The organism is Pseudomonas sp. SWRI154, from assembly GCF_014268645.1.
Classification (GTDB): Bacteria; Pseudomonadota; Gammaproteobacteria; order Pseudomonadales; family Pseudomonadaceae; genus Aquipseudomonas; species Aquipseudomonas marvdashtae.
Genome location: NZ_JABWQW010000019.1, coordinates 56173 through 109395, shown reverse-complemented (window position 1 = coordinate 109395; position 53223 = coordinate 56173). Strand labels below are relative to the sequence as shown.

Annotated in this window: 53 protein-coding genes, 1 other RNA gene and 2 pseudogenes; 21 read left to right on the top strand and 35 right to left on the bottom strand. The window is 60.9% G+C overall.

Features of this window, described 5'->3' with window-relative positions:
* Positions 1 to 128: 128 nt before the first annotated feature.
* The 8 genes from gcvH to HU806_RS17665 form a co-directional block, all read right to left on the bottom strand.
* Entirely contained in the window at positions 129 to 512 is a 384-nt protein-coding gene (gene gcvH, locus HU806_RS17700; protein WP_186612818.1) for a glycine cleavage system protein GcvH, read from the bottom strand.
* 52 nt (positions 513 to 564) lie between these two features.
* Complete coding sequence (gcvT, locus tag HU806_RS17695; protein WP_186612816.1) at positions 565 to 1647, bottom strand: glycine cleavage system aminomethyltransferase GcvT; 1083 nt, start codon at positions 1645 to 1647, stop codon at positions 565 to 567.
* Between the two features lie 170 nt (positions 1648 to 1817).
* Positions 1818 to 3440 carry an ABC transporter permease gene (locus HU806_RS17690; protein ID WP_186612814.1) on the bottom strand — a complete coding sequence of 541 codons (1623 nt, stop codon included), beginning with the start codon at positions 3438 to 3440 and terminating at the stop codon, positions 1818 to 1820.
* A gap of 99 nt (positions 3441 to 3539) precedes the next feature.
* Complete coding sequence (locus HU806_RS17685; protein ID WP_186612812.1) at positions 3540 to 4544, bottom strand: extracellular solute-binding protein; 1005 nt, start codon at positions 4542 to 4544, stop codon at positions 3540 to 3542.
* Positions 4545 to 4657: 113 nt separating this feature from the next.
* A complete protein-coding gene (locus tag HU806_RS17680; RefSeq protein ID WP_186612832.1) occupies positions 4658 to 5875 on the bottom strand; it encodes a 2-octaprenyl-3-methyl-6-methoxy-1,4-benzoquinol hydroxylase in 1218 nt (405 codons plus the stop codon).
* A 61-nt stretch (positions 5876 to 5936) separates the two neighbouring features.
* Positions 5937 to 7124, bottom strand: coding sequence for a 2-octaprenyl-6-methoxyphenyl hydroxylase (ubiH, locus tag HU806_RS17675; protein ID WP_186612810.1), 1188 nt, complete (start codon positions 7122 to 7124; stop codon positions 5937 to 5939).
* On the bottom strand, positions 7121 to 8455 hold the full coding sequence (gene pepP / locus HU806_RS17670; RefSeq protein WP_186612808.1) for a Xaa-Pro aminopeptidase: 1335 nt from the start codon (positions 8453 to 8455) through the stop codon (positions 7121 to 7123). The genes ubiH and pepP overlap by 4 nt, the downstream gene beginning before the upstream one ends.
* Before the next feature lie 25 nt (positions 8456 to 8480).
* Positions 8481 to 9035 carry a YecA/YgfB family protein gene (locus HU806_RS17665; RefSeq protein ID WP_186612806.1) on the bottom strand — a complete coding sequence of 185 codons (555 nt, stop codon included), beginning with the start codon at positions 9033 to 9035 and terminating at the stop codon, positions 8481 to 8483.
* A 129-nt stretch (positions 9036 to 9164) separates the two neighbouring features.
* Between HU806_RS17665 and HU806_RS17660 the strand changes: the two genes are divergently transcribed.
* The 4 genes from HU806_RS17660 to HU806_RS17645 all read left to right on the top strand — a co-directional run bounded on the left by HU806_RS17660 (position 9165) and on the right by HU806_RS17645 (position 10637).
* Entirely contained in the window at positions 9165 to 9374 is a 210-nt protein-coding gene (locus HU806_RS17660; protein ID WP_003177365.1) for a TIGR02449 family protein, read from the top strand.
* On the top strand, positions 9371 to 9688 hold the full coding sequence (locus HU806_RS17655; protein WP_039590276.1) for a cell division protein ZapA: 318 nt from the start codon (positions 9371 to 9373) through the stop codon (positions 9686 to 9688). The genes HU806_RS17660 and HU806_RS17655 overlap by 4 nt, the downstream gene beginning before the upstream one ends.
* 30 nt (positions 9689 to 9718) lie before the next feature.
* Positions 9719 to 9898, top strand: a non-coding RNA gene (gene ssrS / locus HU806_RS17650) — 6S RNA.
* A 118-nt stretch (positions 9899 to 10016) separates the two neighbouring features.
* Positions 10017 to 10637 carry a 5-formyltetrahydrofolate cyclo-ligase gene (locus tag HU806_RS17645; RefSeq protein ID WP_186612804.1) on the top strand — a complete coding sequence of 207 codons (621 nt, stop codon included), beginning with the start codon at positions 10017 to 10019 and terminating at the stop codon, positions 10635 to 10637.
* A 19-nt stretch (positions 10638 to 10656) separates the two neighbouring features.
* Here HU806_RS17645 and HU806_RS17640 read toward each other — a convergent pair whose 3' ends face one another.
* Positions 10657 to 10803: a hypothetical protein gene (locus HU806_RS17640; RefSeq protein ID WP_186612802.1), complete on the bottom strand. Its 147-nt coding sequence runs from the start codon at positions 10801 to 10803 to the stop codon at positions 10657 to 10659.
* 195 nt (positions 10804 to 10998) lie between these two features.
* On the opposite strand from HU806_RS17640, the gene HU806_RS17635 reads away from it, so the two are divergent.
* Positions 10999 to 11451 (top strand): EVE domain-containing protein, encoded by a 453-nt coding sequence (locus HU806_RS17635; RefSeq protein ID WP_186612800.1) that lies wholly within the window; start codon positions 10999 to 11001, stop codon positions 11449 to 11451.
* Between the two features lie 30 nt (positions 11452 to 11481).
* Here HU806_RS17635 and HU806_RS17630 read toward each other — a convergent pair whose 3' ends face one another.
* Positions 11482 to 11892 carry a flagellar basal body-associated FliL family protein gene (locus HU806_RS17630; protein WP_186612798.1) on the bottom strand — a complete coding sequence of 137 codons (411 nt, stop codon included), beginning with the start codon at positions 11890 to 11892 and terminating at the stop codon, positions 11482 to 11484.
* Between the two features lie 150 nt (positions 11893 to 12042).
* On the opposite strand from HU806_RS17630, the gene HU806_RS17625 reads away from it, so the two are divergent.
* Positions 12043 to 13020: an NADPH:quinone oxidoreductase family protein gene (locus HU806_RS17625; protein WP_186612796.1), complete on the top strand. Its 978-nt coding sequence runs from the start codon at positions 12043 to 12045 to the stop codon at positions 13018 to 13020.
* A 47-nt stretch (positions 13021 to 13067) separates the two neighbouring features.
* Here the strand turns inward: HU806_RS17625 and HU806_RS17620 are convergent, their stop codons facing one another.
* Positions 13068 to 13655 carry an energy transducer TonB gene (locus HU806_RS17620; protein ID WP_238350199.1) on the bottom strand — a complete coding sequence of 196 codons (588 nt, stop codon included), beginning with the start codon at positions 13653 to 13655 and terminating at the stop codon, positions 13068 to 13070.
* A 334-nt stretch (positions 13656 to 13989) separates the two neighbouring features.
* Between HU806_RS17620 and glpT the strand changes: the two genes are divergently transcribed.
* The gene (gene glpT / locus HU806_RS17615; protein ID WP_186612792.1) at positions 13990 to 15339 is read left to right on the top strand and encodes a glycerol-3-phosphate transporter; all 1350 of its coding nucleotides are present in this window, start codon (positions 13990 to 13992) and stop codon (positions 15337 to 15339) included.
* Here the strand turns inward: glpT and HU806_RS17610 are convergent.
* The 6 genes from HU806_RS17610 to HU806_RS17585 form a co-directional block, all read right to left on the bottom strand.
* Positions 15315 to 15983, bottom strand: a complete 669-nt coding sequence (locus tag HU806_RS17610; RefSeq protein WP_186612790.1) for a gamma-glutamylcyclotransferase — start codon at positions 15981 to 15983, stop codon at positions 15315 to 15317. The genes glpT and HU806_RS17610 overlap by 25 nt on opposite strands.
* A gap of 177 nt (positions 15984 to 16160) precedes the next feature.
* Complete coding sequence (locus HU806_RS17605; RefSeq protein ID WP_186612788.1) at positions 16161 to 17129, bottom strand: CDP-6-deoxy-delta-3,4-glucoseen reductase; 969 nt, start codon at positions 17127 to 17129, stop codon at positions 16161 to 16163.
* On the bottom strand, positions 17129 to 18595 hold the full coding sequence (gene ubiD / locus HU806_RS17600) for a 4-hydroxy-3-polyprenylbenzoate decarboxylase (protein WP_186612786.1): 1467 nt from the start codon (positions 18593 to 18595) through the stop codon (positions 17129 to 17131). Before ubiD ends, HU806_RS17605 begins: the two co-directional genes overlap by 1 nt.
* A gap of 120 nt (positions 18596 to 18715) precedes the next feature.
* Complete coding sequence (gene rho / locus HU806_RS17595) at positions 18716 to 19975, bottom strand: transcription termination factor Rho (protein WP_017845130.1); 1260 nt, start codon at positions 19973 to 19975, stop codon at positions 18716 to 18718.
* Positions 19976 to 20217: 242 nt separating this feature from the next.
* The gene (gene trxA / locus HU806_RS17590; RefSeq protein WP_186612784.1) at positions 20218 to 20547 is read right to left on the bottom strand and encodes a thioredoxin TrxA; all 330 of its coding nucleotides are present in this window, start codon (positions 20545 to 20547) and stop codon (positions 20218 to 20220) included.
* Positions 20548 to 20668: 121 nt separating this feature from the next.
* Complete coding sequence (locus HU806_RS17585) at positions 20669 to 21376, bottom strand: FadR/GntR family transcriptional regulator (RefSeq protein ID WP_186612783.1); 708 nt, start codon at positions 21374 to 21376, stop codon at positions 20669 to 20671.
* Between the two features lie 255 nt (positions 21377 to 21631).
* Here HU806_RS17585 and HU806_RS17580 point away from each other — a divergent pair, with 255 nt between their 5' ends.
* The 5 genes from HU806_RS17580 to ppx all read left to right on the top strand — a co-directional run bounded on the left by HU806_RS17580 (position 21632) and on the right by ppx (position 26161).
* Complete coding sequence (locus tag HU806_RS17580; protein ID WP_186612782.1) at positions 21632 to 22417, top strand: transporter substrate-binding domain-containing protein; 786 nt, start codon at positions 21632 to 21634, stop codon at positions 22415 to 22417.
* A gap of 21 nt (positions 22418 to 22438) precedes the next feature.
* Entirely contained in the window at positions 22439 to 23107 is a 669-nt protein-coding gene (locus HU806_RS17575) for an amino acid ABC transporter permease (RefSeq protein ID WP_186612781.1), read from the top strand.
* On the top strand, positions 23104 to 23754 hold the full coding sequence (locus HU806_RS17570; RefSeq protein ID WP_186612779.1) for an amino acid ABC transporter permease: 651 nt from the start codon (positions 23104 to 23106) through the stop codon (positions 23752 to 23754). Before HU806_RS17575 ends, HU806_RS17570 begins: the two co-directional genes overlap by 4 nt.
* On the top strand, positions 23741 to 24475 hold the full coding sequence (locus HU806_RS17565) for an amino acid ABC transporter ATP-binding protein (RefSeq protein WP_030138144.1): 735 nt from the start codon (positions 23741 to 23743) through the stop codon (positions 24473 to 24475). Before HU806_RS17570 ends, HU806_RS17565 begins: the two co-directional genes overlap by 14 nt.
* A gap of 183 nt (positions 24476 to 24658) precedes the next feature.
* Positions 24659 to 26161 carry an exopolyphosphatase gene (gene ppx / locus HU806_RS17560; RefSeq protein WP_186612777.1) on the top strand — a complete coding sequence of 501 codons (1503 nt, stop codon included), beginning with the start codon at positions 24659 to 24661 and terminating at the stop codon, positions 26159 to 26161.
* A gap of 198 nt (positions 26162 to 26359) precedes the next feature.
* Here ppx and ppk1 read toward each other — a convergent pair whose 3' ends face one another.
* Positions 26360 to 28576 carry a polyphosphate kinase 1 gene (gene ppk1 / locus HU806_RS17555; RefSeq protein WP_186612775.1) on the bottom strand — a complete coding sequence of 739 codons (2217 nt, stop codon included), beginning with the start codon at positions 28574 to 28576 and terminating at the stop codon, positions 26360 to 26362.
* Between the two features lie 17 nt (positions 28577 to 28593).
* Positions 28594 to 29607, bottom strand: a complete 1014-nt coding sequence (gene hemB / locus HU806_RS17550; RefSeq protein WP_186612773.1) for a porphobilinogen synthase — start codon at positions 29605 to 29607, stop codon at positions 28594 to 28596.
* Positions 29608 to 29811: 204 nt separating this feature from the next.
* Here hemB and HU806_RS17545 point away from each other — a divergent pair, with 204 nt between their 5' ends.
* On the top strand, positions 29812 to 30435 hold the full coding sequence (locus HU806_RS17545; RefSeq protein ID WP_186612771.1) for a DedA family protein: 624 nt from the start codon (positions 29812 to 29814) through the stop codon (positions 30433 to 30435).
* On the opposite strand, the gene HU806_RS17540 is transcribed toward HU806_RS17545, so the two are convergent.
* Entirely contained in the window at positions 30416 to 31651 is a 1236-nt protein-coding gene (locus tag HU806_RS17540) for a sterol desaturase family protein (protein ID WP_186612769.1), read from the bottom strand. The two genes, HU806_RS17545 and HU806_RS17540, sit on opposite strands and share 20 nt — an antisense overlap.
* A gap of 123 nt (positions 31652 to 31774) precedes the next feature.
* On the opposite strand from HU806_RS17540, the gene elbB reads away from it, so the two are divergent.
* Positions 31775 to 32443, top strand: coding sequence for an isoprenoid biosynthesis glyoxalase ElbB (gene elbB / locus HU806_RS17535; RefSeq protein WP_186612767.1), 669 nt, complete (start codon positions 31775 to 31777; stop codon positions 32441 to 32443).
* Positions 32444 to 32467: 24 nt separating this feature from the next.
* On the opposite strand, the gene HU806_RS17530 is transcribed toward elbB, so the two are convergent.
* On the bottom strand, positions 32468 to 32923 hold the full coding sequence (locus HU806_RS17530) for a YaiI/YqxD family protein (RefSeq protein ID WP_186612765.1): 456 nt from the start codon (positions 32921 to 32923) through the stop codon (positions 32468 to 32470).
* A 23-nt stretch (positions 32924 to 32946) separates the two neighbouring features.
* On the bottom strand, positions 32947 to 34845 hold the full coding sequence (locus tag HU806_RS17525) for an FTR1 family protein (protein ID WP_186612764.1): 1899 nt from the start codon (positions 34843 to 34845) through the stop codon (positions 32947 to 32949).
* Between the two features lie 312 nt (positions 34846 to 35157).
* On the opposite strand from HU806_RS17525, the gene HU806_RS17520 reads away from it, so the two are divergent.
* From HU806_RS17520 to HU806_RS17505, 4 genes are read left to right on the top strand one after another with little or no spacing between them, the layout of a single operon-like run.
* Positions 35158 to 36552 carry a COG3014 family protein gene (locus HU806_RS17520; protein WP_186612762.1) on the top strand — a complete coding sequence of 465 codons (1395 nt, stop codon included), beginning with the start codon at positions 35158 to 35160 and terminating at the stop codon, positions 36550 to 36552.
* Between the two features lie 18 nt (positions 36553 to 36570).
* Positions 36571 to 36939 carry a YcfL family putative periplasmic lipoprotein gene (locus tag HU806_RS17515; RefSeq protein ID WP_186612760.1) on the top strand — a complete coding sequence of 123 codons (369 nt, stop codon included), beginning with the start codon at positions 36571 to 36573 and terminating at the stop codon, positions 36937 to 36939.
* Between the two features lie 48 nt (positions 36940 to 36987).
* Entirely contained in the window at positions 36988 to 37575 is a 588-nt protein-coding gene (gene lpoB, locus HU806_RS17510; RefSeq protein WP_186612758.1) for a penicillin-binding protein activator LpoB, read from the top strand.
* 3 nt (positions 37576 to 37578) lie between these two features.
* Positions 37579 to 38322, top strand: coding sequence for a penicillin-binding protein activator LpoB (locus tag HU806_RS17505; protein WP_186612756.1), 744 nt, complete (start codon positions 37579 to 37581; stop codon positions 38320 to 38322).
* 173 nt (positions 38323 to 38495) lie between these two features.
* On the opposite strand, the gene HU806_RS17500 is transcribed toward HU806_RS17505, so the two are convergent.
* From HU806_RS17500 to HU806_RS17490, 3 genes are all read right to left on the bottom strand, one after another.
* Positions 38496 to 39128 (bottom strand): LysE family transporter, encoded by a 633-nt coding sequence (locus HU806_RS17500; RefSeq protein WP_186612754.1) that lies wholly within the window; start codon positions 39126 to 39128, stop codon positions 38496 to 38498.
* A gap of 93 nt (positions 39129 to 39221) precedes the next feature.
* Positions 39222 to 39803, bottom strand: a complete 582-nt coding sequence (locus tag HU806_RS17495) for a mechanosensitive ion channel family protein (protein WP_186612752.1) — start codon at positions 39801 to 39803, stop codon at positions 39222 to 39224.
* Positions 39803 to 41713 (bottom strand): ATP-binding cassette domain-containing protein, encoded by a 1911-nt coding sequence (locus HU806_RS17490; RefSeq protein ID WP_186612750.1) that lies wholly within the window; start codon positions 41711 to 41713, stop codon positions 39803 to 39805. Before HU806_RS17490 ends, HU806_RS17495 begins: the two co-directional genes overlap by 1 nt.
* Positions 41714 to 41763: 50 nt before the next feature.
* Here HU806_RS17490 and HU806_RS17485 point away from each other — a divergent pair, with 50 nt between their 5' ends.
* Positions 41764 to 42228: a TIGR02444 family protein gene (locus tag HU806_RS17485; RefSeq protein WP_186612748.1), complete on the top strand. Its 465-nt coding sequence runs from the start codon at positions 41764 to 41766 to the stop codon at positions 42226 to 42228.
* Here HU806_RS17485 and HU806_RS17480 read toward each other — a convergent pair.
* Positions 42225 to 43271, bottom strand: a complete 1047-nt coding sequence (locus tag HU806_RS17480; RefSeq protein WP_186612746.1) for an AlgP family protein — start codon at positions 43269 to 43271, stop codon at positions 42225 to 42227. The genes HU806_RS17485 and HU806_RS17480 overlap by 4 nt on opposite strands.
* A gap of 193 nt (positions 43272 to 43464) precedes the next feature.
* On the opposite strand from HU806_RS17480, the gene HU806_RS17475 reads away from it, so the two are divergent.
* A complete protein-coding gene (locus HU806_RS17475) occupies positions 43465 to 44130 on the top strand; it encodes an FKBP-type peptidyl-prolyl cis-trans isomerase (protein ID WP_186612744.1) in 666 nt (221 codons plus the stop codon).
* 56 nt (positions 44131 to 44186) lie between these two features.
* Here HU806_RS17475 and HU806_RS17470 read toward each other — a convergent pair whose 3' ends face one another.
* The 8 genes and pseudogenes from HU806_RS17470 to HU806_RS26515 form a co-directional block, all read right to left on the bottom strand.
* Positions 44187 to 44645 carry an Rsd/AlgQ family anti-sigma factor gene (locus tag HU806_RS17470; RefSeq protein ID WP_039590209.1) on the bottom strand — a complete coding sequence of 153 codons (459 nt, stop codon included), beginning with the start codon at positions 44643 to 44645 and terminating at the stop codon, positions 44187 to 44189.
* Between the two features lie 176 nt (positions 44646 to 44821).
* Positions 44822 to 45364, bottom strand: a complete 543-nt coding sequence (locus HU806_RS17465) for a disulfide bond formation protein B (RefSeq protein ID WP_186612742.1) — start codon at positions 45362 to 45364, stop codon at positions 44822 to 44824.
* A 231-nt stretch (positions 45365 to 45595) separates the two neighbouring features.
* Complete coding sequence (locus HU806_RS17460) at positions 45596 to 46843, bottom strand: heme biosynthesis protein HemY (protein WP_186612740.1); 1248 nt, start codon at positions 46841 to 46843, stop codon at positions 45596 to 45598.
* Entirely contained in the window at positions 46840 to 47970 is a 1131-nt protein-coding gene (locus tag HU806_RS26525) for a uroporphyrinogen-III C-methyltransferase (protein ID WP_346657182.1), read from the bottom strand. Before HU806_RS26525 ends, HU806_RS17460 begins: the two co-directional genes overlap by 4 nt.
* Before the next feature lie 36 nt (positions 47971 to 48006).
* Positions 48007 to 48753, bottom strand: a pseudogene (locus HU806_RS26520) (uroporphyrinogen-III synthase); the annotation flags it as partial.
* Positions 48750 to 49691 (bottom strand): hydroxymethylbilane synthase, encoded by a 942-nt coding sequence (gene hemC / locus HU806_RS17450; RefSeq protein ID WP_186612736.1) that lies wholly within the window; start codon positions 49689 to 49691, stop codon positions 48750 to 48752. The gene hemC and the pseudogene HU806_RS26520, both read right to left, overlap by 4 nt.
* A 125-nt stretch (positions 49692 to 49816) precedes the next feature.
* The gene (locus HU806_RS17445; RefSeq protein ID WP_186612734.1) at positions 49817 to 50563 is read right to left on the bottom strand and encodes a LytR/AlgR family response regulator transcription factor; all 747 of its coding nucleotides are present in this window, start codon (positions 50561 to 50563) and stop codon (positions 49817 to 49819) included.
* A pseudogene (locus tag HU806_RS26515) lies at positions 50560 to 50709 on the bottom strand (sensor histidine kinase); the annotation flags it as partial. The pseudogene HU806_RS26515 and the gene HU806_RS17445, both read right to left, overlap by 4 nt.
* A 310-nt stretch (positions 50710 to 51019) precedes the next feature.
* On the opposite strand from HU806_RS26515, the gene argH reads away from it, so the two are divergent.
* Positions 51020 to 52414 carry an argininosuccinate lyase gene (argH, locus tag HU806_RS17440; protein WP_186612732.1) on the top strand — a complete coding sequence of 465 codons (1395 nt, stop codon included), beginning with the start codon at positions 51020 to 51022 and terminating at the stop codon, positions 52412 to 52414.
* Positions 52415 to 52523: 109 nt separating this feature from the next.
* Here argH and HU806_RS17435 read toward each other — a convergent pair whose 3' ends face one another.
* Positions 52524 to 53183: a glutathione S-transferase family protein gene (locus HU806_RS17435; protein WP_186612730.1), complete on the bottom strand. Its 660-nt coding sequence runs from the start codon at positions 53181 to 53183 to the stop codon at positions 52524 to 52526.
* Between the last annotated feature and the right edge of the window lie 40 nt (positions 53184 to 53223).

Here is a 53223-nt window from a genome sequence, read left to right as displayed (position 1 = left end):
TTATCCGTATAACCTGAACCGCCGTATACGGAACCGTACGTACGGTGGTGTGAGAGGACGGCGGATGTAAATCCGCCTCCTACTCGATCTGAAGATATTCCAAGGCTGAGCTGAGTAACCTGTGTGGGTTATTCGCCGATAGCAGCCTTGTAGCCTGCTGCATCGAGCAAATTGTCCAGGTCAGCCTCGTCGCTTGGCTTGAGCTTGAAGATCCAGGCGCCGTAGGGATCGGAGTTCAGCAGTTCCGGCGAAGCACCCAAGTCTTCGTTGATCGCGATCACTTCGCCCGAAATCGGCGAGTAGATGTCGGAAGCGGCCTTTACCGACTCCACCACGCCTGCCTGGTCACCCGCGGCAAACGTCTTACCGACTTCAGTCAACTCGACAAACACCACATCGCCCAAGGCTTCCTGCGCATGATCGCTGATGCCCACGGTGACAGTACCGTCGGCTTCCAGGCGCGCCCACTCGTGGCTTACGGCAAAACGCAGTTCGGCAGGGATATCACTCATATTCTGTGTCCTCAAGAGAAAGTGTCAGCGGCCAGCGGCCCGCCGCAAAAGGTTAGATCAAGGTTTTGCCATGGCGGACGAAGGTCGGCTTGACCACTCGTACCGGGTACCACTTGCCACGAATTTCCACCTCGGCACGGTCGGCGGTAGCCATCGGAACACGTGCCAGGGCAATCGACTTGCTAAGCGTAGGAGAAAAACTACCACTGGTGATCTCCCCTTCGCCAATATCGGCGATGCGGACCACTTGATGGGCGCGTAGAACGCCGCGTTCCTCAAGCACCAACCCGACCAGTTTGTGCTGCACGCCGGCAGCGAGTTCGGCTTCCAGGGCGCTGCGGCCGATGAACTGGCGGCTTGCAGGTTCCCACGCGATGCTCCAGGCCATGTTCGATGCCAAGGGTGAAACATCCTGGTGAATGTCCTGGCCGTAGAGGTTCATGCCAGCTTCCAGGCGCAAGGTATCCCGGGCGCCGAGACCGATGGGCGGAATGCCGGCGCCCACCAGATCGTTGAAAAAACTCGGGGCCTCATGGGCCGGCAAGACGATTTCCAAACCGTCTTCACCGGTGTAGCCAGTACGGGCGATGAACCACTCACCGTCGGCGCGGCCTTCGAAGGGTTTGAGCTGCTGGATCAACTGGCCTCGTGATTGGGTAACCAGTTCGGCAATCTTGTGCCGGGCTTGCGGCCCCTGAATGGCCAGCATCGCCAATTCGGGGCGCTCGTGCAGTTGCACGGCGAACTCGCCAAGTTGCGCCTGCATCCAGGCCAGGTCCTGGTCGCGGGTGGAAGCATTGAACACCAGCCGGTAACCGTCCTCGACCCGGTAGATGATCATGTCGTCGACGATGCCGCCGCGCTCGTTGAGCATAGTGCTGTACAACGCGCGGCCAGTGTCCTGCAAGCGATCGACATCATTGGCCAGCAAGCGCTGCAACCAGGCCTTGGCCTGGGGACCGGCAACGTCGATCACGGTCATGTGGGATACATCGAACACGCCGCAGTCACGACGCACCTGATGGTGCTCCTCAACCTGCGAGCCGTAGTGCAAGGGCATATCCCAACCGCCAAAATCGACCATCTTCGCGCCAAGAGCGAGATGAAGGTCATACAGAGGCGTACGCTGTCCCATGGGTTTCTCCTTCCGGGCTTGGCGAAGGTGCGGACGGGTACAACCTCAGCCCAAACGTCTGAAAAAGATTTTTCTGACGTTCTTGGCTACCCGATCCGACAGACGGACCGCACCGAATGCCGCGCATTGTATCCGCATGCTGTTGGACTGACACCTAGGCGTGCTCTCAATTAGTTGAGAACGCGTCGATGGGCCGAACGCCGTATCAATCCGATGACCGGCAACAGCCCCACCAGCACCAAGGTCAGCGCCGGCAATGCAGCCCGCGCCCATTCCCCTTCGCTGGTCATTTCAAAGATCCGTACCGCCAGCGTGTCCCAGCCGAACGGGCGCATCAGCAGTGTCGCGGGCATTTCCTTGAGTACATCGACGAACACCAGCAGTGCCGCGCTCAACGTGCCGGGCAGCAATAACGGCAGATACACGTTGAAAAACAGTCGCGGCCCACTGACCCCGAGGCTACGTGCTGCTTCGGGCAATGACGGGCGAATACGCGCCAAGCTGCTTTCTAAAGGACCGTAGGCCACGGCCAGGAAACGCACCAGATACGCCAGCAACAGCGCCGACAGGCTGCCCAGCAACAAAGGTTTGCCTGCGCCGCCGAGTAGGACCGACAGGGGAATGACCAGCTCACGGTCCAGATAGCTGAACGCAAGCATGATCGACACCGCCAGCACCGATCCGGGCAAGGCATAGCCCAGGTTCGCCAGGCCGACACCGGCGCGGATGGGCCGGCTTGGCGCCAGACGTCGAGCGAAAGCCAGCAATAAGGCGACACAAACGGTGACCAGGGCCGCGAGGGCGCCCAGGTAGAGGGTGTGAATGATCAAGCCGGCATAACGCTCGTCCAGGTCGAAACGACCGCGCTGCCAGAACCACACCACCAACTGCAGCACCGGAATGACAAACGCGCAGGCAAATACCAAAAAACACCAGCCGCTGGCCGCCGCCGCCTTGAGCCCTCGCAAATGATACAGCGCCTTGGCCCGGGGTCGCTCGTTGCCGGCCCGTTGCGCGCCCCGGGCGCGACGTTCGCCGTAAAGCACCACCATAACCGCCAGCAGCAGGAGGCTGGCCAGTTGGGCAGCGCTGGAGAGGCTGAAAAAGCCGTACCAGGTTTTATAGATGGCCGTGGTAAAGGTGTCGAAATTGAACACCGACACCGCCCCGAAATCTGCCAGGGTCTCCATCAGGGCCAGGGCCACGCCGGCACCGATTGCCGGCCTGGCCATCGGCAGCGCCACTCGCCAGAACGCCTGCCATGGCGATTGACCGAGCACCCGGGCGGCTTCCATCAAGCCCTTGCCTTGGGCCAGGAAAGCACTGCGCGCGAGCAAGTAGACGTACGGGTAGAAAACCAGCACCAACACCAGGATCACACCGCCGGTCGAACGTACCCGGGGCAGGCGCAAGCCGCTGCCGAACCACTCACGCATCAACGTTTGTACCGGGCCGGCAAAATCCAACAGGCCGACGAAGACAAACGCCAGCACATAGGCGGGAATGGCGAACGGCAGCATCAGCGCCCAGTCCAGCCAACGGCGGCCGGGGAATTCGCACAGGCTGGTGAGCCAGGCGAGGCTGACACCCAATATTGTCACGCCGATGCCGACGCCTACGATCAGCGTCAACGTGTTGCCCAACAGACGCGGCATTTGCGTATCCCACAGGTGGGACCATATCTGCTGGTCGACGCTCTGCCAGGAAAGCAGCAAGACACTCAGGGGCAACAGGACCAGTCCGGCAACGGCGAAGACCAGGGGATACCAACGGCGTTGGACGGGGTGGGTCAAGGAGAGTTCTCGGTTGAAGGTCGTCGCTGATAAATGGCTTATGTGGCGAGGGAACGGGCTCCCTCGCCACATATCATCAACGAACTGAGCGGACTTGTATCAGTTCCAGCCAGCGCGATCCATCAGGCGAATGGCTTCGGCCTGGCGTTTGCCCGCCACTTCCACCGGCAGGGAATCGGCCTTGAACTTGCCCCACGCCGCGACTTCCTTGGACGGCTCTACTTTCGGGTTAGCGGGGAATTCCTGGTTCACATCGGCGAAGATATTCTGCGCTTCTGGCGTGGTCATCCATTCCACCAGTTTCTTCGCGGCTTCTGGATGCGGGGCATGCTTGGTCAGGCCGATGCCCGAGAGGTTGATGTGCACGCCTCGGTCGGCCTGGTTAGGCCAGAACAGCTTCACTTTCAGGTCTGGCTTCTGCTGGTGCAGGCGACCGTAGTAATAGGTATTGATGATGCCGACGTCGCATTGGCCGGCGTTGATCGCTTCGAGCAATGCAGTGTCATCGGAGAACACGTCAGTGGACAGGTTCTTGACCCAGCCCTTGATGATTTCCTCGGTTTTTTCCGCGCCGTGGGTTTCGATCAGGGTGGCGGTGAGCGACTGGTTGTAAACCTTTTTCGAGGTGCGCAGGCACAAGCGGCCTTCCCACTCTTTACCGGCAAGCGCCTCGTAAGTGGTCAATTCGCCCGGCTTGACCCGGTCGGTCGAGTAGGCAATGGTCCGCGCCCGCAGGCTCAGGCCCGTCCAGGCGTGGGAAGAGGCGCGGTACTGAGGCGGGATGTTGGCATCGATCACCGGGGAGGTGAACGGCTGGAGGATGCCCATCTGCTCAGCCTGCCAGAGGTTGCCAGCGTCGACGGTCAGCAGCAGGTCGGCAGTGGCGTTGGCGCCTTCAGCCTTGATCCGCTGCATCAATGGCGCTTCCTTGTCGGTGATGAACTTCACCGATACACCGGTCTTCTTGGTGTAGGCATCAAAAACCGGTTTGATCAGTTCATCGATGCGCGAGGAGTAGACCACCACCTCATCGGCGGCCTGAGCGACAGAAGTGCCGATCAGGGTCAGTGCGAGGGCGGACAGCAGGCGTCTGGTTGCCAACATGGTAGCGGTCTCTCGATTGTGAACAGAGCGCAAATGATAAGGACTCACATTTAGCACCACAATCGAACAGTGGACGGACACATTTCTAAATGTTGCAAGATGGCTATCCGGACTTAAACCTTGGCCAGATCCGGCAAGTCTCCAGTCAACCCCAGCGCTTCGCGCACGAACAAGGCTTTGGCCTCGGGCATGCGGTTTACCAGCTTCAGACCGGTATTACGCAGCCAGCGCACTGGCAATGGGTCGGCCTGGAACAATCGCTCGAAGCCTTCCATTGCCGCCATCAATGCGAGGTTATGCGGCATGCGCCGCCGCTCGTAGCGACTCAGTACCTTGACGTCCGCCAGGCGCTCGCCACGCCCGGACGCCTGCAACAGCACCTCGGCCAACACCGCGGCATCGAGGAATCCCAGGTTCACGCCCTGCCCGGCCAGCGGATGGATGGTGTGGGCCGCATCGCCAATCAGCGCCAGCCCTTCGGCCACGTAACGCTTTGCATGACGTTGCCGCAGCGGTACGCACAGGCGCGGATCGGCATCCAACACAGTGCCTAGCTGGCCCTCGAAAGCCCGCTCCAGTTCGGCACGGAAACTGCCGTCATCAAGCGCCATCAAGCGCTGCGCTTGACCCGGTGTCGTCGACCAGACGATCGAGCACCAGTCGTGTTGACCGTCGCGTTCCAGCGGCAGGAATGCCAGCGGACCGTCGTCGGTAAAGCGTTGCCACGCGGTGTGACGGTGAGGCCGGGCGCTGCGTACGCTGGTGACGATAGCGTGGTGCAAGTAATCCCACTCCCGCGTGGCGCTCCCCGTCAGTCGACGCACCGCGGAATTCGCCCCGTCGGCAGCAATCACCAAGGGCGCGCGCAAGGTGCGACCATCGGCCAGGGTCAGCAGCCAATCATCACCGGAGCGACGCATCTGCTCCAGCCGCGCATTGGCCAGCAGGCCCAAGTCGCAATCGTGCAATCGGTCCAGCAAGGCGTCCTGCACGACACGGTTTTCAACGATATGCCCCAGGACTTCGGCATGCAGGCTGGCGGCTGAAAAGTGAATCTGCCCAGTGCCGCTGCCGTCCCACACATGCATGTCGGAGTAAGGGCTCGCACGCCGGGCGGTGATGCCGTCCCAGACGCCAAGACGCTGGAGGATCCGCTGGCTGGCGGCCGACAAGGCGCTTACCCGGGGTTCGAATGCCCCATGGGGATCAAAGGGCTTGACGCTCATCGGACTGCCGTCGAGCAACAGCACTTGCAAGCCACTGCCCTGCAACGCCAACGCCAGGGCGCTGCCGACCATACCGGCACCGACAATCAGCAGATCTGCACGCAATTCCATGCTTTAAGCCTGTGTTGCTGGCGACATCCGTCGCCCGTGAAAAGAATGAGCCGTATCACGCATCAGGACGCGTCCCCAACCCCATGGCCTGGCGGGCGAACCAGCGCTTGGCCGGTGGCAGCAGGTCAAGCCCCAGCAGACCGAGGTTGCGCCCGAGGGAGACCAGGGGCAGGTCGCTGCTGAACAGGCGCGTCACTTGGTCGGAGAAGCCCACGGTGAGGGCCTGGTCCAGCCGCTGACGCTCGCGGTAGGCTTGCAATACTGCAAAATCGCCGGGCGTGCCATCACTCTCGAGCAATGCATCGGCCAAGGCCTGCGCATCACGCAAGGACAGGTTGAATCCCTGCCCGGCAATCGGGTGCAGGCTGTGGGCCGCATTGCCGAGGATCGCCAGGTGCGGCCGGACTTGCTCCTCGGCTTCCACCAGCGCCAACGGATACAGATGTCGCGCACCCACTTGTTTCAACGTGCCCAGCCGATAGCCGAACACATGCTGCAATTCCGTGAGGAAGCTGCGCTCGTCGAGGGAGGCCAGCCGTTGTGCGTCCATGCCTTGGCGCGTCCAGACCAATGCACAACGATTTTCCGGCAACGGCAACAAGGCCATCGGTCCGTCATCGGTAAAGCGCTCGAACGCCACGCCGTTGTGGGCCTCACCAGGCGTGACGTTGGCAATCAAGGCGCTCTGGTCGTAGGGTCGATTTCGCACACCGACGCCCAACTGCTCTCGCAATCCGGAGCGACCGCCATCGGCCAATACCGCAAGCTCGCATTCCACGGTGGTTTCGTCGTCGAGGGTCAGTCGATACCCGGCGACTTGCGGCTCCATTCGGGTGACTTGCGCCGGGCAACGCCAACTGACAACGTCTTTATCCAGGCCTTGCCACAGGCATTGGCCGAGCCAAGCATTTTCCACCACGTAGCCCAGGGCCGGCACGCCCTCCTCCATGGCGGACAACCGCGCCGTGGAGAACCGCCCACGGTCAGAAACGTGAATCTGCTTGATCGGCTCTGCGCGGCGGGAAATTTCTTGCCACAGGCCCAAGCGTTGATAAATTTGCCGCGCGCCGAATGAGAGCGCCGATGAACGCGCATCGTAGCTTGGCTGCCAGGCATCACCAGGCGCAAAGGGCTCGATCAGCATGATCGTCCAGCCCCGGGCCTTGGCCCCAGCCTGCAAGGCCAGCGCCAGGCTTGCGCCAACCAGGCCGCCACCAATGATTGCCACATTGACCCGGCTCATGCCGCCTGGGTCCGCGCATCGGCCATCAGGGCCTCGATTTCGGCGACCGTTTTCGGCACGCCACGGGTCAGGATTTCACAACCGGTCTTGGTTACCACAACGTCGTCCTCGATGCGCACGCCAATGCCGCGCCATTTTTTCGCGACGCGGCGGTCGTTCGGGCCAATGTAGATGCCCGGTTCCACCGTCAGGGTCATTCCGACCTCCAGCACCCGCCACTCGCCGCCGACCCGGTATTCGCCCACGTCGTGCACGTCCATACCCAGCCAATGACCGGCGCGGTGCATGTAGAACGCCCGGTACGCTTCGCTGGCGATCAATTCATCCACCTCGCCCTCCAACAGCCCGAGGTGCACCAGACCTTCGGTAATGACCCTGACTGTTGCTTCGTGGGCCTGGTTCCAGTGTTTCTCCGGCGCGATTTCGGCGAATGCGGCTTCCTGGGCGGCCAGCACTATTTCGTAGATCGCCTTCTGCTCGGGCGAGAACTTGCCGCTGACCGGCCAGGTCCGGGTGATGTCGCTGGCGTAGCAGTCAATTTCACAACCGGCATCGATCAGCACCAGGTCACCGTCCTTGAGCAGCGCATCGTTCTGCTGGTAGTGCAGCACGCAGCTGTTGCGCCCAGCCGCGACGATGGAACCGTAGGCCGGCATCTTTGCGCCGCCCTTGCGAAACTCATAGTCTAGTTCCGCTTCCAGGCTGTATTCGTAAAGACCCGGACGTGCCGCTTGCATAGCGCGGATGTGCGCCTGGGCGGAAATCCGCGCCGCTTCGCGCATGACTTTTATTTCCGCCGCGGTTTTATACAGGCGCATGTCGTGCAGCAAATGATCCAGGGCAACAAATTCGTTCGGCGGCTGGGCGCCAAGGTGGGCCTTGGAGCGAATCACGTTGATCCATTCCATCAGGTGCCGGTCGAACTCCGGATTACTGCCCATGGCCGAGTACACCCGGTCGCGACCTTCGATCAGGCCCGGCAGGATGTCATCGATGTCGGTGATGGGGAATGCGTCGTCGGCGCCGTAGTCACGGATCGCGCCTTCCTGGCCGGCGCGCAGGCCATCCCATAATTCACGTTCGGCGTTGCGCTCGCGACAGAAGAGGACGTATTCGCCATGGGCCCGACCCGGCATGAGCACGATGACCGCTTGCGGCTCGGGGAAGCCGCTGAGGTATTGAAAATCGCTGTCCTGGCGGTAGACGTGCTCGACGTCTCGGTTGCGGATCGCAACGGCGGCGGCGGGCAGGATTGCGATGCTGTTGGGTTCCATCTGCGCCATCAAGGCCTTGCGGCGACGGCTGTATTCCGATTTCGGGATATGAATCATGGGCAGACGGTGTTCCCTCTAAAAATTAATGCAAGGACGGCTTGGCGGCCGCTGCATCGGTTTTCTTGGTCTCGGTAAACAGCAGCAATGGCGCGACCCGCAGGTACTCCATCACTTCCATGTAGTCGCTTTCGCCGTCTTCGGATTCTTCGAGGGCATCCTGCACCTGAGAGATCGCCGCCAGGTCCTGCAACACTTCTTTTGCCTCCTCGCTCAACGCGTATTCGCGGCGGGTCAGGCCGAAGCCCGCAAGGAAACCCTGGCACCATTGGCCCAGCGCAACGGCGCGCTCGGCCAATGGCGCATCGTCGGTCGGCAGCAGCAGGACGACGGTCATGTCGTCGCTGGTCAACTCACCCTTGACCATCTCTTGCAGGCCGATAAGCGCGTTGCGCACGTTGTCCGCCGGCTCGCCTTCGAGCAGCTCGGCGGCATCGGCCAACCAGCCTTCGGCTTCGAAACCGGCGCCGGCGCAACTGCGGCCGAGCAACAAGCCATGCAATTCTGCAGGCGAGACAGGATGACCGCTGGTGCTCAGCAGGGTGGCGAACGCTTGATACGGGGAATTCTGAATGGGCATGGGCAGCTAGGCGCCAGACGGCGCTATGTCTAGAATGGAGGCCTTGTATCCTACATCGACAGACTCGCCAAGACCATTAAAGGCTGTGCGACCCTTATTCCCCATCAGACACAATCTTCAGTGGACACAATGGAAGACACCGACCTGCAAGCGCTGATGGCCAGACTCGAGTTGCTAATTGACCGGGTCGAGCAACTTAAGAGCCAAAACGGACTCCTATTAGCTCAGGAAAAAACCTGGCGCGAGGAACGCGCGCACCTCATTGAAAAAAACGAAATCGCCCGGCGTAAGGTCGAATCGATGATTTCGCGCCTCAAGGCCCTGGAGCAAGACTCATGAGTTCAAGCAATAGCGTTACCGTGCAGATCCTCGATAAAGAGTATTCGATCATCTGTCCCCAGGAAGAGCGCAGCAACCTGGTGAGCGCCGCCCGTTACCTGGACGGCAAGATGCGCGAGATCCGCAGCAGCGGCAAAGTCATTGGCGCTGATCGCATCGCCGTGATGGCTGCCTTGAACATCACCCACGACCTGCTGCATCGCCAGGATACGCCGGACGTACAGGTCAGTGGCTCGACCCGTGAACAGGTTCGCGACCTGCTCGATCGGGTGGACCTGGTACTCGCCACCGATCCGGACGTCAGCAAGGGCTGATTCGCGCCACTGCCTGGGGTATACTGGCGTCACTCCCTGGGGTGCTTGCCAGTTGGTGATGTCCCTGAGCCGATACGCACAACCACGGGGGTTGCACGTTGGGGCCGGTGTGCATGTCCGCTTGACGGAAAGCCTTAACGCCTCCTGCAACTTCCACCTTGAACTTTCGGGTTCAAGGGCTAAGCCGACAGCGGTTCATCCGGGGAGCCTGATTCTCGAAACAATGCCAGTCATTCATGACTGGCATTGTCGTTTCTGGCGTTTGGCATTTCTGGTCGCATCGTTTGCGGTTACGCTGTCCGATGTCGCCGACTCGTGAAGCATCGATATGACTGAACCTGCGTTGCTGTCTCGCCCGCAACTTCGACGCCTGCTGCGCCAGGCCCGTCGCGCCCTGACACCTGCCCAACAGCGGCAAGCCGCTCACGGGCTTTATCGGCAACTGGCCCAGCATCCGCTGTTTCGCCGCGCCAGACACATCGCCCTGTACCTGCCCAACGACGGCGAGATCGATCCGCGCCTGCTATTGCGCGCCGCCCAACGCCGGGGCAAAGCGGTCTACCTGCCGGTACTCAGCCCATGGCCGCAAACCAAGATGGTCTTCCAGCGAATCCATTCTGGCGAGAAGATGCAGCCCAATCGCTTTCGTATCCCTGAACCGCGCAAGAATATCGCCCGGCAACGCAAAGTCTGGACACTGGACTTGGTATTGTTGCCGCTGGTCGGATTTGACGATGCGGGAGGTCGGCTGGGCATGGGTGGCGGCTTTTATGACCGCAGCCTGGCGTACCTGTCGCGACGCAGACAATGGCGCAAGCCGACGTTGCTGGGCTTGGCCCACGAGTGTCAGAAAGTCGAACGGTTGGCACAGGCAAGCTGGGATGTACCGCTACAGGGAACGGTCAGCGACAGGCGTTGGTACTTTGCACGAGAGGCGCCGCGAGAATAGCGGCGTCCTGGAAAGAGGCTCAGCGCTTGAGCGAAGGCGCTGGTTGGATGATTTCCACCGGAGCATCGGTCTTGTTGCTCCATAAACTCTGGGCGTAACCCGTGGTTACGACCCCGAGGCCGAACAGAATGACCAGTATCCACAACAAATCCGGTTTGCGTTTCATCGATTGCCCCCCTCAAGGCAGATCACACACGATGACAGCAGCGGTTTTCTTATTGGCCGTGCAGCAGCGTCAAGCTTGGAAGGCCGGCATTTTGCGGCAACCTGAACCCACACGCAAACTCTGGCGTCAACCGACTGTCGGTTTGTCATAAAATCGCTGAACTTTTTTAAGTCAACATCCCCAGGAGTAGAAATCATGGCCTATTGGCTGATGAAATCCGAGCCCGACGAATTGTCCATCCAGGGCCTGGAAAAGCTCGGCCAAGCGCGCTGGGACGGGGTTCGCAACTACCAGGCGCGCAATTTTCTGCGAGCCATGACAGTCGGCGACTCATTTTTTTTCTACCACTCCAGCTGCCCCGAGCCCGGTATCGCCGGGATCGGCAAAATCATCAAGGCCGCCTATCCCGACCCAACGGCCCTGGAACCTGACAGCCATTACTTCGACGCCAAGGCCAGCCTGGAGAAAAATCCCTGGACTGCGATCGACGTAGCCCATGTCGAGACGTTCTCACGCGTGCTGAAGCTCGACTTTCTGAAACAGCAGGCCGCCCTGGCCGAGATGCCGCTGGTGCTCAAAGGCTCACGGTTGTCGGTGATGCCGGTAACGGCCGAACAGTGGGCGGCGGTCATTGCATTGAAATCTTGAACGATATGCGGCTGACCAGCTTGATCGGGCTTACTGGATGATCAGGTTGTTGAACAACAGATCCTCGACCATCGGCTTGCCGGTCTCGTCGTTCATGACCTGCTGGGTCTGCTTCAACGCTTCCTGACGGAGCTTTTCCTTGGCTTCGAGGTTATTCATGGTCTCGCTGGTCTGCTGGGCAAACAGCGCCACCAATTGATTGCGAATCAACGGCTCGTTTGCCTTCACCGCTGCGGCGGCGGCATCGCCGGTCACGCGCAAGGCAACGTCGGCCTTGTAGACCTTCAGCTTCGTCGTACCGTCCAGCCCATAATTGCCCACGAACGGTGGACTCAGGGTGATGTAGCTGACCTTCGGCGGCGCCTCGCCCTCTTTGGCTTCTTCGGCCATCGCAGCCACAGGCAACGACAGGGCCAGCAACAACATGATCCACGCTTTCACATTCGACTCCTCATCCGATTTGCGGCCCAGCATACCGACCCGCCGTCCAAGCACAAGCTTATGGACAGCTATCAGGGCGGGGCATGCTCGTTGACCCCTTGACTCTCACACCTACACTTATCGGCCATCACTCCCAAAGGAATAGCCCTGATGAAAGCCGTGCTGTGCAAAGAGTTCGGTCCCGCCGAATCGCTGGTGCTGGAAGACGTCGCCAGTCCAGTCATAAAGAAGAATGAAGTGCTGCTGGACGTGCACGCCGCCGGGGTGAATTTTCCTGACACCTTGATCATCGAGGGCAAATACCAGTTCAAGCCACCCTTCCCATTTTCCCCGGGCGGCGAAGCGGCGGGCGTTGTCCGTGAAGTGGGAGAAAAAGTCAGCCACCTGAAAGTCGGCGACCGGGTCATGGCGCTCACCGGTTGGGGCAGCTTCGCCGAGCAGGTGGCGGTACCGGGCTATAACGTGTTGCCGATTCCTTCGACGATGGACTTCAACACCGCGGCCGCCTTCAGCATGACCTACGGCACCTCGATGCACGCTCTCAAGCAGCGGGCTAACTTACAACCCGGTGAAACCCTGCTGGTGCTCGGCGCCTCCGGCGGTGTCGGCCTGGCGGCAGTGGAAATCGGCAAGGCCATGGGCGCCAGGGTCATTGCCGCCGCCAGCAGCGCGGAGAAACTCGCCGTCGCCAAGGCCGCCGGTGCCGACGAACTGATCAACTACAGCGAAAACAACCTCAAGGATGAAATCAAGCGCCTGACCGACGGCCAGGGCGCCGATGTAATCTACGATCCGGTGGGCGGAGACCTCTTCGACCAGGCCATCCGCGCCATCGCCTGGAACGGCCGGTTGCTGGTCGTCGGCTTCGCCAGCGGACGCATTCCCGAGCTGCCGGTTAACCTGGCCCTGCTCAAGGGCGCCGCCGTAGTCGGCGTGTTCTGGGGCTCATTCGCCCAGCGCCAGCCCCAAGACAACGCTGCCAACTTCCAGCAACTGTTCCGCTGGTTCGCCGAAGGAAAACTGAAGCCGCTGGTATCGCAAGTGTACCCACTGAGCAACGCCGCCCAGGCGATCAATGACCTTGGACAGCGCAAGGCTGTGGGGAAGGTGGTTGTGCAGGTGCGTTGAGTCACCAAAGCTGTCCGTTATCAGTCGCTTAAACCGACGGACAGCTGCTAAAGCAACACGCGAATCTCCTGCGGCAGCATCTTCATATACCGCGTTGCGGGAAACGATCCGCAGCGCTGCACGATTGAGGGCAGCAGCCGGTTGAACCGCGCGATCAGCGCCAGGCGCTCGGCTTCCGGCAGTTGCTTGACAAAAAAAACGTTGGACAGATAACTGCGTGTGACGCTGAACGGAAGCAGGTCCTGCACCTGCAGCCGATCTGCGGCATGGGCGTTGATATCCGAGCATCGCCACTGCTTGATCCACTTATTGGCATCAAGCGGCACGTCATCCAGGCGAAACTCGAAGGGTGCCACGGTATGTACTTGCGCGGGATGCCCGTCATCGACCGTCCAAGGTTTGAAACGCCATTGGCTGACTGCCTCACGAGCGGCCTCGGCGAAACCCGGATGGTCACTTTCCAGGATCGCGACCTGATCGACACGACCATCGGCGTGCACAGTGAACCCGGCCCTGACCTTGCCCATGACCCCCGCACGGGTCAGGGACGTTGGGTATTCTGGCTTGGGATTATGCTCCGGCACCAGCCAGACATCCGCCGACCAACTCGCTCCGCACTGACACAGCAATAACATCACAGCACACCACCTCATACCCAACCCCTATCCGAATGCCTGAACGGGCAAACGTAAAGGGTAAGGGCCATGTCCTGTTGCGTGAATGGCGACACTTCCCATCCAGTTGAAGGACGCTTCCCTGCTTGCTGTCATGAAATCTATAAAACGCCGCAGGAAAGAGCCTACGACGACGATTCCCACAGCGCCGTCAGCTTATACGCACGCGACATGTTCGCTTAAGAACATGATCAATCGAAATTTCCGCTATTTATGCGACAACGAGCGGTGCTATTTTCGGTAACGAAACTGTAACATTCGCATCCGCCGTTATAACAAGAACTGGAGCACTTGAATGTTTGCCTTCTTCCGACCAGCCGCACACCAGGCAGTCCTGCCTGAAGAAAAAATAGACAGCACCTACCGACGCCTTCGCTGGCAGATTTTCGCCGGGATTTTCATTGGCTATGCGGGTTATTACCTGCTGCGCAAAAACTTCTCCCTGGCCATGCCATACCTCATCGACGAGGGTTACACCCGTGGCCAATTGGGCTTGGCCATGTCGGCCATTGCCATCGCCTACGGATTGTCGAAATTCTTGATGGGCCTGGTGTCCGATCGCTCCAATCCACGCTACTTCCTGCCATTTGGCTTGTTGGTGTCAGCCGGTGTGATGTTCGTTTTCGGTTTCGCACCGTGGGCAACGTCCAGCGTAACCATCATGTTCATCCTCCTGTTCATCAACGGCTGGGCCCAAGGCATGGGTTGGCCGCCGAGCGGACGGACCATGGTTCACTGGTGGTCGCAGAAGGAACGTGGCGGCGTGGTGTCGGTGTGGAACGTGGCGCATAACGTCGGCGGCGGCCTGATCGGTCCGCTGTTCCTGCTGGGAATGGCCTGGTTCAATGACTGGCACGCGGCATTCTATGTGCCGGCCACGGTGGCGCTGTTCGTCGCGGTATTTGCCTTCGCGACCATGCGCGACACCCCGCAATCGGTGGGCCTGCCGCCAATCGAGAAATACAAGAACGACTACCCGGAAGGCTACGACGCCAGCCACGAGAACGAATTCAGCGCCAAGGAAATTTTCGTCAAGTACGTGCTGCGCAACAAAATGCTGTGGTACATCGCCATGGCCAACGTCTTCGTCTACTTGTTGCGCTACGGCGTGCTGGACTGGGCGCCGACCTACCTCAAGGAAGCCAAGGGCTTCACGGTGGACAAGAGCTCCTGGGCTTACTTCTTCTACGAATGGGCAGGTATTCCGGGCACGCTGTTGTGTGGGTGGATGTCCGACAAGATCTTCCGTGGCAATCGTGGCCTGACCGGCATGGTGTTCATGGCGCTGGTGACCGTGGCGACACTGGTGTACTGGCTGAACCCGGCCGGCAACCCGACTGTCGATATGATCGCCCTGGTTTCCATCGGATTCCTGATCTACGGCCCGGTCATGCTGATCGGCTTGCAAGCGCTTGAGCTGGCACCGAAGAAAGCCGCCGGTACCGCCGCGGGCTTCACTGGGTTGTTCGGTTACCTGGGCGGCTCGGTCGCGGCCAGCGCCGCCATGGGCTACACCGTGGACCACTTCGGCTGGGACGGCGGCTTCGTACTGTTGATCGGTGCCTGCCTATTGGCAATGGCATTCCTCGCGCCCACCCTGTGGCACAAGCAAATCGCCAGTCAGAGCCGCGAAGCGGTCGTCTGATCCAGCGTTGATTTGCAGCGCCTGAGCCGCGCCTCCAGATTCCGGTCTGGCATGGCGTGGCTGCGCAGGGCGTGGATGGTCTGCTCGACATAATCGCGAGTCGTGCCATAACGCCCGCAGGCACTTTCGAACACTTGGCTCAGCACATGATCCGGCAGGTTGCCGGCATAGCTGGGCAAGTGTCGCTCCAACACGAAACCCAAGGCTTGAACCCGGCTGCCATCCTCAAGACGGCACGTGAGCCAGTGCGGGCGGTAGGAAGGGACCGGCATTTCGCGTTGCCACAGGGCAAACAACGAATCCTCAAGGTTCTCTTGTGGCAATCGGTAAGCGAAACCGCTGCAAGAGCCGCCGCGATCCAGCCCGAACACCAAGCCCGGCAGCTCGGGCGTACCGCGATGCTCATGGGACCATAGGTACAATCCACGATGATAACCGTGGACCCGACCGCGCAACCGCTCCACTGCCGTGCACTCCGGCCGCCAGATCAGCGAGCCGTAGGCGAACAACCAGACCGGGCCGCCTTGATGAAGACTCATGGTCGACCGCATGGAGGCGAGCAATTGCTCGCGGGTCAGCTGTGGACCCAACTCGAGTCGTGGCGGGTACAGGGCGCACGTTATGGCGGATTCGATAACGGTCATGGCCGGTAGCGGTTGGCTCCTCGCGGGTCGGAAGGTAAACAGGGCCGTCATGGGGTTGACGTTCATGGGGAGCAAGGCAAGTTAAATGCCATCCCGCGCCCCATATAAATTATCGGTATCTAGCCTCAGGACTAAATATCGAAACGAAATATATGGAGTTATATCGCTGAGTGCTATTCAAGCCCGCGGCGCATACGCAAACACATCGGCACGCATCTGATGAGCGTCCATCCCGGCGTCCACGAGCGCATCGAGCGTGGCGTAGATCATCGCCGGCGAACCGCTGGCGTAGACATAGACCCCCGAAAGATCAGCGATATCCTCGCAGACGGCTTCATGGAGCATGCCGCAGCGCCCTTCCCAGCCGCACAAATCGCTGACGACTTTGTGCAGGTACAGATTGGGCAGCGACTTCCATTCGTCCCAATGCTCGATCTCATAGAAATCTTCCGGACGCCGCACGCCCCAATACAGATGCACCGGGTGCTTGAACCCCTGCGCGCGACAGTGCTCGATCAGGCTGTGCATCTGCGCCATGCCGGTCCCGGCTGCGATCAATACCAGCGGGCCATCCGGCAGCTCGGACAGATGCGTGTCACCAAAAGGCATTTCGATGCGCACATTGGGGTTGCGCTGCAGCTGGTCCAATAGGCTCTGCGCACTGCTTTCGCGCACCAATACATGCAATTGCAGGTCGCGCCCCGAGTGCGGTGCAGAAGCCAGGGAGAACGCTGACTTTTCACCGTTCTCCCGCTCAATCATCAAATACTGCCCCGCGTGGTAGCGCGGCGGCTTGCCCGCTGGCGCACGCAGGCGTACCCGCCACACATCGCCGCCCACTTCGGCGCACTCGGTAACCTGACATGCCAGACTGCGTACCGGCAACTCACCCGGCGCCAGCACGCCATCCCATAGCAGCACGCAATCCTCCAGGGGCTCGGCGATGCACGTGAAGATTTCACCGTGATCACGCACCTCTCCGGCCTGCCCCACGCGGCCTTCCACCAGCAACGCGCCACAGACGTGACAGTTGCCATTGCGGCAGCTTTGCGGGCATTCGTAGCCCAGGCGCCGGGCGCCATCGAGAATCCGCTCGGCCGGCTGTATCTCCAGCACCGCGCCGGAAGGCTGCAACGTTACGCGCATCAATCTATTCCTAACTGATTCCAGATGGCATCGATCCGTTGGGTAACGGCTTCATCCTTGACGATAACCCGGCCCCATTCACGCGTGGTCTCACCGGGCCATTTATGCGTGGCATCGAGCCCCATCTTCGACCCCAGGCCGGACACCGGCGAGGCGAAGTCGAGATAATCGATCGGTGTGTTCTCGATCATTACCGTGTCGCGCTTGGGGTCCATGCGCGTGGTGATGGCCCAGATCACATCGTTCCAGTCTCGTGCGTTGATATCGTCGTCAGTGACAATAACGAACTTGGTGTACATGAATTGTCGTAAAAACGACCAAACGCCCAACATGACTCGCTTGGCATGCCCTGGATACGACTTCTTCATGGTCACCACGGCCATGCGATACGAGCAGCCTTCCGGTGGCAGGTAGAAATCGGTGATCTCAGGGAATTGCTTCTGTAGGATCGGCACGAACACTTCGTTCAGCGCCAGGCCGAGGATCGCCGGCTCATCGGGTGGACGACCCGTGTAGGTGCTGTGATAAATGGGCTTGATCCGGTGGGTGATGCGCTCGACAGTGAACACAGGGAAGCTGTCGACTTCGTTGTAATAACCGGTGTGATCGCCGTAAGGACCTTCATCAGCCATTTCGCCCGGATGGATCACGCCCTCGAGAATGATCTCGGCCGTGGCCGGTACCTGCAGATCGTTGCCACGGCATTTCACCAGTTCGGTGCGATTGCCCCGCAACAGGCCGGCAAATGCATATTCGGAGAGGCTGTCGGGCACGGGCGTGACGGCGCCAAGAATGGTCGCCGGGTCTGCACCCAGGGCCACCGATACCGGGAAGGGCTGGCCGGGGTGCTTTTCGCACCATTCGCGATAATCCAGCGCGCCACCGCGGTGACTCAGCCAACGCATGATGACCTTGTTGCGGCCAATAACTTGCTGACGGTAGATACCGAGGTTCTGGCGATCCTTGTTTGGCCCCTTGGTGACGGTCAGGCCCCAGGTGATCAGCGGCCCGACGTCGCCCGGCCAGCAGGTCTGCACCGGAAGCATGGCCAGGTCGACATCGTCGCCTTCGATTACCACTTCCTGGCAGATTGCGTCCTTGACGACTTTCGGCGCCATGGAAATGATCTTGCGGAAAATTGGCAGCTTCGACCAGGCGTCCTTCAGCCCCTTCGGCGGCTCGGGTTCCTTGAGGAATGCCAACAGCTTGCCGATTTCGCGCAATTCGCTGACCGCCTCGGCGCCCATGCCCAAGGCCACGCGCTCCGGCGTGCCAAACAGGTTGCCCAATACCGGAATGTCGTAGCCGGTCGGGTTCTCGAACAGCAGCGCCGGGCCTTTTGCGCGCAAGGTGCGGTCGCAGACCTCGGTCATTTCCAGCACAGGGGACACGGGCACTTGGATGCGCTTGAGCTCGCCGCGCTGTTCCAGACCGCTAATAAAGTCGCGCAAGTCGCGATACTGCATGCAAAGCCTCATGGTGACCGTGACGTTCGGGGGCCCCGAGTTTAACGCCGCCCGTTCAGAATAGTGAATGCACAGATAGCAAAAAGCCGGGTTTCCCCGGCTCTTGCTGGCCTGTTCGACTTACTTGCGTTTCATCGACAGGAAGAACTCATCGTTGGTCTTGGTCGTCTTCAGCTTGTCGATCAGGAACTCGATGGCTGCCACTTCATCCATTGGATGCAGCAGCTTGCGCAAGATCCACATGCGCTGCAACTCGTCATCGGCGGTCAGCAATTCTTCGCGACGGGTGCCGGAACGGTTGATGTTGATGGCCGGGAACACACGTTTCTCGGCGATGCGACGATCCAGGGGCAGTTCCATATTGCCGGTACCCTTGAACTCCTCGTAGATCACTTCGTCCATCTTCGAGCCGGTTTCAACCAGCGCGGTGGCGATGATGGTCAACGAGCCGCCTTCCTCGATGTTCCGCGCGGCGCCGAAGAAACGCTTCGGTTTTTCCAGCGCGTGGGCATCGACACCACCGGTCAGCACCTTGCCGGAACTCGGGATTACGGTGTTGTAGGCACGGGCCAGACGAGTGATGGAGTCGAGCAGGATCACCACGTCCTTCTTGTGCTCGACCAGGCGCTTGGCCTTCTCGATCACCATCTCAGCTACCTGCACGTGGCGGGTCGGCGGCTCGTCGAAGGTCGAGGCAACCACTTCGCCGCGCACAGTGCGCTGCATCTCGGTCACTTCTTCCGGACGTTCGTCGATCAGCAGCACGATCAGGTGAACTTCAGGGTTGTTACGGGCAATGTTGGCTGCGATGTTCTGCAACATGATCGTCTTGCCCGCTTTCGGCGGTGCCACGATCAGGCCGCGCTGGCCTTTGCCGATGGGGGCGCACAGGTCGATGACACGACCGGTGAGGTCTTCGGTGGAACCGTTGCCGGCTTCCATCTTCATGCGCACGGTCGGGAACAGCGGCGTCAGGTTCTCGAAGAGAATCTTGTTCTTTGCGTTTTCCGGACGGTCGAAGTTGATCGTGTCGACCTTGAGCAGCGCGAAATAACGCTCGCCTTCCTTCGGAGGTCGGATCTTGCCAACGATGGTGTCACCGGTGCGCAAGTTGAAGCGACGGATCTGGCTCGGCGAGACGTAGATATCGTCCGGGCCGGCAAGGTAGGAAGCGTCTGCGGAGCGGAGAAAGCCGAAGCCGTCCTGGAGAATCTCCAGCACGCCATCACCGGAGATTTCCTCGCCGCTTTTCGCGTGCTTCTTGAGCAGGGAGAAAATCACGTCCTGCTTGCGCGAACGGGCCATATTTTCTATGCCCATCTGTTCGGCCAATTCGAGCAGTTCGGTAATCGGCTTTTGCTTGAGTTCAGTCAGATTCATATAGGAATGACGTAATCATTTATGGAGGGGGGAAAATTAAGCTTTTGGCTTAATGAGGCCGCGCCGCGGAGAAGGCGACAGGATCGCGTACTTATTCGAAAGGAGAGCGTCGGCGACGGCTTGCAGGGGGCACTGGAGAAACCAGTGCGGGGCCGAATGTACCACCTCGATTTACGAGCGTCTAGCCCTGGATAACGAAAAAGCCCCGCGATTTGCGGGGCTTTTCCAGTGGCATTCGGCGCTTAGATGTTGGCGTCGATGAAAGCGGCCAGTTGCGACTTCGACAGCGCACCCACCTTGGTGGCTTCAACGTTGCCGTTCTTGAACAGCATCAGGGTCGGGATACCACGCACGCCGTGCTTGGCCGGAGTCTCCTGGTTTTCGTCGATGTTCAGCTTGGCAACGGTCAACCTGCCGGCATAAGTGCCAGCGATTTCGTCCAGCACCGGGGCGATCATTTTGCAAGGACCGCACCACTCAGCCCAATAGTCGACCAGTACCGGGCCTTCGGCCTTGAGTACGTCAGCTTCGAAGCTAGCGTCGGTAACGTGTTTGATCAGATCGCTGCTCATGGAAATCTCCGGGGTAATCAGCAAAAAAACGTGGCCCATCATAGCTGCCCTTCCCGGGTTCAGGAAGCCGCAGTTGATTGAGTCTCGCTATGACGCGTAATGGCTTTAGGTATGGCTCGCCTCATGAAGCGGCAGGCGCAACGAAAGAGATACCGGTACGCAGCGCCGCGTTACGTACATGTTCCTGCATGGCTTTTTGCGCGGCGCCCGAAGCGCGACGAGCCAGGGCGCGAAGGATCTTGCGATGCTCCCGCCAGGTTTCCATCGCCCGTTCCGCCCTGATGAACGGTAGCTTCTGACTTTCCAGGAAGATCTCTGCGCTGGCGGTAAGAATACTCAGCATCGCCTGGTTGCCGCTGGCCAACAGGATTCGCCGGTGGAATTCGAAATCCAGCCGCGCTGCGGCGTCGAAGTCCCCGACCTTCAATTCCCGGCGCATGGCTTCGACATTGTCTTGCAGCCGGTCGAGCTCATCGGCGCTGAGCGTCACCGCCGCCAACCCCGCCGCGAACCCCTCCAGGGCGTAGCGCAACTGGAAGATGTCCACCGGCGAGGCCTGGGCCGCAAACGGCCAGCCCGACGCCGAGTCGTTGCGCGGAGCTTCGACCGGCACCTGCACGAACACGCCCTTGCCCGGTTGCACGCTGATCATGCCCAAGGCACTCAGGGAGGACAGCGCTTCACGCAATGACGCCCGACTCACCCCCAGTTGCAGCGCCAGGTCCCGCTGCGACGGCAACGCATCACCCGGGCCGAAGCCTTCATCGGCGATCAGTTTGCGGATGGCTTGCAATGCCACTTCAGGAACGGCACGAGCGATGGAATTCATGGTTTTTTCAGACGAACCGGGCCAGTGAGCGGCTAGTTGTAAAGCTATTCGCCGCGCCCGGCAAGTCGTGCCCCAGCAGGGTTCGGCGACAAATACCGACGCCCGATAACGGTGCGAAACACGGCGCAACTGTTCAGACCAGTAAGACCGCCTCCTACCAGTAAAACCGTGGCTTTGCTCGATGAATAGCCGGCTTGGCATGGCCTGTGCTCTGTCCGAACGCAGAAATCACATCACCGATTGCGGAGATTCGCCATGATTCAGCGTTGCAGCGTTCTGCTCACTGCCCTGTTCGCCAGCCTGATGCTTTGTCAGCTGCCTGCCCAAGCCGATGGCCTGGAAGACGTGGTCAAGCGTGGCACCCTCAAGGTCGCGGTGCCCCAGGACTTCCCGCCATTCGGTTCCGTAGGGCCGGACATGAAGCCCCGTGGCCTGGACATCGACACCGCTAAATTGTTGGCCGACCAGCTCAAGGTCAAACTTGAACTGACCCCGGTCAACAGCACCAACCGCATTCCGTTCCTGACCACCGGCAAGGTCGACCTGGTGATTTCCAGCCTGGGCAAGAACCCGGATCGTGAAAAAGTCATCGACTTCTCCAGCGCCTATGCGCCGTTCTACCTGGCGGTGTTCGGCCCGCCCGACGCCGCCATCAACGGCCTGGACGACCTCAAGGGCAAGACCATCAGCGTCACCCGTGGCGCCATCGAAGACATCGAGCTGAGCAAGGTCGCCCCCGAAGGCACCACCATCAAGCGCTTCGAAGACAACAACTCGACCATCGCCGCCTACCTCGCCGGCCAGGTTGACCTGATCGCCAGCGGCAACGTGGTGATGGTCGCCATCAGCGAACGCAACCCCAAGCGCGTCCCGGCGTTGAAAGTCAAACTCAAGGACTCGCCGGTGTACGTGGGGGTGAACAAGAACGAGCCGGCGCTGTTGGACAAGGTCAACCAGATCCTCGCCACCGCCAAGACCGATGGAAGCCTGGAGAAGAATTCCCAGACCTGGCTGAAGCAGCCGCTGCCGGCCGACCTTTGATCGCCGCTTGAGAGGCTGAGCATGGCTTATCAGTTCGATTTCCTGCCGGTGGTGCAAAACACCGAGCTGCTGTTGCGCGGTGCGCTGTTCACCTTGGAGCTGACGGCCATCGGCGCGTTGCTCGGGGTCGGCCTGGGCATCGTCGGGGCGGTGGTGCGGGCCTGGAATATCCGTCCGTTCGCGGCGATCTTCGGCGTGTATGTGGAATTGATCCGCAACACGCCTTTCCTGGTTCAACTGTTTTTCATTTTCTTCGGCTTGCCATCCTTGGGCTTGCAGATTTCCGAGTGGCAGGCCGCGGTGTTGGCGATGGTGATCAACCTTGGCGCGTATTCCACCGAGATCATCCGCGCCGGCATCCAGGCCATCCCGCGGGGTCAACTGGAGGCCGCGGCAGCCTTGGCGATGAGCCGCTTCGAAGCCTTTCGCCACGTAGTCCTGTTGCCGGCGCTGGGCAAGGTCTGGCCCGCGTTGAGCAGCCAGATCATCATCGTGATGCTCGGCTCCGCCGTTTGCTCGCAGATCGCCACCGAAGAACTGAGCTTCGCCGCCAACTTCATTCAATCGCGCAATTTCCGCGCCTTTGAAACCTATGCGCTGACGACGCTGATCTACCTGTGCATGGCACTGCTGATCCGCCAGTTCCTCAATTGGGTCGGGCGGCGCTACATTGCCAGGAGCAACCAATGAGCGATTTCACTTTCTGGGACGTGGTGCGCAACCTGCTCACCGGCCTGCAATGGACCTTGGCGTTGTCGCTGGTGGCGTTTATCGGCGGTGGCGTGATCGGGCTGCTGGTCATGGTGATGCGCATCTCCAAAAGCGCCCTGCCCCGCAACATCGCTCGCACCTATATCGAGCTGTTCCAGGGCACGCCGTTGCTGATGCAATTGTTCCTGGTGTTCTTTGGCGTGGCCCTGGCCGGGGTGGAGATTTCGCCGTGGATGGCGGCGGCCATCGCCTTGACGCTGTTCACCAGTGCCTACCTTGCGGAGATCTGGCGCGGTTGTGTCGACTCGATTTCCAACGGCCAGTGGGAAGCCTCGGCAAGCCTGGCCCTCAACCCCCTGGAGCAGTTGCGCTACGTGATCCTGCCCCAGGCCCTGCGCATTGCCGTGGCGCCGACCGTGGGCTTTTCCGTACAGGTCGTCAAAGGCACAGCGGTGACCTCGATCATCGGTTTTACCGAGCTGACCAAGACCGGCGGCATGCTCGCCAACGCCACGTTCGAGCCGTTCATGGTCTATGGCCTGGTCGCCCTCGGTTATTTCCTGCTCTGCTACCCCTTGTCCCTCAGTGCGCGCTACCTGGAAAGGAGACTGCATGCCTCTGCTTAGAATTACCGCCCTGCATAAATACTACGGCGATCACCACGTGCTCAAAGGCATCGACCTGAGTGTCGAGGAAGGGCAGGTGGTGGCGATCATCGGCCGCAGTGGCTCGGGCAAATCCACCTTGCTGCGCACCCTCAATGGCCTGGAATCGATCAACGATGGCGTCATCGAAGTCGACGGCGAATACCTCGATGCCGCCCGCGCCGATCTGCGCAGCCTACGGCAGAAAGTAGGGATGGTGTTTCAGCAGTTCAACCTGTTCCCGCACCTGACGGTCGGCGAGAACGTCATGCTCGCGCCGCAGGTTGTGCAAAAAGTGCCCAAGGCCAAGGCGGCCGAGCTCGCGCGGCAGATGCTCGAACGGGTCGGGCTCGGCGAGAAATTCGATGCCTTCCCCGACCGTTTGTCCGGCGGCCAGCAGCAACGGGTGGCGATTGCCCGCGCCCTGGCGATGTCGCCGAAAGTGCTGTTGTGCGACGAAATCACCTCGGCCCTGGACCCGGAACTGGTCAACGAAGTGCTCAGCGTGGTGCGGCAACTGGCCAAGGAAGGCATGACGCTGATCATGGTCACCCACGAAATGCGTTTCGCCCGGGAAGTGGGCGACAAACTGGTGTTCATGCACCAGGGCAAGGTGCATGAGGTGGGCGATCCCAAGGTGCTGTTCGCCGATCCGCAGACGGCGGAACTGGCGAACTTTATCGGAACGGTCGAGCCTGCCTGATCTTGAGGCCAAGCGCGAGCTGAATGGATTTTGGGGCTGCCGCGCAGCCCAGCGGGAGCAAGCTCCCTCGCCACCGGGAGGCCACGCCGGCACTGCTCTGGCTCAAGGGTTTGGATCAGGTGCGTTGGCGTAAGCGGTCGATCGTGGCAGGATGGCAAGGTTATCGACCGAGACTTTTTGACCATGCCGCCATCCCAAGCCAAGAATCTGTCCCTGATTGCCGCCATCGACCTGGGTTCCAACAGCTTCCACATGGTCGTCGCCAAGGCCCAGAACGGGGAAATCCGCATTCTTGAGCGACTCGGCGAGAAGGTCCAGCTGGCCGCCGGCATCGATGAAGAGCGCAAACTCAGCGAAGAATCGATGCAGCGCGGGCTTGATTGCCTGAAACGATTCGCCCAACTGATCAACGGCATGCCCCTGGGCGCGGTGCGGATCGTTGGCACCAACGCCCTGCGCGAGGCGCGCAACCGTGGCGAGTTCATCCGTCGCGCCGAGGAAATCCTCGGCCATCCCGTTGAAGTCATTTCCGGCCGTGAAGAAGCCCGACTGATCTACCTGGGCGTTTCCCACACGCTGGCGGACACCCCGGGCAAGCGCCTGGTGGCGGATATCGGCGGCGGCAGTACCGAGTTCATCATTGGCCAGCGCTTCGAGCCGCTGCTGCGTGAAAGCCTGCAAATGGGCTGCGTCAGCTACACCCAGCGTTATTTCCGCGACGGCAAGATCACCCCGGCGCGCTATGCACAGGCTTACACAGCGGCGCGCCTGGAGATCATGAGCATCGAACACGCCCTGCACCGCCTTACATGGGATGAAGCCATAGGCTCGTCAGGGACCATCCGCGCCATCGGCCTGGCACTCAAGGCAGGCGGACATGGTTCCGGCGAGGTCAATGCCGAAGGATTGGCCTGGCTCAAGCGCAAGGTGTTCAAGCTCGGTGATGCGGACAAAATCGACTTCGAGGGCATCAAGCCCGACCGCAGGGCGATCTTCCCGGCGGGCTTGGCGATTCTCGAGGCGATTTTCGATGCCCTCGAACTGCAACGCATGGATCACTGCGAGGGCGCCCTGCGTGAAGGCGTGCTGTATGACCTGCTGGGCCGACATCATCACGAAGACGTGCGCGAACGCACCCTGGGCTCGCTCATGGAGCGTTATCACGTCGATCAGGAACAGGCAGCCCGAGTCGAGCGCAAGGCGCTGCATGCCTTCGACCAGGTGGCCGAGGACTGGGACCTGAACGACGGCATCTGGCGCGAGTTGCTGGGTTGGGCCGCCAAGGTCCATGAGGTGGGCCTCGATATCGCCCATTATCATTACCACAAACACGGCGCGTACCTGATCGAACACTCGGACCTGGCGGGTTTCTCCCGGGAAGACCAGCAAATGCTCGCGTTATTGGTGCGCGGTCACCGGCGCAATATTCCCAAGGATAAATTTGCCGAGTTCGGCGATGACGGCATCAAGCTGATTCGCCTGTGCGTGTTGCTGCGCTTCGCAATCCTGTTCCATCACATCCGCGGCACCCAGGAAATGCCTCAAGTGGTCCTGCGGGCCGATGGCGATGAACTGGATGTGCTGTTCCCTGAAGGCTGGCTGGAAGAGAACCAACTGACCCAGGCCGACTTTGCCCAGGAAGCGGAATGGCTGACCCGGGTTGGGATTGTGCTGAACATCCACTGAGCGGCACCACGGTACGCTCCCCCGTGGCGAGGGAGCTTGCTCCCGCTCGGCTGCGCAGCAGTCGCAGGATCTGCCCGAAATGGAAGTTTTCCTGATACACCGAGCTGAATGGCTTCAGGGCTGCTGCGCCCGAAGCGTCGGACCGGCCCAGCGGGAGCAAGCTCCCTCGCCACAAAAGCCAAGCTCGCCCCAGGACGTTTAGCGAACCGCCAACACCGGGCTGCTCAAGCGCTCCAACAAGGTCGCCTGGGCGCTGCGCGGGTTCTGGTTGCCGGTCGGCGTGTTGCGGATGTAGCGGCCGTCCGACTGCAGGCTCCAGCTATGGGTGTTGTCGGTGAGATAGCTTTCCAGCTCCTTCTTGACCCGCAGGATCAGCTTCTTGCCTTCCACCGGGAAGCAAGTCTCGACACGCTTGTCGAGGTTGCGCTCCATCCAGTCGGCGCTGGAGAGGAACATCTGCTCCTCGCCGCCGTTGAGGAAGTAGAACACCCGCGTATGCTCCAGGAATCGCCCGATGATCGAGCGCACGTGGATGTTGTGGGAAACCCCCGGAATGCCCGGCCGCAGGCAGCACATGCCGCGCACCACCAGATCGATGCGCACGCCCGACTGGCTGGCCTTGTACAACGCGCGGATGATCTTCGGATCGGTCAGCGAGTTGAACTTGGCGATGATGTGGGCCGGCTTGCCATCCAGGGCGAACTGCGTCTCCCGGGTGATCATGTCGAGCATGCCCTTTTTCAGGGTGAACGGCGCATGCAGCAGTTTCTTCATGCGCAGGGTCTTGCCCATGCCGATCAACTGGCTGAACAGCTTGCCAACGTCTTCGCACAAGGCATCGTCGGAGGTCAGCAGGCTGTAGTCGGTATACAGGCGGGCATTGGCCGCGTGGTAGTTGCCGGTGCCCAAGTGAGCGTAACGCACGATCTCACCGGCCTCGCGGCGCAGGATGAGCATCATCTTGGCGTGGGTCTTGTAGCCGACCACACCATAGATCACCACCGCACCGGCCGCTTGCAGGCGGCTGGCCAGTTGCAGGTTGGATTCCTCGTCGAAGCGCGCCCGCAATTCGATCACCGCCGTGACTTCCTTACCGTTTCGCGCCGCGTCCACCAGGGCATCGACGATTTCCGAATTGGCGCCGCTGCGATACAGCGTCTGGCGCACCGCCAATACATGAGGATCCTTGGCGGCCTGGCGCAGCAAGTCGACCACGGGCGTGAACGACTCGAAAGGGTGCAGCAGCAGGATGTCCTGCTTGCTGATCACGCTGAAAATGTTCTCGCTGTTCTGCAGCAGTTTCGGGATCTGCGGCGTGAACGGCAAGTATTGCAGTTCCGGATGGCTGTCCAGGCCGGTGATGCTGAACAGTCGGGTCAGGTTGACCGGGCCGTTGACCTGGTACAGCTCGGTTTCATGCAGGTTGAACTGTTTGAGCAAATAGTCGGACAGGTGTTTCGGGCAGGTGTCGGCCACTTCCAGGCGCACCGCATCGCCGTAGCGCCGGGAGAACAGCTCGCCGCGCAGGGCGCGGGCGAGGTCTTCGACGTCCTCGGTGTCCACCGACAGGTCGGCGTTTCGGGTCAGGCGGAACTGGTAGCAACCCTTGACCTTCATGCCTTGGAACAGGTCATCGGCATGGGCATGGATCATCGACGACAGGAACACATAGTTGTCGCCTGGGCCGCCGACGTCTTCCGGCACACGGATGATGCGCGGCAACAAACGCGGCGCTGGAATGATCGCCAGGCCGGAATCGCGACCGAAGGCGTCGATGCCTTCCAGTTCGACGATGAAGTTCAGGCTCTTGTTGACCAGCAACGGGAACGGGTGCGTCGGGTCGAGACCGATCGGGGTGATGATCGGAGCGATCTCGTCGCGGAAATAACGGCGCACCCAAGTCTTGATCTTGGTGTTCCAGTTGCGGCGACGGATGAAGCGGACCTGGTGCTTTTCCAGCTCCGGCAACAGGATGTCATTGAGGATCGCGTATTGCCGGTCCACATGACCGTGGACCAGTTCGCTGATACGCGCCAAGGCCTGGTGCGGTTGCAGGCCGTCGGCGCCGGCCTGTTCACGGGCGAAGGTGATCTGCTTTTTCAGGCCGGCGACGCGGATTTCGAAGAACTCGTCCAGGTTGCTGGAAAAAATCAGCAGGAACTTAAGCCGCTCCAGCAACGGATAGGACTCATCCAGCGCCTGCTCCAGCACGCGGATGTTGAATTGCAGTTGCGACAGCTCGCGATGGATGTACAGGCTGCTGTCATCCAGGTTCGGGATGGCAATCGCCGGAGCCGGGGCCGGCTCGGTGACGGCCGGGGGAGCGGGCTCCAGCTCCGGCGGGGTCTCGACGACTTGCTCGACCACGGGTTGAGCGTCTTTTACGGCAACTTCAGAGAGTCCTTCGGTATTCATCGCAAGTTCCTGGGAGGCTATTTCTGCTCTCGTAACAATTGGGCGGCGCGCACGGCAAAGTAAGTCAGGATGCCATCAGCACCGGCGCGTTTGAAAGCGGTCAGGGATTCGAGAATCACCCCTTCGCTCAACCAGCCGTTCTGGATCGCCGCCATGTGCATGGCGTACTCGCCGCTGACCTGATAAACAAAGGTCGGCACTTTGAATTCTTCTTTGACCCGACAAAGAATGTCGAGGTAAGGCATCCCCGGCTTGACCATGACCATGTCTGCCCCTTCTGACAAGTCAGCGGCCACTTCGTGCAGGGCTTCATGGGCGTTGGCCGGGTCCATCTGATAAGAGGCCTTGTTGGCCTTGCCCAGGTTCAGGGCCGAGCCCACCGCGTCACGGAACGGGCCGTAATAGGCACTGGCGTACTTGGCCGAGTAGGCCATGATGCGCACGTTGACGTGGCCTGCGATTTCAAGGGCCTCGCGGATCGCCTGGATGCGACCGTCCATCATGTCCGACGGCGCCACCACCTGGGCACCGGCCTCGGCGTGGGACAGCGCCTGCCTGACCAGTGCATCGACGGTGATGTCGTTCTGCACGTAGCCTTCTTCGTCGAGGATGCCGTCCTGTCCGTGGGTGGTGAACGGGTCCAGCGCCACGTCAGTGATCACGCCCAGTTCCGGGAAGCGCTCGCGCAGGGCACGGGTCGCGCGCTGGGCAATACCTTCAGGATTCCAGGCTGCGGCGGCGTCCAGCGACTTGAGGCCCGGCGGCGTGACCGGGAACAGCGCCAGCGCCGGGATACCCAGCTCGACCCAATCGGCCGCCGCTTCGAGCAGCAGGTCGATAGTCAGGCGTTCGACGCCGGGCATCGAGGCCACCGCTTCGCGACGATTCTCCCCGTCGAGCACAAATACCGGCAGGATCAGGTCATCGGTAGTCAGCACGTTTTCACGCACCAGCCGACGAGAGAACTCATCACGACGGTTGCGACGCAGCCGGGTGGCGGGGAACAGACGATTGGCGGGGGTAAAGCTCACGGCAGACTCCTGAGCCCGCAGACGGGCGAGCGTGACAGTTATAAGCGGACATTATGACGAACGCATGACAGTTGTGCTAAAGCGCGACCGGTAGTCGCAGTCATTGTCTTCTGTAGGAATTGTTCACGTCGAGACACATTTCGATACTTTCCTGAATGTGCCTGAAGGGTTAGGCTGCGCGTTCATTTCGCCAGCACCCAGACAATGCTCCAACAATTTCTGCATGACTTCGGCTACTTGGCCCTGTTTATCGGCACGTTCTTCGAAGGCGAAACCATCCTCGTGCTCGCAGGCTTCCTGGCGTTCCGTGGCTACATGGACATCAACCTGGTAGTGGTCGTGGCGTTTTGCGGCAGCTACGCGGGCGATCAGCTGTGGTATTTCCTGGGCCGCAAGCACGGGCGCAAGTTGCTGGCACGCAAGCCGCGCTGGCAACTGATGGGTGATCGCGCGCTGGAGCACATCCGCAAGCATCCGGACATCTGGGTCCTTAGCTTTCGCTTTGTCTATGGTTTGCGCACGGTGATGCCGGTTGCGATCGGCCTTTCGGGCTATCCGCCGGGCCGCTACCTGCTGCTTAACGGCATCGGCGCGGCAATCTGGGCGACAGCGCTGGCCGCCGCTGCCTATCACTTCGGCGCGGTGCTCGAAGGCATGCTGGGCAGCATCAAGAAATACGAGCTGTGGGTTTTGGGTGCCTTGCTGTTGCTGGGCTTGGGCTTGTGGCTGCGTCGGCGCATCAAGAATGCGCGATTGGCCAAGAAAGTCCTTGAGGCCGAGCGCCTCGAACAAGCCAAGGCCGGCGAACCTACGACGCCAATCGAGTAAACCAACCGCGGCAGCAGTACAGCCCGATGCCACTCACCAGGCTATAGCTAAGCAGCCCGACCCAAGCCACCGCGCTGGCCGGCCATAACCCGGCCAGCGGCGCCAGCCACACCAGTGGCAGGGCCGAAGCCAACCGCAGCAGTTCCAGCTTCAGTGCCCACGGGCGATTCTCCAGGGCCACGCCCAACACGAACAGACCGAACGCCACCGCGCCCCAGCCCAGCACCAGGGCGCTGACCGGCAGGCTGTTTTCCAGGTTCATCAAATAACTGCCCAGCGCAATGTAGACGCAGAACTGCAGCGCTACGTACCACTGTTGGCGCCCGTCCAGAGGCACGTCGAATTTGCGGAACTGGCTCAGGTCGGGCTTGTTCAGCGGGTACTTGACCGCCACGTCCGCTGGCCGCCAGCCGGTGGGCATGAACCAGATCCGCAGCTTGTCCCACCAGCGTTCGGCCCGACGGGCATCGGCCCATAACTGCGCATAGAACTGCAGGTTTGCCCATAGAGGGTTCCAGCTCGCCAGCGGCGTGGTCACGCCAAAAATCACCGGCTCGCGGTCGACTTCTTCCTGAAAGGTCCCGAACAGACGGTCCCAAATAATGAACACACCGCCGTAGTTGCGATCCATGTAGAGAGGGTTCTGTGCATGGTGGGCACGATGATTGGACGGCGTCACGAAGCACCACTCCAGCCAGCCGAGCTTGGGAATGTGCTGGGTGTGGACCCAGAACTGGTAAAGCAGGTTCAGCGCGGCGACGCTGACGAACACCGTCAGCGGCACGCCCAACACCGCTAGCGGCAGGTAGAAAATCCAGCTCAGCAAAAAACCGGTGCTGGTCTGGCGCAATGCGGTGGAGAGGTTGTAGTCCTCGCTCTGGTGGTGCACCGAATGGGCCGCCCAGAGAATGTTGCGCTCGTGGCCCAGGCGATGCAGCCAGTAATAGCAAAAGTCGTAGAACACAAAGGCGAACACCCAGGCCCAGGCCTGATCGGGCGGCAACTCAAGGATCGCCAGGTGCTCCAAGACAAAGGCATAGGTCACCAGTCCCAGGCCTTTAGTCAGCAAGCCCGTGGTTGTCGACAGCACACCGGTGCTGAGGCTGTTGATGGCATCCGCTACGCGATAATGGCTCATGCCACGCCAGCGGTCGGCCAGCCACTCGACGGCGATCAGCACGAAGAAAAACGGCACCGCATACAGGATGAAATTCATGACGCAACCCGGACAGGCAAGGCAGGGAGACAGTCGGCAGATTAGGTGTAGCAGCCCGATCCCCCTATGGCAACGAGTGACAAATTAGTAGACATTTAACGCCATGAATCTGGAGAAAAGCCCATGAGCAAAAAAGTAGCAGTGATCCTTTCCGGCTGTGGCGTGTATGACGGTGCCGAGATCCACGAAAGCGTGATTACCCTGCTGCGCCTCGACCAGCGTGGCGCGCAGGTCCAGTGCTTCGCCCCCAACATTGCCCAACTGCACGTGATCAATCACCTGACCGGCGAAGAGATGCCCGAGAGCCGCAACGTCTTGGTGGAGTCGGCGCGTATCGCCCGGGGCAACGTGAAAGACCTGCGCGAAGCCAGGGTCGAGGATTTTGATGCGCTGATCGTGCCCGGCGGCTTTGGCTCGGCAAAGAACCTGTCCAATTTCGCCGTCGAAGGTGCTGGATGCAGCGTCCAGCCAGAAGTCCTGGCACTGACCGAGGCCTTTGCCGAGGCCGGGAAGCCGGTGGGGCTGATCTGCATTTCACCCGCCCTGGCGGCAAAGATCTATGGCCCGGGAGTGACCTGCACCATCGGCACGGATGCCGACACAGCTGCGGCCGTGACCAAGATGGGCGGAACGCACGAGGAATGCCTGGTCACCGACATCGTTGAAGACACCGCGCGCAAACTGGTCAGCACGCCCGCCTACATGCTGGCGCAGAACATCAGCGAAGCTGCTTCAGGCATCAACAAGCTGGTGGACCGGGTGTTGGAACTGACGCACGAAAACGACGCCTGACCCCATCCGATCCGGTGGGGAGGCTCAGGACAAGCGTGCCAAACGCGTCAGTATCCGGTCCAGCGCATTGGCAAAACCCTGCTTGTCCCGTTCGCTGTAAGCCGCCGGGCCGCCGCCCATATGGCCTTGTTCACGCAGATCGGTGAACAGGTTGCGCACCGCCAGGCGATCCCCCATGTTCTGTGCGTCGAACTCCTTGCCGCGGGGATCCAGGGCAGCGACGCCCTTCTTCACGAGACGGTCGGCCAGCGGCACGTCGCTGCAAATCACCAGTTCGCCAGGCACAGCATGCTCCACCAGATAGTCATCCGCCGCGTCAGGACCGCTGGGCACCACGATCAGCTTCACCAGCGCCAGGCCCGGCTTGGCCTGCGGTTGCCCGGCGACCAGCACCACCTCGAACTGGCGCTTCAAGGCGAACTTGACCACCAGCTCCTTCGCCGCCTTCGGGCAGGCATCGGCGTCGATCCATACGCGCATTGTGTTGTTTCCTCATTTGATGTTCAGGAAATCTGAACTCGACGCTTCTCCGCCACCCAGCTACGCCCGTACAACACAACGATGGCCGTGATCGCCACGGCCTGGGCCGCCAATGAATACGCATCGGCATGGATGCCCAGCCAATCGAAGTCGAAAAAGGCCACCGGGTGCGTGCCGAAGATCCCGGCTTCCTGCAAGGCTTTCACTCCATGCCCGGCGAATACCACCGATAACGCGCATAGCAGTGCGGCATTGATGCTGAAGAACAGTGCCAGCGGCAGTTTCGCCGAACCTCGCAAAATCACCCAGGCCAGCCCTACCAGCAGGACCAGCGCCGTCGCGCCGCCCGCCAGCACGGCGTCATGCCCGGCAGGACCGGCCTGCAGCCAGAGGGTTTCGTAAAACAGGATCACTTCGAACAGTTCGCGATAGACCGAGAAGAACGCCAGGATCGCAAAACCGAAACGGCCACCGCCGCCCACCAGGCTGCTCTTGATGTAATCCTGCCAGGCCGCCGCGTGGCGCCGGTCATGCATCCACACGCCCAGCCACAGCACCATCACACTGGCGAACAACGCGGTTGCACCTTCAAGCAGCTCCCGCTGCGCGCCGCTGACGTCGATCACATACGCGGCCAGCCCCCAGGTCGCCAAGCCGGCAAGCAGTGCCAGGCCCCAACCGACGTTGACGCTGCGAACTGCCGATTGCTGCCCGGTGTTGCGCAGGAACGCCAGGATAGCCGCCAGTACCAGAATCGCCTCCAGGCCTTCGCGCAACAAAATCAGCAAGCCCGAGATGTAGCTCAGCGACCAGCTCAAGCCATCGCCACCCAGCAGGCCCGCGGATTCCTTCAACTTGGCCTTGGCCACGTCCAGACGCTGTTCGGCCTGCTCGATTGGCAAGCCATCCTGCAAGGACTGACGGAAAGCCATCAAGGCCTTTTCGGTGTCTTTGCGCACGTTGGCGTCGACGTTATCCAGGGAGCTTTCCACCAGCTCGAAGCCTTCCAGATACGCCGCTACCGATAAATCATAGGCCTGGTCATGATCACCGGCACGATACGCCGCGATGCTTTTATCCAATGTCGCGGCGGTATAGTCGAGCAACTGCGCCGGACCGCGCTGCACTTGTGGTGGCTGGGCCCGCTGGGCACGGAATGTCGCCGCTGCCGCAGGGCCCTGGATGGCGAGGACTTCGGCCGGGGTCTGGCGGGCCAGATCGGCGAGGTTGTACGACTGTTCATTCTTGGCCGCCGCCGGGTCGGCGCTGAAGCTGGCGATGTAGGTCGCCAGGTCCCAGCGCTGACGGTCATCGAGCTGGTCGGCGAAGGCCGGCATGTCGGTGCCTTCGACGCCCATGCCCAATGTGTTGTAGATCGCATAGAGGCTCAGCCGATCCAGGCGTTGACCGTCACGCAGGTTCGCGGGCGGCGGTTCCAGGCCGACGCCCGCCGGACCGTCGCCGGCGCCGGTGTCCCCATGGCAGACCGAGCAATGCTGGGCGTACAGCGGCGCACCGCGGGTCGGATCCGGGGTGATGATCGGCGCCTGGCTGACTTCGTACGCCACGGCCAGCCGTGCGCCCAACTGCCGCGCCAGGCGGGAAACGTCACCGCCGTCCTGGCGCTCGGCGATCGCCTTGCGCAAGGAATTGATGCCTTGACTCAACTCGGCCTTTTCCAGCTTGGCCGGCAGTGCGCCGACCAGACCCTCCAGCGCCCCGGTAAATTCAAGTTGCTCACGGTATTCAGCCTCGTCGATGACCTTTCCGGCCTCGACAGTCGCCGGGTAATCCGCCCCGATGTAATCCAACAAATGCAGCGCCTGTGGCGCGCCTTCAACAGTGTCAGCCAGCAGATCGGCACTGCACAGCGCAAGCAAGGGCAACGCCAGCCAGGCCAGAAAACGAAACGGGGCAGTCATGAATGACTCTCGATTGGAAATAAGAAGTAACACATTGTTCACTTCCAATGCGCTTGGCTCAAGCTCCGATGTGGTTTGCCCAAGCATTTTCATCGGATCTTCATGCTTTGAAGATGACATCACAAAAACATCATTTAGAAACTAAAAAGCCACTACACAAGCAAATCCGCTGCTTATAATGCGCCGCCTTCTTATTAGAAGACGGCATAACAGCTCCTCTGGATTTGAGGAACCGACGGCGCACAAGCGCCTGTCCGTGGATCGTCCCAGCCCGACCCGCACACCCGGCTGATACTCAGGGAAGAAGTGTTCATGGCATCCCGTGCCCTTTTCTCGGTCGCCCTCGGCGCGATCACCTTGCTGTCCGGCTGTTCGGCGTTCCGCAATTACGACAGCGAGTTGGCCCAGACCAATCAGCAACTGGCCTCCGGCAACGTCGACGCGGCATTGATCCTGCTGGAAAAAAACAACACCAGCAAAGACAAAGACCTGCTCTATTTCTTCGAAAAGGGTGAGTTGCTGCGCGCCAAGGGCGACCTTTCCGGCAGCCAGACCGCCTGGGGCAGTGCCGACCAGCAAGTCGGGCAGTGGGAAGACGCCGTCAAGCTCGATACCGCCAAGTACCTGGCGCAATTCGGCAGTTTCCTGGTCAACGACAAAGTCCGGCGCTACGAGGGCTACGACTATGAAAAGGTCATGCTCACCACGCAGATGGCCTTGAACTTGCTGGCCGTGAACGATTTCGACGGCGCCCGGACGCAGATCAAGAAGACCCACGAGCGCGAAGCCGTGATCGCCGACTTGCGCGACAAGGAATACCTCAAGCGCGAGGAGGACGCCGAGAAGCAAGGGGTCAAGACCGAATACAAGGACCTGAGAGGTTATCCGGTGGCGAGCCTGGACGCCCCGGAAGTGGTGAGCCTGAAAAACAGTTATCAGAGCGCGTTCAGCCATTACCTGGCCGGTTTCGTCTACGAAGCCCTGGGTGAAAAAGACCTGGCCGCCCCGGGTTATCGCAAAGCCGCCGAACTGCGCCCCAACACACCGCTGCTGGAGCAGGCGCTGCTCAACCTCGACAAGCCTGCCGCCAAGGACGACGACAGCGATATTCTGATCGTGGTGCAGAGCGGCCTGGCGCCGTCCCGGGATTCAATCCGCATCCCGCTGCCCTTGCCCATCAGTGGCAATCTGGTCATCACGCCATTGTCGTTCCCGCTGATCAAGCCAGACACGTCCACCGCTACCTTTACCCAGATCGGCGTCGACGGTCGCCAGTTGGACCTGACCCAGCTCAACAGCACCACCGCCATGTCGCGCCGGGCCCTTCGCGATGACATGCCAGGGATCATCCTGCGCACTTCCGTGCGGGCGATTACCCGTGGCGTGGCGCAAAAACAAATCAACGAAACCAACCCCCTGGCCGGCCTGGCCGTGGGCATCACCTCGGCCGTGCTCGAAGGCGCCGACACCCGGACCTGGCGCACCCTGCCGGATTACAGCCAAGTGGTGCGCCTGCGCCTGAAGAAAGGCGAGCACCAGGTCACCCTGCCCAGCGCGGTAGGCGGCTCGGTGGTCAAGGTCAAGATCGACCAGCGTTACCAAGTCATCAGCCTGCGGGCGGTGGGCAACCAGGTCTTCGCCGGCGGCCTCGCGGCCCAGGTGATCCCGAGCGCCAACCCCACCGCCATCGCTCTCAAGCAACCTTAAGAACGGAGTCTTGTTCACATGCGTTTAAAACTGATCGCCGTCGGCGTCCTGGCCTTGCTGGCCGGTTGCGCCACCCCGCCGCCGGAACCCGGCAGCGCCGCCAGCAAGGTCGTGGCGATGGGCAAGACCAAGAATATCGTGGTCGGCGCCATGCGCGTCGCCCGGGAAAACGGCTATATGACCGTCAACGTGCAGTTGAGCAATACCAGTTTCAACAACAAGACGATGTATTACCGCTTTGCCTGGCTGGGGCCGGAAGGGTTCCCGATCGCGGAAGAGGAAAGCTGGAAAACCCTGACGCTATACGGGGAACAGACGCGCTTCTTGCCGGCCATCGCGCCAACACCCAAGGCGATGGATTTCCGTTTGGAAATCAATACCCCGTAAGGCTTGCCGGACAAAAAACCTTTTTTGCAGTTATTTGAGAGCACCCACATGTTTGTACGCATTTCATCCCTTGCCCTCGTCGCCCTGCTCGTTAGCGGCTGCGCCAACAATTCACCGGTCCTGGGCAACAAGAACATCAGCTATGGCGACACCAAGGCCGTGGAAACCGTCACCAACGAGTTCGGCTCCACCGACCTGCAAATGATCGCCGAATCCATGACCCGCTCCCTCGCCCAGTCCGGCGTCTTGCAGGGCCGTCCGGTGGTCCAGGTCTATGACGTGAAGAACAAGACCAGCGAGTACATCGATACCCGCGAAATCACCACCAGCATCAAGACCCAACTGATGAAGACCGGCGCCGCACGCTTTGCCAGCGACAACAACGCCATGGACAGCCAGGTCGACCAGCTCAAGCTGCAAAACCAGAGCGGCCTGTACAAGAAGAGCACCGTGGCCAAGACCGGCAACATGATCGCCGCCAAATATCGCATCGAAGGTTCCATCAGCTCGATCGTCAAGCGCAGCGAAGACTACAAGGACGTCTTCTACAAATTCAGCCTGCAATTGATCGACGTTGAAAGCGGGCTGGCCGAATGGATGGACGAGAAAGAAATCCGCAAGACGACGGAGCGCTAACCCATGCGCACATGGATCGGCATAATGGCCCTGGCTTGCGCATTCAGCGCGCAGGCGGCCCCAAAAGTGGCGGTGACTGACCTGGCGTATCAGGAACGCGTGGAGGAATACATCCATACGGTTTCGGCCCAGAGCAATTTCCAGGCGAACGGCTACAGCGCCAGCGCTTCGTCGAGCTACGACGAGATGGAAGCCACCAGTAGCTACATAGAGCAAGGTGAACTGCGCAAGTTTACCGGTGACATCAAGGGTGAAATCCTGCGCAGCGGGATTTTCCAGCTGGTGCAGGGCACGCCGTATACCGCATCGTCCAAGGGCGACGTCTACGACGTGATCAAGCGAATCAAGGCGGGTAACTTCAAGGGCGCCGACTACGTGCTGTTCGGCACCGTGTCGGACATCGATTTCACCCGTGACATCAACGAACTGGGCACTGCAGACAGTTACTCGGCTGTGCTTGCGCTGACGCTGGTGGCCGATTTCAGCCTGATCAATACCAAGACCTTTGAAATCACCTCGGCTTTTACCGCCATGGGCGAAGGCCAGGACACCAAGCTGTTGAACCATCGGGACGTGCGCATAAGCCTCAATCGTCCGCGGGTGGTACGTGAGGTGTCCAAGGCCCTGGGAGAGGACGTGGCGCGGCAGATGAGCGAGCAGCTCGGCGGCCCGAGCCATGAACAGGCTGGCGAGCCGGTGCAGCGTAATAACCTGCCGAGGGATACCGCTCCGGTGATCCTGCGCTGAATCGCATTACCAGGTAACTGCTTTTCGTGGCGAGGGAGCTTGCTCCCGCTGGGCCGGTCCGACGCCTCGGGCGTAGCAGCCCCGCGATCTTGCGGTCGCTACGCACTGGAGCGCCAGCCCGGCCGAGCGGGAGCAAGCTCCCTCGCCACAAAAGCTCGCCTTCGCCGCAGTAACTACACCGAAGCCTTGCGAATCGTCGCCAGCAGACCCGCTGCGCCGATGAACAGTCCGGCAAAGGTTCGATTCATCCGCCGTTGCTGTTTCGGCGTGCGCAACAGGCGCAGGGCCTTGGACGCCAGTCCGGTGTACCCGGCCATGACGATGAGGTCGACGCAGATCATGGTCAGGCCCAGGATCAGGTATTGCTTGATCAAGGGGGCGTGGGGATCGATGAACTGCGGCAGCACCGCAAGCATGAACACCAAGGCCTTGGGGTTGCTGATGTTGACCAGGAAGCCTCGGAACACCAGCGCCAGCGGCTTGCCGATGGGCCGCACGGCCGCATCGTCGCTGAGATCAGCGGGAATGGCCCGCCACTGCTTGACGCCCAGATAGACCAAGTACGCAACGCCAAACCATTTGATCGCGTAGAACGCGGTGGCGGACGCGGTGAGGATCGCGCCAACACCCGCCGCGACGATCACGATTTGCAGCGCCAGGCCCAATTGCAAGCCCAGGGCGTTCCAATATCCGCGCCAGAAGCCGTATTGCAGGCCGCTGGACATCGATGCAATCGCACCCGCGCCCGGCGAAAGGCTGATAACCCAACAAGCGGCGAAGAACGCCAGCCACGTTTCCAGCAACATCGCACACCTCGGCTCAGACTCGTCGAAACGAATAAGCTAATGCGCCGCCGTGCGGATCACCACCGTTTTTTTCAGAAACCCAGGGGAATCGGTCTACTCAACGAAACCGCCGACCGGAAAGGCCTCGCTGCCACGCCAGCGGCGGACCGAACGCTGGAAGAACAAACTATTGGGCACCTGCACCATGGAACTACCGGTACCCAGTTCTTCGGGTTCGATCAGTGTGGTGTAGAGCAGATTTATGGCCACGACCCGACCCTTGATGCCGGGTTTGTCGGTGGCCTCTACCAGCTCGACCACGTCACCGAGGCGGAACGGCCCGACTGTGTAGATCAGAATGGCGCACAGCAGGTTCGACAGCACGCTCCAGATCGCGAAGAACGCCACCGCCGCCACCGCGACGAACCCCGACAACGCGGTCCACAGCACCGTGGCAGACACGCCCAGGCGCTCCAGGGCCACCAGCACCGCGCTACCCATGATCAGCCAGCGCAGCACGCCGCGCAGGATGATCACCAACTGGGTCGGCAATGGGTAGCGTTCGCCAAGGCCCGTCAGCGCGCGCGCCACGAAACGTTGGGCAATATAACCCGACAACAGGATCAGCAGGATTTGCACGCCGAGCCAGATCGGCTCGATCCACATGACGGGTATGGGCAAGGACAACGCTTCCATCAGGACAACGCCTCCAGCTCCGCTTGCAGGTTTTCGAGCAATTCCAGGGCTAGCATCCACGCCTCCTCAAGTTCCGCTTCCTTGACCTTCAGCCGGGCCTGTTCAGCCAGCAGATCACGCAGCTCATCCTTGCGTGCCGCCTCGTAAAGACCACTGTCGCCAAGGCTGGTTTCGATTTTCTGCAGTTTTTCATGCAGCTTGCCCAGCTCGGCTTCGAGCTTGTCGGCCTCGCGCTTGTGCGGCGCCAATTGCTGACGCAACGCCGCGGCGGCTTGGCGCTGGGCTTTCTTGTCGGTCTTGTCGGGGTTCACCGGCGTGTTGCTGACCGGTGCGTTGCGCTGGCGATATTCCACCAGCCAGCGCGCATAGTCTTCGAGGTCGCCATCGAACTCTTCGACTTTGCCGTCGGCCACCAGGAAAAAGTTGTCCGTGGTGCTCTTGAGCAAATGCCGATCGTGGGACACCACCAGCACCGCGCCGCTGAATTCCTGCAACGCCATGGTCAGGGCCAGGCGCATTTCCAGGTCCAGGTGGTTGGTCGGTTCGTCGAGCAGCAGCAGGTTCGGTCGGTCCCAGGCGATCAACGCCAGCGCCAGTCGAGCCTTCTCGCCACCGGAGAAGTTCAGCACCGGCTCGTCGATCCGCGCGCCGCGGAAGTCAAAACCGCCGAGGAAATCCCGCAGTGTCTGCTCGCGTTCGGTCGGCGCCAGGCGTTGCAGATGCAGCAGCGGGCTGGCCTTGGCATCCAGGGAATCCAATTGATGCTGGGCGAAATAACCGACCACGGTATTTTCGCCCCGCGTCAGGCGTCCCGCCAACGGCAGCAGCTCACCGGAAAGGTTTTTGATCAGGGTCGATTTGCCCGCACCGTTAGGCCCCAGCAGACCGATTCGCGCACCAGGGGTCAATTGCAACTTGACCTTCTCCAGAACGGTTTTGTCGCCATAGCCCAATCGTGCGTCGGACAGATCGATCAGCGGACTGGATATCTTGGTCGATTCGCGAAAGACAAAATCGAACGGCGAATCGACATGGGCCGCCGACAGCTCTTCCATCCGCTCCAGTGCCTTGATCCGGCTCTGGGCCTGGCGGGCCTTGGTGGCCTGGGCCTTGAAGCGCGCGATGTAGCTTTCCATGTGCGCACGCTGCGCCTGCTGCTTCTCGTACGCCTGCTGCTGCTGCGCCAGGCGCTCGGCGCGGGCGCGCTCGAAGGCGCTGTAACCGCCGCGGTACAAGGTGATCTTGCGCTGGTCGACGTGTGCCACGTGATCCACCACGGCGTCGAGGAAGTCGCGGTCGTGGGAAATCAGCAGCAGCGTGCCAGGATAACTCTTGAGCCAGTCCTCAAGCCAAATGATGGCGTCGAGGTCCAAGTGGTTGGTCGGCTCATCGAGCAGCAGCAAGTCCGACGGGCACATGAGCGCTTGTGCGAGGTTCAGGCGCATCCGCCAGCCGCCAGAGAAATCGCCGACCTGGCGATCCATCTGCTCATTGGTAAAACCCAGCCCGGCCAGCAACTTCCGTGCGCGCGCATCGGCGGTGTAGCCGTCGGCGCTATCGAGCTCGGAATGCAGGCGGGCCTGGGCGGCGCCATCATGGGCCGCTTCGGCGGCTTCAAGGTCGCGCTGAACCTGACGCAGACGCAAGTCGCCGTCGAGCACATAATCCACCGCCAGGCGTTCGAGCGTATCGACCTCCTGGCGCATATGGGCGATGCGCCAATCGGCCGGCAGGAAGCAATCGCCGGAATCCGGGTGCAACTCGCCGCGCAACAAAGCGAACAGGCTTGATTTGCCGGCGCCGTTGGCGCCGATGAGGCCGGCTTTGTGGCCGGCGTGCAGGGTCAGCTCGGCGTCTTCTAGCAGACGTTGCGGGCCACGCTGTAAAGTCAGGTTCTGAAGTCGAATCATAATGGCGGCGGAGTCTACCAGCTTCGCTCGCAACTGGCGCGAGTAGCACGATGTCCTCTGATCTATGGAGCTTTGCGGTCAACCTTTATGCCAAGCCTGGCGTGGAGCCTGCGTGCCTGGCGCTACAGGCCTGCGGCGCGAACGTCTGCCTGATGCTTTGTGGGCTGTGGCTGGAGCGACGCGGCGTGGTGTGCAACGAACAGCGGCTGCAACAGCTGCGGCAGCTGGCCGAGCCTTGGGACGCAGCGGTCGTCCAACCGTTGCGCACGTTGCGTACCGGATGGAAAGAGCACGCCCTCCGGGACACAGGGCTGAGTGATCTTCGCGAACAGGTCAAGAGGCTGGAACTGGAAGCCGAACGGCAATTGCTCGAACGATTGGAGGCAGCGGCCGCAAACTGGCCAGAAGGACAACAGCGAGATACAGCGCAATGGCTGCCAAGGCTAGCGACGAGCGCCGACCTAGCCAACCACGACGCGCTGCATCAGCTGCGCGTCGCGGTATCGGATACTTAAGAAGCGCTAGGTGTCGTGGTGCTCGATGCCGTGGCGACGCTTGGATTCAGCGCCGGTGCTGGCGTGCTCGCCGCAGGAGCGGGTGTCGCTGCTGGCGTGGTTGCTGGAGCCGCAGGCTTGGCGGCTGGAGCAGTCGCCGGTTTTGCCGCAACGGGCTTCTTCACGGCCGGCTTCGCAGCGGGCTTGGCAGCAGGTTTTGCAGCGGTCGGCTTGGTCGCGGCGGGTTTAGCGGCAGGCTTGGCCGCAGCAGGCTTGGCAGCGGGTTTAGCCGCAGCCTTGGCCGGAGCTTTGGCAGCAGCTGGCTTGGCAACTGACTTGGCCGCGACGGGTTTGGCAGCGGCAGTCTTGGTTGCCGCAGGCTTGGTTGCCGGTTTGGCAGCGGCAGGCTTGGCAACCGGTTTGGCGGTCGCTTTTGCCGCAGGCTTGGCGGCAACTTTGGTGGAGGATGTTTTCGCGACAGGTTTCACAGCACTGGCGGCAGCGGTTTTTTTCGCGGCAGGTTTGGCGGCAGGTTTGGCCGCCGGCTTGCCAGGCGCTTTTGCCACAGCCTTGGCGGCTGGCTTGGCAACCACCTTGGCCGCGGGTTTTGCCGCGACAGGTTTAGCGGCCGGTTTTTTGGCCGATACAGCGGCAGGCTTGGCAGCACGAAGACTCAGCGCCTTGCTCGCAGCTTCCTGGACGCGACCGACACCTTGGGCCAGCTTCAGGCTTTCCTGGGCATCACGTTTGAGTTGCAGGATGTACGCGCGGGTTTCGGATTGACGATCCTTCAAGGCATCGAGCAAGTTTTCGAGCTCTTTCACGCCGTCCTTGGCCTTGGCTTGTGCCTTGGCCTTGCCGGCGGTTGCCGCGTCTTGCAGCTTGGTGCGCGACTTGTGCAGTTTTTCCTGCGCTTTGCCGCGTTGCTTTTCCAGTTTGGCGAGCAGTTTTTCAGCATCAGCCAGGGCTTGGGAGCAGGCATTTTCCAAATGTTCGAGCAAGCTGCCCGACAGTTGTTGGAGCAAGTGCAACGGAGTATTTACAGGCTTCTTGGTGGCCGACATGGTTTACCTCCTGACTGACGTGAGTGCGGCTCATACTAGACCTCTGCTGCAACCGCCGCTAGGGCATGTTGACACTACTCATGGCGTTGCGTTGCACGAGACAAAAAATCTTCTGCGCCGTCGCCAGGGCAACTCGCTTTTATTGATATCGGCACTGGCATAATCCCTCGAATCGAGGCCGGAGAAAGTACACATGTCGCGTCACCTTTTTTTACTTCTTTGCATGGTTTGCCCCATGGCTCAGGCCGCCGAAAAAACCAACGCAAACGATGCGCGCGACCTAGCCTACAGTCTCGGCGCAAGCCTGGGCGAACGCCTGCGCCAAGACGTGCCCGACCTACAGATACAGGCTCTGGTCGAAGGTCTGCAACAAGCCTACCTCGGCAAGCCATTGGCCCTGGAGGACGAACGCATCGAACGAATCCTGGCCGAACACCAGGCGCAACTGACGGCGCAGTCAGCAACACCGCAAGAAGCAATGGCGCTGAAGACCGAGCAGAAATTTCTCAGCGAGGAAAAAAACCGGCCAGGCGTCCAGCAACTGCCGGACGGCATTCTGCTGACCGAACTCAAGTCAGGCAGCGGCGCGAAAGCCGGACCCCACGGCAAGGTCCAGGTGCGGTATGTCGGTAAATTGCCTGACGGCACCGTATTCGATTCCAACCATCAAGCGCAGTGGTTCAACCTCGACAGCGTGATTGATGGTTGGCGCAGTGCGCTGCCACAGATGCCGGTGGGCGCGAAGTGGCGGTTGGTGATTCCTTCAACCCTGGCCTATGGCGCCGAAGGTGCCGGGGACGTGATTCCGCCGTTCACGCCACTGGTGTTTGAAATCGAGTTGCTCGGCGCGACGACCTGAATCCTTGAACGAAAAACGGCGCGCAATGCGCACCGTTTCCTGTTACCGCGATTCCCTCAGGCCTGGACCGCAGCCTCTTCCTTGTGGGCGTTGTGCAGCACTTCGATCAGGCAGTCTTCCAATTCGAAACGCTCATGCAGCAAGCCGCCCAGTTCCTTGAATTTTTCCGCTACGCATTTGCCTTCGTCGCAGAGGTCATTGAACGCCAGGAGCTTCTCGGTGATGACATCGATGCGTGGATAAATCGTATCGGCCAGTTCCAGGCCACGCTTGTCGTTGAAGGCCTTGGCCTCGCCCGTCAGTTGCTCGTATATCTCGAAATGACCAGCAGACACATAGTCCACCAGCACACCGCAAAATTCTTGCAGCGGCTTGCGACTTTCACTCAGTGCCTCAGGCTTGTCGCCAAGAGCATCATAGGCTCGAACCAGTTCGTGACGCTCCTGCAACCAGCGGTCGATCAGCAGATGAACTCCACCCCAGCGTTCCTGAGCATTCTGACAACTTTCGAGCATGGCGATTTCTTCCCTTCTGAGTCATGCCCCTCGCAGTCTGAAACACGCCTGTATGAACAGGGGCAAGCCAGACACAACATGATCGAGTGGCATGATTCCAATGATACGTGCGGGCCAGATTATGCCCGCACGACAGCTGCTTCAAGGTACGCAGGAGATAAAGTTCATACAAGTGTTTAATCCAGCACCCGGACCAACTGCGACGTCTTGCCGCTAAAAGGCCGTAGCAGGGCATTCCAGGCCAGGCGCAACAGCAGGTAGGTCATCGAAACAGATAGGGCGAGAAAAAACAGCAGGCTCCATTCGGGAACGCTCAGATCGAACAACGTCCAGGTGATGTTCGTACAGTCGGACGCGCCATTGGCAACGTGACGCATGGCGTGCCACCAGGAATCTGCCCCCCTCAAGTGGGTAATGCAGTCAGGCAAAAGCTCATCAAAATCGGTCTGCGCCAGAACATTGCGCCACGCCAGGACCAGCCCTGCCGACGCGAAAATCACCGCCATTGCCGCATAAACCATGCAGCCCCTTCGCCCTGGGCCATGTACGCATGCACCAAGGCAATTCATCAGGAACAGCATCAGGCATAACCGCTGCAGAATGCACAGGCTGCAGGGGGAGAGGCCGACCGCGTATTCCAGATAACTGGAAACGCTCAAAGCCAAGGCTGCTGCGATGGAAGCCATGAGAAACAAGAAGCGTGAGCTGGCCAAAGACATGGCGGTTCCGTAACAGGAGAGACAAGCTGTTACGGTAGAGGAAAGCCCTCAGGCCTTTCAAGGCAGGGCGTTGCGGAGAGTTCGCCAGGGGTGTAGGGAATACCCGACAGACATCATGGGACTTGGCGTCATCAGCCGTAGGACTTTGCTGAAGGCACGCCGAAAGCCCCTAAATCAGACGAAATTCACGCCTCCCCGCTAACAGTGCCTTCGCCACAAACAACATCCGTCTCAAGTGGCCAGGACTTGGGACGAAACCGGCAAGGGCGCCGCCAGCAAGCGTTCATCCAGCAATCCCAAGCCCTCCTGGAACAACTGATTACTACGCTCGGCATCCCCCAGCTGTGCCAGCAACCGGGCCAGCTCCGCACACGCCTCGGGATTGCGCTGGGCCCGCAGGCTGCTTTCGAGATAATCCCTGGCCTTGCCCCACAAACTGTTTTGCAAGCACAGGCGCCCCAACGTCAGGAGCAGGCTCGGATCGTTCGGATGATCCTTGAGCCAGCCCTCGGCAGCTTGCAGTTGCCGGATCGGATCACCGCCACGAACCAAACCGTACAAACGCGCCAGGTGGCTGTCGTAATGGCGCTTGAGCGCGGCCCGCAACACCTCTTCGGCTTCCATTTGGGCCCCCAGTTGCCGAAGTTGCTCGGCATAGGCCAATACCAGTGCCGGCTCCTGGCGCTGGGCGGAGGTCAGCTGTTGCCAGGCGCGGCTGAGCGATTGCAAGCCGACGCTGCCGTCGGCTTCGCGTTGAGCCGCCAGGGTGAGGTTCTCGCCCCAGGCCCGACGCTCCAGTTCCGCCAGTTCGGCTGCGGGCAGGACCTTGTCCTTGCGCAACTCCGGCAACAGCCGGATCACCGCCGACCAATCCCCGCGTTGCTGGTGCAGTCGCTGGAGTTGGCGCAAGGTCTGGGCGTTATGGGGATGACGTTCGTGCATGGCTTGCAGCGTGCTCAACGCACCATCGGTGTCGCCCCGATCCGTCTGCAGTTGCGCATGCGTCAACGCAATGGCCAGCTCAGCCTGGGGCTGACGCTCCAGGGCACGCTCCAGCAGACTGTCGCTTTGCTCGTAGAGGCCCTGCTCATTGGCCGCACGGGCGGCACCGAGGTAATACAGCAAGGGTTGGCGCTCGGCTTCGGCGGCACGATGCAAATGTCGCTGGGCGCTGGCCCAGCGCCCTTCGGCCAGATCCAATTGGCCGTGTTCGATCGCCACTTGCACGCGACGACTGCGGTTGCGTCGCGACCATGGGTTGACCACCCCGGTGGAAGTGGTCACCAGCCCGATCAACGCACTCACGCCCCGCCACACCAGCCAGAGCACCGCCACCAACGCCAGGGTGACCCAGAGTCCGGCTTCGTAACGGAAATTCTTGTACGCCACCAGCACGTAACCCGAATGCTCGGCAATCGCCATGCCGAGCACGGCGGCAACAGCGATGACGACGAACAGAATCACGTAGAGGCGTTTCATGGCGTGATCTCCTGCTCGCCCGCCTTGGGCATCGGCTTGACCGATTCCTCGGCATTCACATTGCGGCGCTCAAGATAGGCCTGGACGGCGCTCAGGGTGCCGGTCAGGTCCGGCGTGACCACGGTCACTGGCGACTTGCTCAGTTCAACGACTCGCTCAAGCATGACTTTGCTCTGCGGGTTGTCCTGATTGAAATTGTTCGTAAGCACGTCACGAGCTTCGGCCAGCGCCTGGGTATACACCGCTGCCTGGCCGTTGAGGGCGGCCCATTGCGCCTGCTCCAGCGCCAGGCTCAAGGCCAGGCGCACCTGCATCAGGCTCTGCCCGGCCAGGAGCGGGCGGACGTTTTCGTCGGCATTGAAATCGATGCGGATGTAACGCGAGATTCGATCCCACCACTGCGCCCACCGGCTGGCGCCATCGCCATCGGCGGTCAGGCCCAACAGCGATTCACCGCGATCCTTGTATTCGGGAGCCACCTCCGAAAGCTGCAGCACCTGGTCACGCAGGGCACCCAGTTGCAGGAACAGTCCGGTGCGATCCGGTTGTTCGGTACTGCGCAGCGCGGCAAGGGTCTTGGCCAACTGCTCGCGAGCAGCGAACGAGCCCGGGTCGTTCTGTTCGCGCAGGATTTCGTCCGCGCCCTGGACCAGCGCCTGAGCGCTGCTGATGTCCTGGAGGGCGGAAAGACGCAGGCTGGCCAGGCGCAACAAATGCTCGGCTTCGGCCAGGCGCCAATCCTTGCGGCTGGCACCGAGCACGGTTTCCAGGCGCTGATCGAGGCGTTGCTGGTCGCCTTGCAGCTGGGCGACCTGGCGCCGCCGCTCTTCCAGCTCTTGCGCCGGTGGCAGTTGCTCCAGGCGCTCACTCAGGCGTTGATCATTGAGCTTCAGGCTCTGTGCCTGGTCATTGAGCGCCTGGACCTGGGCGGATTGCTGTTGGGTGTTGGCTTGCAGGTGACGCACTTGCCAGATGCCCCAACCACCCACCGCTACGCCAGCGGCGCCCAACAACAACGCGACAATTGCCAGCCCGTTGCCGCGACGCGGCGCCATAGGGGCCGGCGTTTCAATCGGAGCTTCGATCGCTGGCTGGTCTTGATCTTTTGGCAAGGCTGTTTCGCTCACGTATCCATCCTTTGCATTAGAAAACGGCACGGACTGTTCCCGTAAAGCCGCCAGCAAAGCCGCGGCGCTGGCGCCACGGCAATCCACAACTGTCCGGGCCCCGGCGGCACGCGCCAACTCGGCGACCCTGGGGCTTGGAACAAACAACGGTAGCCGCGCCAGGGCGGGCCACGCTTCACCGGCAAGCCGGTGCAGATGCTCGAAGCTCTGCCCACTGCTGACCACCAGCGCGTTCAGGCGTTCCGCTTCAACCTTCGCCGGCAACTCACCTTCGTGGTAATGCGGCAGGCCGCGCCGGTACAGCTCAAGATAATCGACACTAGCACCTTGCTCGCGCAAACGCTCCGCCAGCAAGCCGCGCCCGCCTTCACCACGCACGATCAAGACACGGGGCTCGGGCCGTTCGATAGCCTCCCGCAACGCTGCAAGTTCAAGCAAGGCTTCGCTGTCATCGCCGTTATCAGGATAAGAAACGCTCAGGCCGGCGTCGGCAAGAATTTGCCCCGTCGCGGCCCCTACGCTGAACCATGGCAGCTGCGGCGGATGCGACCCGTGTTGGCGCAACAGCTCCACGCACAGACGCGCGGCAGGTTTGCTGACCACAATCACCGCACAATACTGATCCAGCGCCTTGAGCATGGCGAGCCCGGACTCGGACACGGGGATCGGCTCGATATCCAATAACGGCAAGCTGCTGCTATAGACCCCCGCTCGCGCCAACACCGCCGCCAGGGCCGAAGATTCGTCCGCCGGCCGGGTGAGCAGCAGCCGCCACCCCGTCACGCGTGACCTGCCTCGCCGTAGACCTTCTTGAGGATTTCGTCGGCGCCTTGGCTCAACAGGTCTTCGGCGACCCGTACACCCAACGCTTCGGCGTCGCGGCGCGGCGCCCGTGCCTCGGCGCTGAGCAGTAGTTCACCGCTCGGATCGCCCACCAGGCCGCGCAACCAGACCTGCTCTCCTTCAAGCACGGCGTAGCAGGCAATCGGTACCTGGCAACCGCCGTTCAGATGCTTGTTCAGGGCTCGCTCAGCGAAGACTCGCACCGCGGTGTCTTCATGGTGCAGCGGCGCCAGCAGGGCATGGATTTCGCTGTCCGCGCTGCGGCACTCGATACCCACCGCGCCCTGTCCACCGGCGGGCAGGCTGTCATCGACGCTGATGGCGGAGGTGATGCGGTCCTCGAAGCCCAGGCGTATCAAGCCGGCGGCGGCCAAGATGATCGCGTCATACTCACCGGCATCGAGCTTGGCCAGGCGCGTGTTGACGTTGCCTCGCAGGAAACGGATCTGCAGGTCGGGACGACGGCTCAGCAATTGGGCCTGGCGACGCAGGCTGGACGTGCCCACCACGCTCCCGGCAGGCAGCGCTTCCAGGCTGGGGAATGTATTGGAGACGAATGCATCGCGCGGATCCTCCCGCTCGCAAATACAGAAAAGGCCCAGGCCTTCAGGAAAGTCCATGGGCACATCTTTCATGGAATGCACGGCAATGTCGGCTTCGTTGTCCAACAAGGCGGTCTCAAGCTCCTTGACGAACAGGCCCTTGCCACCAATTTTCGACAGCGGCGAGTCCAGCAGCTTGTCGCCGCGACTGACCATGGGCACCAGCGTCACGGTCAGGCCTGGATGGGCGCTCTCGAGGCGGGCTTTGACGTATTCGGCCTGCCAGAGGGCCAGGGCACTTTTACGGGTGGCGATGCGGATCTCGCGAGGGGACATGGATCAATCCGTACTTAAAAGATACGGCAGATAATAACAGCTCAACCAAATCCGCTTTGACTTGAATCACGACGCCGATGCCTCCCTGGCCGCCAGTCCCGAAAACACATCGCTTTGGAAAAATACTAGAGCTGCTGCATCATTTTGCGGACGCCCGCCACATGTCGCCGGCTGACAATCAACGCATCGCCGTTGAGCCCCTTGAGATAAAGCTGGAAATGCCCCAGGGGGGTGCGCTGCAAACGTTCGATACGTTCACGAGCCACCAAGGCATTGCGGTGGATGCGCACGAATCGCTCGCCGAACTCATCTTCAAGTGCCTTGAGCGGCTCGTCCAGCAGCACTTCGCCGCTTTCATGGCGCAAGGTCACGTATTTATGGTCCGCGATAAAATAGACCACCTGGTTCAAGGGGATCAGCTCGATCCCCTTGCGAGTCCGCGCGCTGATATGGCTGCGCGGACCGCTGCCGCTTTCCGCAGCCGGACGCGTGAGCGCTGCCAGTTGCGTGCGGTTAGGCCGTTCTGCCTTGCGCAGCGCCTCTTCCAGAGCCTCGGCAGAAACCGGCTTGATCAAATAACCCACGGCACCGGCCTGCAACACCTCAGGAGGAAAATCGTCCCGAGTGGTACAGAACACCACCGCAGGCGGTGACTCTCGTTCGCACAGCTTTGCCGCAACCTGCAAGCCGTCCAAGCCAGGCATGCGAATGTCGAGCAGCACGATATCCGGTTTGTGGCTGTCGATAAGGGCCAATGCCTCTTCGCCATTGGTGGCGCTCGGCTCCAGGACACTGTAACCCTCGAGTTCACCGAGCGTTCGGCTCAGGCGCTCGCGGGCCAGTGGTTCGTCGTCAACGATCAGGACATTCATATTGCGCTGGATTCCTGCGTGAGTCTCGCACAAGGATAGCGTAGACAGGGGAAGTGACATCCGTCACCGCGATCCACGCTAAGACTCGTTCGAGGGCCAAAAAGTGCCGCGAGGCGGTTGCCTATCTTTACCAGCGCTTGCCGACCGATGCTCGAGGCCTGTTGTCGCACAGCGTCGCCACAGGGATTGTGATCACTCGATCTGACCAATATGAGTACCCCCCTTCTTTATGGGTGCGTCCGATGCGTCCTGGATGAAAAAGCAAAACCCCTACCGTCCACTGTAGACGGTTGCCAAGACGATATTGCTCAATCGAAAAATAACCTTGTACAAAAAACCCGCTGCAAGCCGGCAAAAAAACCTGCCGACCAGTGCCAGCGCCAGCCCTGGCAACCCTGTTATCATCCGCCGCAGCCTTCAACCGCTAATTTTTTCCAGCCGATCACGAGCGAATTCATGAGCACTGACAAGACCAATCAGTCCTGGGGCGGCCGCTTCAGTGAACCCGTCGACGCCTTCGTCGCCCGCTTCACCGCCTCCGTCAACTTCGACCAGCGCCTGTATCGCCACGACATCATGGGCTCCATCGCCCACGCCACCATGCTGGCCAAGGTCGGCGTACTGACCGATGCCGAGCGCGACAGCATCATTGATGGCCTGAAGACCATCCAGGACGAGATCGAGGCCGGCCAGTTCGACTGGCGTGTCGATCTTGAAGACGTGCACATGAACATCGAGGCGCGCCTGACCGACCGCATCGGCGTAACCGGCAAGAAGCTGCATACCGGTCGCAGCCGCAACGACCAGGTCGCCACCGACATCCGCCTGTGGTTGCGCGATGAAATCGACCTGATCCTGGCTGAGATCACTCGCCTGCAAAAAGGGCTGCTGGAGCAAGCTGAGCGCGAGGCCGAGAGCATCATGCCGGGCTTCACGCACCTGCAAACCGCTCAACCTGTAACGTTTGGGCATCACATGCTCGCCTGGTTCGAAATGCTCAGCCGCGACTATGAGCGCCTGCAGGATTGCCGCAAGCGCACCAACCGCATGCCCCTGGGCAGCGCCGCGCTGGCGGGCACTACCTACCCGATCGACCGAGAATACACCGCACAGTTGCTGGGCTTCGACGCCGTGGGCGGCAACTCGCTGGACAATGTCTCGGACCGCGATTTCGCCATCGAATTCTGCGCCGCCGCGAGCATTGCCATGATGCACCTGTCGCGATTCTCCGAAGAGCTGGTGCTCTGGACCAGCGCACAATTCCAGTTCATCGATTTGCCTGATCGCTTCTGCACCGGCAGCTCGATCATGCCGCAAAAGAAAAACCCCGACGTGCCGGAACTGGTAAGGGGCAAGAGCGGCCGAGTGTTCGGCGCGCTGATGGGCCTGCTGACCCTGATGAAAGGCCAGCCGTTGGCCTACAATAAGGACAACCAGGAAGACAAGGAACCGCTGTTCGACGCCGCCGATACGCTGCGCGATTCGCTGCGAGCCTTTGCCGATATGATCCCGGCCATCAAACCCAAGCATGCGATCATGCGTGAAGCGGCCCTGCGCGGGTTCTCCACCGCCACCGACCTGGCTGACTACCTGGTGCGCCGTGGCCTGCCGTTCCGTGATTGTCATGAAATCGTCGGCCACGCCGTGAAGTACGGCGTGGACAACGGCAAGGACTTGGCGGAGATGAGCCTGGACGAGCTGCGCCAGTTCAGCGATCAGATCGAGCAGGACGTGTTTGCGGTGTTGACCCTGGAAGGTTCGGTCAACGCCCGTGATCACATCGGTGGTACCGCACCCGCCCAGGTGAAAGCCGCAGTCGTTCGAGGCCAGGCGCTGCTCGCCAGCCGCTGACGCCTGAAAGCTTTGCGGGCAAGCCCGCCCTCATATTGGCTCTTTGGTGAACAAAGGTCTGGTTGGGGGCGGTTTTGTCCGTGGCGGGACCCTTCAGAACAGCAAGCAATCACTTCCGGGCGGAAATCTTCGCCAAAAACGCTGGCATCTCTGCGTCCCGATCCGCTGCGATCCGTTGCACGTGCGGATTCTCTCCCAACAGCTCCATCAAGGCCCTGGCAGCGGGCATATCCGCCAGCAGGTCGACATCGAACACCTTCTTGCCCACCTGCAAGACCAGCGAAAGGCTGTAGTAAAAATACAGATCAGCGATGCTCAAGCTGTCTCCCGCCACGTAGGGGGCAAACTTGCCGTGCCGGCCGAGCGACGCAAACCCAAGCGACAGCTCGCCCTTGGATTTTTCCTTGATCGCGTCGGGCACCGACATGCCGAAAAACGCCTCGGGGTAACAGGCACGCCCGGGCAGCTCGATATACAGCTCGATTTCCCGGCACAACGCCAACACCTGGCCGCGCTCGAATGGATCGGCGGGCAACAGGGCCTTGCCCGGCTGGGTCTGCTCGATGTATTCCAGGATTACGCTGGTCTCATTGATAAACCCCTGTTCGGTCTTGAGCACCGGCACCTTGCCACGAGGGCTGATGACCAGCGCTTCAGGGGTCTGGCCGCCGTAGAACTGAACCTCTTCGAAGGGAAGTCCCTTCTCCAGCAGCGCCAGCTTGACCATGTTGTAATAATTGCTGACGGAAAAACCATAGAGCTTGAGCATGACATAGCCTCCAGGCCGTGCGGGGTTGGCAGCCTTGCGT

Bases quoted from the DNA above. Each gene is read 5' to 3' on its own strand.
- gcvH (WP_186612818.1), bottom strand. From the start codon at position 512: ATGAGTGATATCCCTGCCGAACTGCGTTTTGCCGTAAGCCACGAGTGG.
- gcvT (WP_186612816.1), bottom strand. From the start codon at position 1,647: ATGGGACAGCGTACGCCTCTGTATGACCTTCATCTCGCTCTTGGCGCG.
- HU806_RS17685 (WP_186612812.1), bottom strand. From the start codon at position 4,544: ATGTTGGCAACCAGACGCCTGCTGTCCGCCCTCGCACTGACCCTGATC.
- ubiH (WP_186612810.1), bottom strand. From the start codon at position 7,124: ATGAGCCGGGTCAATGTGGCAATCATTGGTGGCGGCCTGGTTGGCGCA.
- pepP (WP_186612808.1), bottom strand. From the start codon at position 8,455: ATGATTCATATCCCGAAATCGGAATACAGCCGTCGCCGCAAGGCCTTG.
- HU806_RS17665 (WP_186612806.1), bottom strand. From the start codon at position 9,035: ATGCCCATTCAGAATTCCCCGTATCAAGCGTTCGCCACCCTGCTGAGC.
- HU806_RS17660 (WP_003177365.1), top strand. From the start codon at position 9,165: ATGGAAGACACCGACCTGCAAGCGCTGATGGCCAGACTCGAGTTGCTA.
- HU806_RS17655 (WP_039590276.1), top strand. From the start codon at position 9,371: ATGAGTTCAAGCAATAGCGTTACCGTGCAGATCCTCGATAAAGAGTAT.
- HU806_RS17645 (WP_186612804.1), top strand. From the start codon at position 10,017: ATGACTGAACCTGCGTTGCTGTCTCGCCCGCAACTTCGACGCCTGCTG.
- HU806_RS17640 (WP_186612802.1), bottom strand. From the start codon at position 10,803: ATGAAACGCAAACCGGATTTGTTGTGGATACTGGTCATTCTGTTCGGC.
- HU806_RS17635 (WP_186612800.1), top strand. From the start codon at position 10,999: ATGGCCTATTGGCTGATGAAATCCGAGCCCGACGAATTGTCCATCCAG.
- HU806_RS17625 (WP_186612796.1), top strand. From the start codon at position 12,043: ATGAAAGCCGTGCTGTGCAAAGAGTTCGGTCCCGCCGAATCGCTGGTG.
- HU806_RS17620 (WP_238350199.1), bottom strand. From the start codon at position 13,655: ATGTTATTGCTGTGTCAGTGCGGAGCGAGTTGGTCGGCGGATGTCTGG.
- glpT (WP_186612792.1), top strand. From the start codon at position 13,990: ATGTTTGCCTTCTTCCGACCAGCCGCACACCAGGCAGTCCTGCCTGAA.
- HU806_RS17610 (WP_186612790.1), bottom strand. From the start codon at position 15,983: ATGACCGTTATCGAATCCGCCATAACGTGCGCCCTGTACCCGCCACGA.
- HU806_RS17605 (WP_186612788.1), bottom strand. From the start codon at position 17,129: ATGCGCGTAACGTTGCAGCCTTCCGGCGCGGTGCTGGAGATACAGCCG.
- ubiD (WP_186612786.1), bottom strand. From the start codon at position 18,595: ATGCAGTATCGCGACTTGCGCGACTTTATTAGCGGTCTGGAACAGCGC.
- rho (WP_017845130.1), bottom strand. From the start codon at position 19,975: ATGAATCTGACTGAACTCAAGCAAAAGCCGATTACCGAACTGCTCGAA.
- trxA (WP_186612784.1), bottom strand. From the start codon at position 20,547: ATGAGCAGCGATCTGATCAAACACGTTACCGACGCTAGCTTCGAAGCT.
- HU806_RS17585 (WP_186612783.1), bottom strand. From the start codon at position 21,376: ATGAATTCCATCGCTCGTGCCGTTCCTGAAGTGGCATTGCAAGCCATC.
- HU806_RS17580 (WP_186612782.1), top strand. From the start codon at position 21,632: ATGATTCAGCGTTGCAGCGTTCTGCTCACTGCCCTGTTCGCCAGCCTG.
- HU806_RS17575 (WP_186612781.1), top strand. From the start codon at position 22,439: ATGGCTTATCAGTTCGATTTCCTGCCGGTGGTGCAAAACACCGAGCTG.
- HU806_RS17570 (WP_186612779.1), top strand. From the start codon at position 23,104: ATGAGCGATTTCACTTTCTGGGACGTGGTGCGCAACCTGCTCACCGGC.
- HU806_RS17565 (WP_030138144.1), top strand. From the start codon at position 23,741: ATGCCTCTGCTTAGAATTACCGCCCTGCATAAATACTACGGCGATCAC.
- ppx (WP_186612777.1), top strand. From the start codon at position 24,659: ATGCCGCCATCCCAAGCCAAGAATCTGTCCCTGATTGCCGCCATCGAC.
- ppk1 (WP_186612775.1), bottom strand. From the start codon at position 28,576: ATGAATACCGAAGGACTCTCTGAAGTTGCCGTAAAAGACGCTCAACCC.
- HU806_RS17545 (WP_186612771.1), top strand. From the start codon at position 29,812: ATGCTCCAACAATTTCTGCATGACTTCGGCTACTTGGCCCTGTTTATC.
- HU806_RS17540 (WP_186612769.1), bottom strand. From the start codon at position 31,651: ATGAATTTCATCCTGTATGCGGTGCCGTTTTTCTTCGTGCTGATCGCC.
- elbB (WP_186612767.1), top strand. From the start codon at position 31,775: ATGAGCAAAAAAGTAGCAGTGATCCTTTCCGGCTGTGGCGTGTATGAC.
- HU806_RS17530 (WP_186612765.1), bottom strand. From the start codon at position 32,923: ATGCGCGTATGGATCGACGCCGATGCCTGCCCGAAGGCGGCGAAGGAG.
- HU806_RS17525 (WP_186612764.1), bottom strand. From the start codon at position 34,845: ATGACTGCCCCGTTTCGTTTTCTGGCCTGGCTGGCGTTGCCCTTGCTT.
- HU806_RS17520 (WP_186612762.1), top strand. From the start codon at position 35,158: ATGGCATCCCGTGCCCTTTTCTCGGTCGCCCTCGGCGCGATCACCTTG.
- HU806_RS17515 (WP_186612760.1), top strand. From the start codon at position 36,571: ATGCGTTTAAAACTGATCGCCGTCGGCGTCCTGGCCTTGCTGGCCGGT.
- lpoB (WP_186612758.1), top strand. From the start codon at position 36,988: ATGTTTGTACGCATTTCATCCCTTGCCCTCGTCGCCCTGCTCGTTAGC.
- HU806_RS17505 (WP_186612756.1), top strand. From the start codon at position 37,579: ATGCGCACATGGATCGGCATAATGGCCCTGGCTTGCGCATTCAGCGCG.
- HU806_RS17500 (WP_186612754.1), bottom strand. From the start codon at position 39,128: ATGTTGCTGGAAACGTGGCTGGCGTTCTTCGCCGCTTGTTGGGTTATC.
- HU806_RS17495 (WP_186612752.1), bottom strand. From the start codon at position 39,803: ATGGAAGCGTTGTCCTTGCCCATACCCGTCATGTGGATCGAGCCGATC.
- HU806_RS17490 (WP_186612750.1), bottom strand. From the start codon at position 41,713: ATGATTCGACTTCAGAACCTGACTTTACAGCGTGGCCCGCAACGTCTG.
- HU806_RS17485 (WP_186612748.1), top strand. From the start codon at position 41,764: ATGTCCTCTGATCTATGGAGCTTTGCGGTCAACCTTTATGCCAAGCCT.
- HU806_RS17480 (WP_186612746.1), bottom strand. From the start codon at position 43,271: ATGTCGGCCACCAAGAAGCCTGTAAATACTCCGTTGCACTTGCTCCAA.
- HU806_RS17475 (WP_186612744.1), top strand. From the start codon at position 43,465: ATGTCGCGTCACCTTTTTTTACTTCTTTGCATGGTTTGCCCCATGGCT.
- HU806_RS17470 (WP_039590209.1), bottom strand. From the start codon at position 44,645: ATGCTCGAAAGTTGTCAGAATGCTCAGGAACGCTGGGGTGGAGTTCAT.
- HU806_RS17465 (WP_186612742.1), bottom strand. From the start codon at position 45,364: ATGTCTTTGGCCAGCTCACGCTTCTTGTTTCTCATGGCTTCCATCGCA.
- HU806_RS17460 (WP_186612740.1), bottom strand. From the start codon at position 46,843: ATGAAACGCCTCTACGTGATTCTGTTCGTCGTCATCGCTGTTGCCGCC.
- hemC (WP_186612736.1), bottom strand. From the start codon at position 49,691: ATGTCCCCTCGCGAGATCCGCATCGCCACCCGTAAAAGTGCCCTGGCC.
- HU806_RS17445 (WP_186612734.1), bottom strand. From the start codon at position 50,563: ATGAATGTCCTGATCGTTGACGACGAACCACTGGCCCGCGAGCGCCTG.
- argH (WP_186612732.1), top strand. From the start codon at position 51,020: ATGAGCACTGACAAGACCAATCAGTCCTGGGGCGGCCGCTTCAGTGAA.
- HU806_RS17435 (WP_186612730.1), bottom strand. From the start codon at position 53,183: ATGCTCAAGCTCTATGGTTTTTCCGTCAGCAATTATTACAACATGGTC.